Raw genomic sequence first — 43416 nt, 5'->3', positions numbered from 1 at the left:
GTCGTCTTCGCGATGTTCGCCGGCTTCCACTTCTGGTGGCCGAAGTTCACCGGCAAGATGCTGGACGAGCGCCTCGGCAAGATCACCTTCTGGACGCTGTTCATCGGCTTCCACGGCACGTTCCTCGTCCAGCACTGGCTGGGTGCCGAGGGCATGCCCCGCCGTTACGCGGACTACCTCGCCGCCGACGGCTTCACCGCGCTGAACACCATCTCGACCATCAGCTCGTTCGTGCTGGGCCTGTCGATCCTGCCGTTCTTCTACAACGTCTGGAAGACCGCCAAGTACGGCGAGAAGGTCACCGTCGACGACCCGTGGGGTTACGGCCGTTCGCTGGAGTGGGCCACGTCCTGCCCGCCGCCGCGGCACAACTTCCTCACCCTGCCGCGCATTCGCTCCGAATCCCCGGCGTTCGACCTGCACCACCCGGAGATCGCGGCACTCGACGCGCTGCACAACGGCCACGGTGCCGAGGCTGACAAGTCCCTCGCCGGCGGCAAGGAGGCGGGCAAGTGAAGATCCAGGGCAAGATGTTCATCTGGCTCTCCGTCTTCGTCCTGGCCATGGCGGTTGTCTATGGCCTCTGGTCGAAGGAGCCTGCGGGGACCACCGCGCTCTTCCTCGCCTTCGGTCTGTGCATCATGATCGGCTACTACCTGGCCTTCACGGCCCGGCGGGTCGACGCGGGCGCACAGGACAACGAGGACGCCGAGGTCTCGGACGACGCCGGTGAGCTGGGCTTCTTCAGCCCGCACAGCTGGCAGCCGCTGTCCCTGGCCGTCGGTGGTGCGCTCGCCTTCATGGGCGTCGTGTTCGGCTGGTGGCTGCTCTACTTCTCGCTGCCGGTGATCCTGGTCGGTCTCTTCGGCTGGGTCTTCGAGTACTACCGCGGTGAGAACCGCACGCAGTAAGCACACGGCAGGCGGGAACAGCACCGCCGACACGCCGTAGGGCGGGCCCGGACACCCCAAAAGGTGTCCGGGCCCGCTCCGTTTGGACCCAGGGACAGACCCGTTTGCAGTCCTCCAGCGCGCTAGGAAAGGTGATTCTTCGTACTTTTGGGGCATGAGTTACAGACCTCGAACCCGGACGGTGCTGAGCTGCGGCCTCCTGCTCGTGCCCCTCGCGGTGAGCACCGCCGCGTGCGGGGGCTCGGCGTCGGAATCGCTCTCCGCCAATCCCTACGACGCGGGCGACCAGATCACTGCCAACACCCCGGACGGACGGCAGAAAGCGGACCCTGACAAGCCGCTTGAGGTCTCCATCAAGGGCGACGCGGCACGCATCACGGACGTGACCGCCACCGATTCCACCGGCCGCTTCGTACGCGGCGAACTCAGCGCCGACGGCAGGCACTGGCGCACCACGGTGCCGCTGGCCGCCGGTACCCGCTACACGGTGCGGGTCAGCACCGAGGAGGAGGACGGCTCACCCGGCCGCAAGACGCTCGTGGTGCACACCACGGACGCGGACGGCCAGTTGACCGCCGCCTTCGGCCCGGAGAGCGGGGAGTACGGCGTCGGCCAGCCGATCACCGCGGAGCTGAGCAGGCCCATCAAGGACCCCAAGGCACGCGCCGTCGTCGAGAGCGCCCTGAAGGTCGACTCGATGCCGCGCGTCGAGGGCGCCTGGCACTGGGTGGACGACAAGAAGCTGCACTTCCGCCCCAAGGAGTACTGGCCCGCCCACGCCACCATCGCGGTGCACAGCAACCTCTCCGGCCTGAAGATCGCCAAGGATCTCTACGGGGGCGCCTCCGAGCCCGTCCGGCTCACCACCGGCGACCGCGTGGAGGCCCTCACCGACGCGGCGGCCCACCAGATGACGGTGAGGCGCAACGGCCGCGTGATCAACTCCATCCCGGTCACCACCGGCAAGCCCGGCTTCTCCACCCGCAACGGCGTCAAGGTCGTCCTCGGCAAGGAGAGCTTCGTCCGGATGCGCAGCACGACCGTCGGCATCGCCGCCGGGAGTTCGGAGGCCTACGACCTGCCGGTCTACTGGGCCACCCGGGTGACCTGGAGCGGCGAGTACGTCCACGCCGCGCCCTGGTCCGTCGGGTCGCAGGGCGCGGCGAACGTCAGCCACGGTTGCACCGGCATGTCCACCAGCAACGCCCAGTGGTTCTTCAACACCGTCCGGGTCGGCGACATCGTCAAGGTGGTCAACAGCAGCGGCGACACCATGACGCCGTTCGACAACGGCTTCGGCGACTGGAACATGCCCTGGAAGGAATGGCGCGCCGGCAGCGCCTTGCAGGGCCAGGCGTCCAGCACCACAGGGGCGGCCGAGCCCGTCCAGGAAACCGCCGACGGCGCCCGGCTGCGCCCGACGATCTGAGCGCCTCCCAGGGGCCGCGGAGGGCCGTCCTCAGCGCCCGTTCAGACCTGCACCAGGTGCTTGCGGCGCAGCAGGCCGGCCAGCGCATCGGCGAAGGCCACCGGGTCGATCGGATGGGTCACCGCGGCGTCCGCCCGGCTCCAGGTCGCCAGCCAGGCGTCCTGCGGGCGGCCGATCAGCAGCAGCACCGGCGGGCACTGGAAGATCTCGTCCTTGATCTGCCGGCAGACGCCCATCCCGCCCGCCGGCGCGGTCTCCCCGTCCAGCACACAGACGTCGATGCCGCCCTGCTCCAGGGCCTCCAGGACCGCCGGCGCGGTGGCGCACTCCAGGATCTCGATCTCCGGGGCATCGGCGGCGGGCCGCCGGCCGGCCGCCAGCCGGACCTGCTCGCGGGTGTTGGCGTTGTCGCTGTAGACCAGCACCGTGGCAGTCGCCTGCATCGTTCCTCCACGCTCTCGTAGCGGCACAGCATCGGGTGGTACGGATGCGCCGGATGCTACTCCCGCAACGGCCGCCCGCAGCAGGGGTCGAACCGGTCCAAGATCTGCCCGACGGCTCGTCAGGACCGGCCTCCGCGGCCCCGGCCGACGGCCCCGCCGGCCGCGCTTCCCTCCTTCGGGCGACGGTGAAAATGGGCCGTGCGAGCAGGGCATACGTCCTTGACACACCGAACGGCACCCCCCGGAGTGAGGGCGGGATAAGCGACCGACATAATGTCGGTCGTGGCGACAGCAACGACAGTAGAAACCGGGCACGCGCACCCGTCGGTCAATCGGCCGAACCTCACCAGCGTCGGAACCATCATCTGGCTGAGTTCCGAGCTGATGTTCTTCGCGGCCCTCTTCGCGATGTACTTCACCCTTCGATCGGTGACCGGCGAGGCGTATTGGAAGGAATCTGCCAGTGCGCTGAATCTTCCGTTCTCCGCGACCAACACCACGATCCTGGTGCTCAGCTCGCTGACCTGCCAGCTCGGCGTTTTCGCCGCCGAGCGGGGCGACGTCAAGAAGCTCCGCGCATGGTTCGTGGTCACCTTCATCATGGGTGCGATCTTCATCGGCGGTCAGGTCTTCGAGTACACCGAACTGGTCAAGCACGAGGGCCTCTCGCTCTCGTCCGGCCCGTACGGCTCGGTGTTCTACCTGACCACCGGCTTCCACGGACTGCATGTGACGGGCGGTCTGATCGCCTTCCTGCTGGTCCTGGGCAGGACGTACGCGGCCAAGAGGTTCACCCACACGCAGGCCACCGCGGCCATCGTCGTGTCCTACTACTGGCACTTCGTCGATGTCGTCTGGATCGGCCTCTTCGCCACGATCTACCTGATCCGGTAACCGGTACCGGGCCTGGTTGCCGGGCCCGCATTCCAGACAGACATAGCCAAAGCATCGACGCAGAAGATCCTGACACCGGGGTAATCCGTGAAAAAGCTCTCCGCACGACGGCGCCATCCGCTGGCGGCGCTCGTCGTCCTACTCTTCGCGCTGGCGGTCACCGGGGGGCTGTACGCCGCGTTCGCGCCGGCGGACAAGGCTCAGGCCGATGACACCGCCCAGTCCCTTGCCATCAAGGAGGGCAAGAAGCTCTACGCCGTGGGCTGTGCCAGCTGCCACGGCACCGGCGGTCAGGGCACCACCGACGGCCCGAGCCTGGTCGGCGTCGGCGCCGCCGCCGTCGACTTCCAGGTCGGCACCGGCCGCATGCCCGCCCAGCAGCCCGGCGCCCAGGTGCCGCGGAAGAAGCCGATCTACAACAACGCCCAGCGCGAGCAGCTGGCGGCCTACGTCGCGTCGCTGGGTGCCGGCCCGACCATCCCGGAGAAGTCCCAGTACAGCTCCGACGGTGCCGACATCGCCAAGGGCGGCGAGCTCTTCCGCACCAACTGCGCGCAGTGCCACAACTTCACCGGTAAGGGCGGTGCCCTCACCAACGGCAAGTACGCACCGACGCTTGAGGGCGTGGACCCGAAGCACATCTACGAGGCCATGGAGACCGGCCCGCAGAACATGCCCTCCTTCGGGGACGGCTCGCTGAGCAAGCAGAACAAGAAGGACATCATCGCGTACCTGGGCGCCGTCAACGGCGATGAATCCGAGAGCCCCGGCGGCCTCGACCTCGGCGGTCTCGGTCCGGTCAGTGAGGGTCTCTTCGGCTACATCTTCGGCCTGGGCGCGCTGATCGCGGTCGCCATCTGGGTCGCAGCCCGGACTACGAAGGCCAAGAAGTCATGAGCGAGACTGGACGACACGCAGACGTGCCAGAAGAAAACCTTCCCAGTGAGCGGGAGATGGCTCACGAAGGTGTGGTGACCAAGGCGGAACCGTTCGCCGACCCGGGGCTGCCCGCCCACGAGCACCGCGCCCAGGACATCGACGAGCGGGCCGCCCGGCACTCCGAGCGCACGGTCGCACTGCTCTTCATCGTGTCCATGATCGCGACGGTCGCCTTCATCGCCGCGTACGTGGCGATCCCGATCGACAAGATCGTCTACATCTGGCCGATCGGCCACATCAGCGCGCTGAACTTCGCGCTCGGCCTGACGCTCGGTGCGGCGCTGTTCTGCATCGGCGCCGGCGCGGTCCACTGGGCCCGCACGCTGATGTCGGACGTGGAGGTCGCCGACGACCGCCACCCGATCGAGGCCGCGCCCGAGGTCAAGGCCAAGGTCCTGGCGGACTTCAAGCTGGGTGCCGAGGAGTCGCAGTTCGGCCGCCGCAAGCTGATCCGCAACACGATGTTCGGTGCGCTGGCCCTGGTGCCGCTCTCCGGCGTCGTCCTGCTGCGCGACCTCGGTCCGCTGCCGGGGACGAAGCTGCGCACCACGGACTGGAAGAAGGGCGTCCGGCTCGTCAACCAGTCCACCAACCTCCCGCTGCGTCCCGAGGACATCGCGGTCGGCTCGCTGACCTTCGCCAAGCCCGAGGGCCTGGAGGACGACAGCGAGGAGTTCGCGGAGAAGATCGCCAAGGACGCCCTGATGCTCGTGCGGCTCAAGCCGCAGGACATCAAGGACAAGAAGGAGCTCGCCTGGTCCCACGAGGGCATCGTGGCGTACTCCAAGATCTGCACCCACGTGGGTTGCCCGATCAGCCTGTACGAGCAGCAGACGCACCACGTGCTCTGCCCCTGTCACCAGTCGACGTTCGACCTCTCTGACGGCGGACGGGTGATCTTCGGTCCTGCCGGACACGCCCTGCCGCAGCTGCACATCACGGTGAAGGACGGCTTCCTGGAGGCCGCCAGCGGTTTCGAGGAGCCCGTCGGCCCGAGCTTCTGGGAGCGCGGATGAGTAACGAGACAAGCGCGACCAACGCGCGCCGTGGCCAGGCGCCACGGGGCGAGCGGATCGCCGACTGGGCCGACGGCCGGCTGGGTATCTACAGCCTCGCCAAGGCCAACATGCGCAAGATCTTCCCGGACCACTGGTCCTTCATGCTGGGTGAGGTCGCGCTCTACAGCTTCATCATCATCATCCTGACCGGTGTCTACCTGACGCTGTTCTTCCACCCGAGCATGGCCGAGGTCACCTACCACGGTTCCTACGTGCCCATGCAGGGAATCCGGATGACCCAGGCCTTCGAGTCGACGCTGAACATCAGCTTCGACGTGCGCGGTGGTCTGCTCATCCGTCAGATCCACCACTGGGCCGCGCTGGTCTTCCTGGCCGCGATGATGGTCCACATGATGCGGGTGTTCTTCACCGGCGCCTTCCGCAAGCCGCGCGAGGTCAACTGGCTGTTCGGCTTCCTGCTGTTCGTGCTGGGCATGTTCACCGGCTTCACCGGCTACTCGCTCCCCGACGACCTGCTCTCCGGCACCGGCGTGCGGTTCATCGAGGGCGTCATCCTGGCGATGCCGCTGGTCGGCTCGTACCTCCAGATGTTCATCTTCGGCGGCGAGTTCCCCGGGCACGACATCATCCCGAGGTTCTTCACGGTGCACGTGCTGCTGCTGCCGGGCATCATGCTCGGCCTGCTGGTGGCGCACCTGATCCTGGTCTTCTACCACAAGCACACGCAGTTCCCGGGTGCCGGCAAGACCAACAACAACGTCGTGGGCATGCCGCTGCTGCCGGTCTACATGGCCAAGGCCGGAGGCTTCTTCTTCCTGGTCTTCGGTGTGATCGCGGTGATCGCCGCGGTCGCCAGCATCAACCCCGTGTGGGCCATAGGGCCGTACCGGCCGGACCAGGTCTCCACTGGTGCGCAGCCGGACTGGTACATGGGCTTCGCCGAGGGTCTGGTCCGCGTCATGCCGGGCTGGGAGTGGAACTTCTGGGGCCACACCCTCAACCTCGGTGTGCTGATCCCGATCCTGATCTTCCCGCTGGTCCTCGCCGTCATCGCGGTCTACCCGTTCGTCGAGTCCTGGGTCCGCGGCGACAAGCGCGAGCACCACATCCTGGACCGCCCGCGCAACGTCCCGACCCGCACCGGCTTCGGTGTGGCCTGGCTGGTCGCGTACTTCGTGATGCTGATCGGTGGCGGCAACGACCTGTGGGCGACCCACTTCCACCTGTCGATCAACTCGATCACCTGGTTCGTCCGGATCGCGTTCTTCGTCGGGCCGGTGCTGGCCTTCATCGCCACCAAGCGGATCTGCCTGGGTCTCCAGCGGCGCGACAAGGACAAGGTGCTGCACGGTCGCGAGTCCGGCATCATCAAGCGCCTGCCGCACGGTGAGTTCATCGAGGTCCACGAGCCGCTCGACCAGGAGCAGCTGCACTTCCTCACGCAGCACGAGCAGCCCAAGCCGCTTGAGCTGGGCCCGGAGGTCGACGAGAACGGCGTCAAGCGCAAGATCAAGCGCTCGCAGAAGCTGCGCGCCAAGCTCTCGAAGTCCTACTACGGCGAGGACAACGTCATCGCCAAGCCCACGGTCGAGGAGTACCAGGAGATCACCAGCGGCCACGGCCACCACTGATCCCCTCCGCGCCTCGTAGCGCACCGTAGGTAGTACGCCACCCAGAGGGCCCCATCCGATCACCGGACGGGGCCCTCCGGCATGCCGGGGGCTCGATAGGGTGACGACATAGGCAGGACACTCACCAGGAGCGTGGACCATGAACGTTGTGACCCCGGCAGGCGGCGACAGCGTGGCGGCCCACACCTGGCCGGGCATCCTGAACGCCCTCCTCGAAGGCCGTGACCTCGCCGCGGACGACACCGCCTGGGCGATGGACCGGATCATGCGGGGCGAGGCCAGCGACGCCCAGATCGCCGGGTTCGCGGTGGCGCTGCGGGCCAAGGGCGAGACCGTCGCCGAGATCTCCGGGCTCGTCCGGACCATGTACCAGCACGCCCGGCTGATCGAGGTGCCCGGCCCGAGCGTGGACATCGTCGGCACCGGCGGCGACGGCGCCAGGACCGTCAACATCTCCACGATGTCCTCGATCGTGGTGGCCGGCACCGGCGCCAAGGTCGTCAAGCACGGCAACCGCGCCGCGTCCTCGGCCAGCGGCGCCTCCGACGTCCTGGAGAAGCTCGGCGTCAACCTCGACCTCAGCCCGGAGCGGGTCGTCGAGGTGGCGCAGGAGGCGGGCATCACCTTCTGCTTCGCGGTGAAGTTCCACCCCTCGCTGCGGCACGTCGCCAACGCCCGGGGCCAGCTCGGCATCCGCACCACGTTCAACGTGCTGGGCCCGCTGACCAACCCCGCCCGGGTCCGCGCCCAGGCGACCGGTGTCGCGGACGCCCGGATGGCGCCGATCCTGGCCGGGGTGCTCGCCGAGCGCGGCTCGTCGGCGCTGGTCTTCCGCGGCGACGACGGGCTCGACGAGTTGACCACGACCGCCACCTCACGGGTGTGGGTCGTCCGGAACGGCACGGTGCGCGAGGAGGCCTTCGACCCGCGGGACGTCGGCATACCGCTGGTGCCCGTGGAGGCGCTGCGCGGCGCCGACGCCTCGTACAACGCCGATGTGGCCCGCCGGCTGCTGGACGGCGAGACCGGCCCGGTGCGCGACGCGGTGCTGCTGAACGCCGCGGCCGCGCTGGTCGCGCTGGAGATCGGCGACGCCCCGCTGCCCGAGCAGATCCGGGCCGGCATCGAGCGGGCCGCGGAGTCGATCGACTCCGGGGCGGCCAAGCGGGCGCTGGAGCGTTGGGTGGCCGCCAGCAACACCTGAGCGGCCGGTGACGCAGGGTGTGACACAGGGCTCAGTCCGTCATATGGACTGGGCCCTTGCGCGTAAATGGTCTTGTGGCATCATTCTGCGCAGGTCACGAGTGACAGCGACACAGGCCCCGGCCCGCTGTCCGGCAACCCTCCTTCCGTGGCGGGGTGCCCCGGGTGATGACCGGGCCGTAGGCAGCGAGGTCTACGGCAAGCGCGGATCCCTCGCCAGGGATCCTGGTCCCCGAGGGAGAACTTCCGTGAAACAGCGAATGCGTTAGGGCCCGACGGCCCCTATTTCCGCACCCCTTTCTCTCCACTTTCCTCTCCACGCTGTTTTCCCTTCACGCTGCGGCCGTGTCCGCGCCGGCCCCTCCGCTCCACGCCGTGCGCCCCCGCAGCGAATTCGCCTACCTCTCACGGGAGTTCGCCATGTCTGTGTCCGCCGTTGCCGCCGACAGCTCCGTTTGTGCCCCGCTGCCCGTTCTCGGCCGAGACGTCCTGGTACCGCTGGTGACCGGCGGCGAGGTCGACTACGCCGCGCTGGACTACGCCGCCAGCGCACCGGCGCTCCAGCGGGTCTGGGACGACGTGGCCGCCTACGCCCCGTACTACGGCAGCGTGCACCGCGGCGCCGGATACCTCTCGCAGCTCTCCACCGACCTCTTCGAGAACAGCCGCCGGACGATCGCCGAGTTCCTCGGCTGCCGCGCCGGGGACCAGGTCGTCTTCACGCGCTCCACCACCGACTCGCTCAACCTCCTCGCCGCCGTACTCCCGCAGGACACCCAGGTGTTCGTCTTCGAGACCGAGCACCACGCCTCGCTGCTGCCGTGGCGCAACGCGCGGGTCACCTACCTCGACGCGCCGCGCTCGCCGCGCGAGGCGGTCGCGACCCTGGAGCGGGCGCTGGCCGCGCGCGAGCCGCACGGCGAGGCGCTGGTGTGCGTGACCGGCGCCTCGAACGTCACCGGTGAGCTGTGGCCGGTACGGGAACTGGCCGAGGCGGCCCACGCCCACGGCGCCCGCATCGTCCTGGACGCGGCGCAGCTCGTCCCGCACCACCCCGTCGACCTCGCCGACCTGGACGTCGACTGGGTGGCCTTCTCCGGCCACAAGCTGTACGCGCCGTTCGGCGCGGGCGTGCTGGCCGGCCGCGCCGACTGGCTCCAGGGCGCGGAGCCGTACCTGGCGGGCGGCGGCGCCAGCCGTAAGGTCTCCCGGCGTACCGATGGCGGGGTGGACGTCGAGTGGCACACCACCGCCGCCCGGCACGAGGCCGGTTCGCCGAACGTCATCGGCGCCTACGCCATCGCCTCTGCCTGCCGGGCGCTGACCGAGGCAGGCTTCGACACCCTGGTCGCCCGTGAACAAGAGCTGATCACCACGCTCCGGGCGGGCCTGGCCGAGGTCCCCGAGGTACGGGTCCTCTCCCTCTTCGGTGACGACGCCCCGCGGGTCGGCGTCCTGTCCTTCGTCGTCGAGGGCTGGAACAGCTCGCACTTCGCGGCCGCGCTGTCGGCCGAGTACGGCATCGGCGTCCGCGACGGCCTGTTCTGTGCGCACCCGTTGGTCCGGACCCTCCTGGGCAGCGAGCCGCAGGACCCGGGGGAGTGCGGCGCCCCCGAGGCGGCACCGGGCGAACGCTCCCTGAACGCCATCCGGGTCAGCTTCGGCGCCGGCACCCCCGACGAGCACGTCGAGCGGTTCGTCCGGGCGGTCAAGGAACTGGTGACGGACGGCGCACGCTGGAACTACCGTACGGAGGACGGCCGTTGCGTGCCGGCGCGGAGCGCCGGGTAGTTCCCCACGTTTTTGGCTTTCCCGCCGTGTGTCGTCTCGCCGTTGCGCCTGCGGCGGGCGTTGCCGCTGCGCAGGCCCGTCCCCTCCCGTGAGTGGGAAGGGAGAAGGCCGGTGGGGGCGGACGCGAGTGGTCCCCTGCCGGTAGTGGACAGACGGCGCACGCCCCCACAAGTCCTTCCCCCCACTCACGGGAGGGGTCGCGCCGCAGGACGAAGTCCGGAGGAGCGGCACCGCACCCGACACACAACGCCCGCCGCAGGCGCAACGGCGAGAAACCACCACGACGCCGCAGACAAACACGTGGGGAGAACGCCGGCCGCCAGGCCACGGCGAGAAAGCCAACAACGTGGGGCGAGCGCCGGCCGCCAGGCCACGGTGGGGAAAAACAGACGCTACGCGTCCAGGCCGATCGCGAACGCTGCCTCGAGGTCGTGCTGTGAGTACGTGCGGAACGCGATGTGCGTCTCGGTCGAGGCGACGCCGGGGATCTTGCTGATCCGGCCGGGGATGACGTCCGCCAGTTCGTCGTGCTTGGCGACCCGCACCATCGCGATCAGGTCGTGCGCGCCGGTGACCGAGTAGACCTCGCTGACGCCTTCCAGCGCGGCGATCTTCTCGGCGATCTCGGGGATCTGGTCCACGTTGGTCTTGATGAGCACGATCGACGTGATCACGGCTGGCTCTCTCCCTCGGTCGCCCGGCTGTCCGCCCTGGTGGACCCCACACTATCCCCCCGGTATCGGGCCCATGCGTAGAGGAAGCCGAGGGTGAAGCCGACGACATGGGCGAGGTAGGCGACGCCGGGCCCGCTGGGGTCGTCCTGTGCTTCCCGCCACTGGAGGAAGAACCAGAACAGCAGCACGATCCAGGCGGGGAAGCGCAGCGGCAGGAAGAACAGGAACGGGAAGACGCTGGTGACCCGGGCCCGTGGGAAGAGGTAGAGGAAGGCCCCCAGGACCCCGGCGATCGATCCCGAGGCGCCGACCAGCGTCTGGCCCGAATCGAGGTGCGCGGCCGCGTAGCCGAGCAGCGCCAGGTAGCCGATGATGAGGTAAAAGGCGGCGAACGGCAGCCGGCCCATCCGTGCCTCGGTCATACCGCCGAAGACGTACAAGAACAGCATGTTGCCGAGCAGATGCAGCCAGCTGCCGTGCACGAACAGTGCGGTGAGCGGCGTGATCAGCGCCCGTGGTGAACCGCTCCACAGATGCAGCGGGATCACGCCCCACCGCTCGAAGTAGGCGGCCTGGGCCTCCAGCAGGGCGTCGCCGGTGCCGTACGACCGGTTCAGGCCAGAGGCGGGGCCGATCGCGAAGACCGCACAGCACAGGCCGATCAGCACAGGCGTCAGCCGCGAGAACACCGAGGTCAGGGGCCGGGTGGGGCGTGGCGGACGGGGCAGGAGGCCGGATGGACGGAGCGTACGGGAACGCGGAGTGCGGAAGCGGGGCGTGCGGGCGGAACGCGGTGAACGGGGTGGGGGAGCCGGCGCCGTCATGAAGTGATCATGGCGTAATGCGGGCAATCGGGACAGAGTGCCTCGCCGCATCCCGGCTCCTGGGCAGGGCCCGCACCCGCCCCCCATCAGGCCGTAGGGTTGCAGGCAGTACTTTGCGTACTTCCGCAGTCCGACGGCGCACCGCGTGAACGGCGCAGCAGCACGAGATCGACGAGACCGAAAGAGGACGACACGATGTCTGTTCCCCTGCCGACGGCCGAAGCCCGGTGGCGCTGCACGCTGTGCGGCAACCTCACCCGGTTCGACGTGACCCGCCAGGCCAAGGTCGTGGAGTACGTGCACCTGGACCTGGCCGGTGAGCCGAAGGTGGAGGAGCGCGAGGTCCTCAGCGAGAGCGTCGAGTCCGTGCGCTGCCGCTGGTGCAATGCGGTCGACCAGATCGAACTGGTGGACCGTCCGGGCGCGAGCGCCTGAGATCGGAGCGATACAGCCGTGGTGGACCGTCCAGAAGGGGAGCCGGGGGCCCAGCGTGACGACGCACCTGTGGGTGCGGCGGACGAGGTGCTCGACCGTCCGCTGCCCGAGGGCGTACGGCGCCGGGTCGTGGCGCTCACCGCGGAGGCGTTCGGTGCCCTGACGATCGCCGAACTCCCGGCCCCGCTGCGGCAGTACGCCCGGTTCACCCCGACTCGTCGGGCCAAGTTCGCCGGCAATGCGATGGCCGCCGCGCTGGAGGGTGACGCGGTCTTCCGGCAGCGGATCGCCGGCAAGTTGCGCGATGCCCAGCCGGAGCTCGCCGAGGCGTTGGAGCACGGCACCCCGCCGGCCGCCGCCGATCCGCTCGACGTCGCGGCGGCGGCCTATGTGCTGCGCCCGGACGGCTGGGTCAAGCTCGTTGCGGCGGCCGGTGAGGAGGCGCAGCGGGCGCGCGCCGAGCGGGCCGGCGAGGAGGCCGAGCGGGAGCTGGCCAGGCTCCGCGAGGAGCTGGCGCAGGCGCGCGACGAGGCGCGTGCGGAGGCCGAGCGGGTACGCGGGGATCTGGAAGCCGCCCGCAAGGAGAACGAGGCGCTGCGGCGCAAGCTGCGCAGTGCGCTGAGCGACGTCAAGCGCGGTGAGGCCGCGGTGCGCAAGGCCGAGGCGGCGCTGGTGGAGGTGCGGGACCGGGCGGCCACGGACCGGACCGCCGGGGACAGCGAGGTGCGCCGGCTCAAGACCCGGGTCGCCGAGGTCGAGACGGCGTTGGAGACCAGCCGGCGAGCCGCCCGTGAGGGCCGCAGCGTCGAGGACATGCGGCTGCGGCTGCTGCTGGACACCGTGCTGGACGCGGCCCAGGGGCTGCGGCGTGAGCTGGCGCTGCCGCCCGCCAACGTCCACCCGGCCGACACCGTCGAGGCGGTCGCGCCGGGCCGGATGACGCCCAAGGACATCGCCACGCGGGCCCTGTCCGACATGGACCCGGCGCTGCTCGACCAACTACTGGCCCTGCCCCAGGCGCATTTGGTGGTGGACGGCTACAACGTGACCAAAACCGGCTATCCGACCATGCCGCTCGACAAGCAGCGGCTGCGGCTGCTGGGCGGGCTGGCGGTGCTGGCCGCGCAGACCGGCGCGGAGATGACCTGTGTCTTCGACGGGGCGGAGCTGGCCGCGCCGGTGCTGCTCGCGCCACCGCGCGGAGTTCGGGTCCTTTTCAGCAAACCGGGCGTAACGGCCGATGAGTTGATTCGTCAGCTGGTAAGGGCCGAACCGCCCGGCCGGCCGGTCGTGGTGGTCTCCACGGACCGCGAGGTGGCCGACGGTGTGGCGAAGGCCGGGGCGCGGCCGGTCGCATCGGCCCTGCTGCTCAAGCGACTTGCCCGTACCTGATACCCCCCGCGCCGATTTCGGCCGATTCACCGGACCGTTCGCCGGTCCGCGGAAAAGCACTTGCCATCCGGGCCCCATCCGTATCTGAGTGTCGATCGGCGCTCACTACCTGTGTGATGTTGGTAAAGGATGGGACTGGTGGCGCAGTTTTTTCCCGTGAGGATTTGAAGCGATCACAGCTCGGTTACTAAGGTCGGGCCCGAACCTTCATACAAGCGATCATCCAACCGGGATGACGGTGAAGGTCCCGCCGAGTCCGCAGCGTTGACGCGGAGCCGGGGTCTCGACCCCCCACTTCCCGGTAGGCGGCTGGAGGAAGAAGGAGCTCGCCCCCGTGGCGTCCCACCGTCGACCCAAGCAGCCGAGCCGTACTCGCGTGACCGTGCTCACCGCCACCGCCGCGGCGGCCGTCGCCCTCTCGTCCCAGGTCGCCCAGGCCGACCCGCACCAGTCGACGAAGGACGTCAAGTCCGAGGTCGACAAGCTCTACGAGCAGGCGGAGCAGGCGACCGAGAAGTACGACGGCGTCAAGGAGCAGCAGGACAAGCTCCAGAAGGAGGTCGACGACCTCCAGGACAAGGTCGCCCGCGGTCAGGGTGAGCTCAACCAGCTCCGCAAGGGCCTCGGCGCGGTCGCCTCCGGCCAGTACCGCAGTGGTTCCATCGACCCCTCGGTCCAGCTGTTCCTCTCCGGCGACCCGGACACCTACCTCGAAAAGGCCGCCACGCTCGACCAGTTGAGCGGCAAGCAGGCCGAGCAGCTCAAGACCATCGCGGACAAGCAGCGCCGGCTCGCCCAGGAGCGCGCGGAGGCCGCGAGCAAGATCCAGGACCTCTCCGACACCCGCAAGGCGCTCGGCGAGAAGAAGGACGAGATCAAGGCCAAGCTGGCCAAGGCGCAGCAGCTGCTCAACACCATGACGGCCAAGGAGCGGGCCGCCATGCAGGCCAAGGAGGACCGCGCCAACCGCAGCAACGAGCGGGCCAACCTCGGCGACGACGTGCCCGCTTCGCAGCGCGGTGCGGCCGCCCTGGCCGCCGCCCAGTCCAAGATAGGTTCGCCCTACGTCTGGGGCGCGACCGGCCCGTCGTCCTTCGACTGCTCGGGTCTGACCTCCTGGGCCTACGCGCAGGCCGGCCAGTCGCTGCCGCGCACCTCGCAGCAGCAGGCCAACGCCGGTACCCGGATCAGCATGGACCAGCTCAAGCCCGGCGATCTGGTGCTGTTCTACGACGATCTGCACCACATCGGTCTCTACGCGGGCAACGGCACGGTGCTGCACGCCCCGAAGCCGGGCGCCGTGGTGCGCTACGAGTCCATCAACAACATGCCGTTCGCGTTCGGCGTGCGGGTCTGAGGTCCACCGCGCGCGGCCCACGACGGGCCGACGTGCCGGGGCGAACGGGCCGGAGCGCGGTCTGAAAAGCCTCACAAACCTCTCAACCTGCCGCCCGAACGGGCGATTTGCGGCCCCCGCCGCTGACCTGCCGCCCCGCCGGTGACCTGCACAGTCACCGGCGGGGCGGCTCTTTGCGTACGGAATGGGGTCTTTGGTCGGTGTGGACCCGCGCCGTTACTGTCGGCGCTCGCAGCATCCGGTTCACCGCGCGCCCTCCCGGGCGGCAGGGGCTGCCCCCACGCACTCGGCTGCGCTTGAGCAGGGGGACCCCATCGGAAGGAGTGGGCTCTCGTGGCGTCCCACCGCCGTACCTCGCAGCACGGCCAGGCCACCCTCGCCGGGATCACCGTCCTGTCGGTGTCGGCCGCCCTGGCAACCGCGGCCGCCGCACTGACGGCACCGCCCGCCTCGGCCGCTCCCGAGGACCACCCGGCCACCGGTCGGGAGGCGGCCGCCGCCCGGCTCGACACGCTCTACGAGCAGGCGGAGCGGGCCACCGAGAAGTACAACGGCGCCGATGCCCGCGCCAAGGAGCTGCGCGACGAGGTGGCGGTCCTCCAGGACTGCACCGCCCGCGCCCAGGAGCGGGTCAACCGGCTGCGCGGCCGGCTCGGCGCGCTGGCCGCCGCCCAGTACCGGTCCGGCGGCATCGACCCCGCCCTCCGGCTGGTGCTCTCCGAGAGTCCCGACAGCTACCTGGAGAAGGCCTCTGTCCTCGACCGGCTCAGCAGCACCCAGGCCGGCCGGCTGCGCGAACTGCGGGCGGCGCAGCGCTCCCTGGAACAGCAGCGCCGGGAGACCACGGCGAGGCTCGCCGAGCTGGAGACCAGCCGCCGGCAGGTCGCCCGTCACAAGAACGAAGTCCAGCGCAAGCTGGCCACCGCCCGCCGGCTGCTGAACGCGCTCCCCAGGGACGCCAGGGCGGCCTACGACCGGGCCTCCCGCGGCGACGGACGGGACGAGGTGATGCCCGACCTCGCCGGCGCCGTGGCGGCCACCGGCCGGGCCGCCGCGGCCGTCGCCGCGGTGCGCTCCGCGGTGGGCTCCCCGTACGCCTGGGGAAGCAGCGGCCCCGGCGCGTTCGACTGCTCCGGACTCACCCAATGGGCCTACGGCCTGGCCGGCGTCTCCCTGCCGCGGACCTCGCAGGCCCAGAGCGGCGCCGGCCGGCAGGTTCCGCTCAGCCAGGTGCAACCCGGTGACCTGGTCGTCTACCGCTCGGACGCCAGCCATGTCGGGATGTACGTGGGGAACGGCCAGGTCGTGCACGCGCCGTATCCCGGTGCGCGGGTGCGCTACGACCCGGTCGGGATGATGCCGATCACGAGGGTCACCCGGCCCTGAGACGGCCGCCCAGCGTTTTTGCCCGGGCCGGGCCCGTCTTACGATCGGCCGCATGTCAGACCAGCGGGCGAGACCGCGGCCGTATCGGGCCGGGGCGGCGGGCTGCGCCGCCCTGAGCGCGTTCGCGCTGCTCGTCCCGCTGGTCGGTTGTGCGCCCCGCACCTCCCCGTCGGCCCGCTTCCCCGACGTCCAGCGGATGCTCGACGCCCGGGCCCGGGCCGTCCGGGCCCGGGACGAGGCGGGCTTCCTCGCCGCCGTCGACCCCCGGGCGAGCGGCTACCTGGCCCGGCAGCGTTCGACGTTCGCCAACCTGGCCGACGTCCCGCTGGCCGACTGGCGCTACGACCTCGACTCGACCGGCGCCTTCCCGCTCCCGGACAGCGGCACCGGCGAACGGCTGGCCGCCAAGGTCCGGCTGCGCTACCGCCTCAAGGGCTACGACACCGCACCGGTCAAGGCCGTCCAGTACCTCACGCTGGTCGAGCGGGACGGCCGCTGGCTGATCTCCTCGGACAGCGACGGCGCCCCGGCCGGCCGGTCGGGCACCCGCCAGCTGTGGGACCAGGGCCCGGTGCGGCTGGTCCAGGGCCGGCACAGCCTGGTCCTCGGCAGCCCCGCGCACCTGGCCCGGCTCAAGGACCTGGCGCGCCGGGCCGACCAGGCGGTGCCGGCGGTCTCCGCGGTCTGGAAGGACGCCTGGGCGCGCAAGGTCGTGGTGGAGGCGCCGGACAGCGTCGAGCGGATGGCGCAGCTGATGGGCACCGACGATCCGTCCGCCTACACGGGCATTGCGGCGGTCACCACCGGCGAGGCGGGCGCCACCACCACCGCGCCCGCGGACCGCGTGATCATCAACCCGGACGCCTACGAGGAACTCAACGACCTCGGCCGCAAGGTGGTCCTCACGCACGAGACCACCCACGTCGCCACCCGTACGGCCACCACCCTGGCCACCCCCCTCTGGCTCTCCGAGGGCTTCGCCGACTGGGTCGCCTACCGCGGCACCCACCGCAAGGCCGCCACCGCCGCGCCCGAACTGACCCGCGCCGTGCACTCCGGCAAGATGCCCACCCGGCTGCCCACGGACGCGGACTTCGGCTTCCGGGCCGGCGCCGACCGGCTGGCGACCGCGTACGAGGGCGCCTGGCTGGCCTGCCGCATGATCGCCGAGCGGTGGGGCGAGGCAAAGCTGATCGCGTTCTACCGGGCGGCGGGCCGGAGCCCGCAGCGCGCGTCGGCGACGGGCGGGGCGAGCGCCCCGATGGAGGCGGTCACGACGCTGCCCACGCGCGCCCGCCCGGCGTCGCCGGCCGCCCGCTCCCGGCACCTCCCCCCGGCCCGCGCCGACCGGACGGACCGTGCGATGCGGTCCCAACTGGGCATCGGCCTCGCGGAGTTCACACGGAAGTGGCGGGCGTATGTGCGGCAGCTTCTGGGCCGGCGCCGCTGAGCGGCGGCCGGGACCGCACCACGTCCGCCCGCTCCGTCGGACCGCCGCGCGTCGAGACCCACAGCCGGCGGCAGGCGACCAGTGACGCGGCGACCAGCAGCCCGTTGCGCAGCGCCAACGGGACGACGCCCCGCAGGTCACCGGCCACGACATGGGCGAACCCGACCGGGAACTCCAGCAGGGTGAGCCCGGTGGCGAGCAGGACCAGCAGCGCCGGCAGGCCCTGCCGGCTGCCGCGCGTGGTCATGCACACCGCGGCCAGCCCCACCAGCCACAGCATGTACTGCGGGCTGATCACCCGGCTCGTGGTCGTCAGCAGCAGGGTGGCGGTGAAGGCCGCATCGCACAGCGTGCTGCGGGTGAGCTCCCGCACCCGCGTCCGCCACAGCACCAGCCAGCCCAGCGCGGCCCCGCTCAGCACCAGGGCCAGGGTGCTGACCAGCGGCACCCCGGGGCCGAGGAACTCCACCGAGCCGTAGTTCAGCAGCACCTCGCCGTCCCACCCGTAGTGGCGGGCGAGCTGGAAGACCAGACCGCCCAGCGACTCGATCTCCGTACCGCGGTCGCGCTGGAAGGTGAGGAAGGCCAGCGCGCCCGGTGCGGCGGCCACACAGCACAGGGTCAGCCCGGCCGCGGTGCCGGCCGCGCTGCGCCACAGGGCGCGCGCCCGGCGGCCGTGCAGCGCCGCCCCGGTCAGCAGCAGGGCCGGCCAGACCTTCAGCAGCGCCCCGAACGCGATCAGCGCGCCCGCCACCCGCGGCCGGCGGGTCGCCGCGTACAGCGCCGCGACGGCCACCGCGACCACCATCAGGTCGTAGCGGGCGTACGCGGTCGGTCCCAGCAGCGCCACACCCACGACCCACACCCAGGCTCCGGCCTGCCGGTGGCCGGTCCGGTGCCCCGCCCGCACGGAGCCCGGGGCACCCCCACCCGCCCGCAGGAGGAGCGCGAGCACCAGCGCGTCCGCGACGGCCACCAGCACGTAGAACGCCGGGGCGTAGCCGAGGAACGGCAACAGGGCGGGGGAGAGCACGGCCAGCGCGGCGGCCGGCGGGTACTGCCAGGTGACGTCGTCCAGTGGGTAGGTGCCGCTCCTCAGGACCTCGAACCAGCCCTGGTAAATCACCGAGACATCGGTGGTGACATCCGGCCCCGGCAGCACCACCACCCTCAGTACGCACAGCAGAACCACGGCGCGGGTGACGACCCACCCCGCGACCACGGGCCACTGCCCGCGCGCTCCGCCGACGCCGTTGCTCGCCATCACGTCGCTGTCCCTTCCCGCTGCCCGGTACTGTCGGGCCCGTACCGCCGAGACCGACCGCTCGGACCGACCGTCGAGAGACCATCGTGCACAAGACCCTGATCGTCACGAACGACTTCCCGCCCCGGCCCGGCGGAATCCAGGCCTTCCTGCACAGCATGGCGCTGCGCTTGGACCCCTCCCAGGTCGTCGTCTACGCCTCCACCTGGAAGCGCAGCGCGGAGGGCCTCGCGGCCACCGCCGCGTTCGACGCCGATCAGCCGTTCCCGGTGATCAGGGACCGTACGACGATGCTGCTGCCCACCCCGAGGGTGACCCGGCGGGCCGTCGCGCTGCTGCGCGAACACGGCTGCTCCTCGGTGTGGTTCGGCGCCGCCGCACCGCTCGGGCTGATGGCACCGGCGCTCCGCTCGGCCGGCGCCCGCCGCATCGTGGCGACCACGCACGGCCACGAGGCGGGCTGGGCGCAGCTGCCGGCCGCCCGCCAGCTGCTGCGCCGGATCGGCGAGGGCACCGACACCCTCACCTATCTCGGCGAGTACACCCGCTCCCGGATCGCCTCCGCGCTGACCCCGGCCGCCGCCGCACGGATGGTCCAACTCCCGCCCGGCGTCGACGAGAAGACCTTCCACCCCGACTCGGGCGGCGACGCGGTACGGGCCCGGCTCGGCCTCGCCGACCGTCCGGTCGTGGTGTGCGTCTCGCGCCTCGTCCCGCGCAAGGGCCAGGACACCCTCATCGAGGCCATGCCGGCGATCCGCGCCGCGGTACCGGACGCCGTGCTGCTCGTCGTCGGCGGCGGCCCGTACGAGAAGGACCTGCACGCGCTGGCCCTGGAGAAGGGCGTCGCGGACGCCGTCCGGTTCACCGGGGCCGTCCCGTGGGAGGAGCTGCCGGCCCACTTCGGCGCCGGCGACGTCTTCGCGATGCCCTGCCGCACCCGCCGCGGCGGACTCGACGTCGAGGGCCTCGGCATCGTCTACCTGGAGGCCTCCGCCACCGGCCTCCCGGTCGTGGCCGGCGACTCCGGCGGCGCCCCCGACGCCGTCCTGCACGGCGAGACCGGCTGGGTCGTCCCCGGCGGAGCCCCCACCCCCGCCGCCGACCGGATCATCGCCCTCCTCAAGGACCCCGACCTCCGGCGCACCATGGGCGAACGCGGCCGCGTCTGGGTGGAGGAGAAGTGGCGCTGGGACCTGCTGGCCGAGCATCTGAAGGACCTGCTGTAGCCACCGGCGCACAACGAACCCGCCGCCGTGGTCGAGCGACCACGACGGCGGGTTCCGGTGTCTTCGGGGCGTGCGCGGGCTCCGTCCGGGCCCGGCGGTGTCAGCTGCGGTAGAGCGCCTCGATCTCCTCCGCGAAGTCCTTCGCCACGACGTTCCGCTTCAGCTTCAGCGACGGCGTGACATGGCCCGACTCCTCGGTGAACTGGGCCGGCAGGATACGGAACTTGCGCACCGATTCGGCCTTGGAGACCGCCGCGTTGCCGTCGTCGACGGCGCGCTGGACGGCGGCCAGCAGCTCCGGGTCGGTGGCGAGCTCGGCGGGCGTGCTGCCGGCCGGGTGGCCGTGCTCCTCGGCCCAGCGGGGGAGGAACTCCTCGTCGAGGGTGACCAGCGCGCCGATGAACGGACGGCCGTCGCCGACGACCATGCACTCGGCGATCAGCGCGTGCGCCCGGATGCGGTCCTCGATCACGGCCGGCGCCACGTTCTTGCCGCCGGCGGTGACCAGGATCTCCTTCTTGCGGCCGGTGATGGCCAGGTAGCCGTCCTCGTCGAGGGTGCCGATGTCACCGGTGTGGAACCAGCCGTCGGAGAGCGCCTCCTGGGTGGCCGTGGGGTTGTTCCAGTACTCGGTGAAGAGGTGTTCGCCGTGCAGCAGCACCTCGCCGTCGTCGGCGATGCGCACGACCGAGCCGGGCAGCGGCTGGCCGACGGTGCCGATCTTCTGGCGGTCCCAGGGGTTGAACGCGGTGGCCGCACAGGTCTCCGTCAGGCCGTAGCCCTCCAGGGCGGTGAAGCCGATGCCGCGGTAGAAGTGGCCGAGCCGTTCGCCGAGCGGGGCGCCGCCGGAGATGGCGTGCGTGGCCCGGCCGCCGAGGACCGCGCGCAGCTTGCCGTAGACGAGGCGGTCGAAGACCTTGTACTTCAACTTCAGGCCCAGCGGCGGGCCGTCGGGGGCGTCGAGCGCGCGGCTGTACGCGATCGCCGTCTCCGCCGCCTTGTCGAAGATCTTGCCCTTGCCGTCCGCCTGCGCCTTCGCCCGCGCCGCGTTGTAGACCTTCTCGAAGACCCGCGGTACGCCCAGGATCAGCGTCGGCCGGAACGACGCCAGGTCGTCGGTGAGGTTCTTGATGTCGGGGGCGTGGCCCAGCTTGATGGGGGCCATCACGGAGGCGACCTGCACCAACCGGCCGAAGACGTGGGCGATGGGCAGGAAGAGCAGCACCGAGGAGTGGCCGGTCTGGAACAGCGGGCGGAGCCGCTCGACGACGTTGCCGCACTCGGCGAAGAAGCTGCGGTGGCTGAGCACACAGCCCTTGGGACGGCCGGTGGTGCCGGAGGTGTAGACGATGGTGGCGGGGGAGTCGGCGTCGGCGAGCGCGCTGCGCGCGTCCACGTCGTCGTCGCTGAGGCCGGCGCCCGCGGCCCGCAGCCGGGCGATGGCGTCCCGCTCGATCTGCCAGATGTTCGCCAGGTCGGGCAGCCGGTCGCGGACCGATTCGACGGTCGCCTCGTGCGTGGGCGTCTCCACCAGGCAGGCCACCGCGCCGGAGTCGCCGAGTATCCACTGGATCTGCTCGGCGGAGCTGGTCTCGTACACGGGCACGGTGATCGCGCCGGCGCTCCAGATGGCGAAGTCCAGCAGGGTCCACTCGTAGCGGGTGCGCGACATCAGGCCGACCCGGTCGCCGGGCTGGACGCCGGAGGCGATCAGACCCTTGGCAGCGGCCCGGACCTCGGCGAGGAAGGCGGCGGCGGTGACGTCCTGCCACTCGCCGTTCACCTTGCGCCCCATGACGGCAACATCCGGGTGCTGCGCGGCATTTCGGCGGATGAGATCCGTCAGATTGCCGTCCGCGGGGACCTCGTACAGGGCCGGAAGGCTGAACTCGCGCAAGACTGCTGCTCCTCAAAAGCGCCGGTGCCACGACGCTGTGTGCTGCGCCGGCTGCGGTCCATGATCATGCGGGGGTTTGGACTGCCCGGACGTTACCCATGGGTATTGCTTTTGGGATAGGGGGGAACGGCCAGATGTTCGATGCGTCACATGCCGAGGGACACGCCATGGGGGACTCTTCCGCGCAGACTAGACCAGCGGGTCGGTGACCCGAAAGTAACCTCGGGCCATGGGAAGGGCCGTCGAACCCTCCCCGAGCCCGCCCCGGCGATCTAGGGTGACGCCATGCGTGTGCATGTGGTCAGTGACGTCCACGGCAACAGCCGGGACCTGGCGGCGGCCGGTGCCGGCGCCGATGCCCTGGTCTGCCTCGGTGACCTGGTCCTCTTCCTCGACTACGCCGACCACTCGCGCGGCATCTTCCCCGACCTCTTCGGCGTCGCGAACGCCCACGCCCTCGTCGAGCTGCGCACCGCCCGCCGCTTCGACGAGGCCCGCGAGCTCGGCCGCCGGCTGTGGGGCGAGCTGGACGGCACCGGCGCGAGCCGCGAGGCCGTCATCGAGGGCGCGGTCCGCCGGCAGTACGCCGAACTCTTCGCCGCCTTCCCCACCCCCACGTACGCCACCTACGGCAACGTCGACATACCGCGCCTGTGGCCCGAGTACGCCGGGCCCGGCACCACCGTCCTGGACGGACAGCGGGTGGAGATCGGCGGCTGGGTCTTCGGCTTCGTCGGCGGCGGGCTGTCCACCCCGATGCGCACCCCGTACGAGATCAGCGACGAGGAGTACGCCGCCAAGATCGAGGCGGTCGGCGAGGTGGACGTGCTGTGCACCCACATCCCCCCGGACGTCCCCGAACTCTGCTACGACACCGTCGCCCGCCGCTTCGAGCGCGGCAGCTCGGCGCTGCTGAACGCCATCCGCACCACCCGGCCGCGCTACTCCCTCTTCGGCCATGTCCACCAGCCGCTCGCCCGACGGGTCCGCATCGGGGGCACGGAATGCGTCAATGTCGGCCACTTCAATGCGACCGGGACGCCCTACGTCCTCACGTGGTGAGCCCGGCCACGTCCACCGCTCACCCCCCGCGCGGTAGCCTTCAGCAGCAGAGACACCACGTTGCGGACACCGCGCAACGGGGTCTCCCCTGCTCATGGGGGTCCCTCCGCTCGAACGAAGGTCGAGAGCGGGGGAGGAGCTGAGGGCTTGGGGAAGCGTCGGCGGACCGGCACGAATCGGCATGGAGGAGTCACGGCGATGGCCGAACACACCAGCTCTAGCATCACGATCGAGGCGGCACCCGCCGAAGTGATGGGAGTGATCGCCGACTTTGACCGCTACCCGGAGTGGACCGGAGAGGTCAAGGAGGCCGAGGTGCTCGACGAGGACGACCAGGGCCGCGCGGCACAGGTGCGGCTGCTGCTGGACGCCGGCGCGATCAAGGACGACCACACCCTCGCCTACACCTGGACCGGCAGCAACGAGGTCAGCTGGTCGCTGGTCAAGTCCCAGATGCTGCGCGCCCTCGACGGCTCCTACCGCCTCGCGTCGCTGGACGACGGCGCCCGCACCGAGGTGACCTACCAGCTCACCGTCGACGTCAAGATCCCGATGCTCGGCATGATCAAGCGCAAGGCCGAGAAGGTCATCATCGACCGCGCGCTGGCCGGGCTGAAGAAGCGCGTCGAGAGCGGCCCCGCCGGCCCCGCCGACGCGGCCGGGCCCAGCGACGAGGCCAAGAAGCTCTGAGCGTGCGCATCGTCCTCGTCACCGGCCCCGGCGGCGCCGGCCGCACCACGCTCGCCGCCGCGACCGCCCTGGCCGCCGCCCGCAAGGGCGCCCGGGCGCTGCTGCTCACCACCGAGAGCAGTGCGCCGGAAACGGTGCTGGGCACCCCTCTCGGCGCCGACGCCGCCACCCCGGTGGCGCCCGGCCTGTACGCCCGGCGCATCGACCCCGGTGACCGCTTCCGGCAGGAGTTCCTCGCCTTCCAGGAGCGCGCCGGCGCAGCCCTCGACCTGCTCGGCGCCGCCCCCCTCGACGAGGACGAACTGACCGAGCTCCCCGGGGCCGAGGACTTCGCGCTGCTCCAGGCGCTGCGCGCCGAACACGCCTCGGGCGACTGGGACCTCGTCCTCGTCGACATGCCCGCGGCCGCCGAAACGATCCGGCTGCTCGCCCTGCCGAACCAGGTCCGCCGCTACCTGCGCCGCCTGCTGCCGCCCGAGCGCCAGGCGGCCCGCGCGCTGCGCCCGGTGCTCGCCCAGCTCGCCGGCGTGCCCATGCCGGCCCAGAAGCTGTACGAGGCCGCCGAGCGCTGGGAGACCGAACTCGCCGCCGTCCAGCGGGCGATCGACGACCCGGGCACCTCCGTCCGCCTGGTCACCGAGGCCGGCCCGGTCGCCCTCGCCAACCTGCGCAGCATCCGCGCCGGACTCGCCCTGCACGGCCGTCGCACCGACGGCGTGGTCGTCAACCGACTGCTGCCCACCGGCTCCGCCGACCCCTTCCTCGCCGCGCTGTCCGGCAGCCAGCAGACCGCCCTCAAGGCGCTGCGCGAGGAGTTCCCCGACGTCCCCGTCCACGAGGTGCCCCACCTGGGGCGCGATCCGCAGGGCGTCGAGGAGCTCGACGAGTTGATCGACGGGCCGACCGGCGACATCGGTGCCATCGCGCCCGGGCAGGGGCGCCGGCCCGACCCGTGGACGATCGAGGACCGGCTGGCCACCGACGGGATCCTGGTCTGGCGGGTGCCGCTGCCGGGCGCCGAGCGCCGCGGCCTCGGACTGGTCCGCCGCGGCGACGAGGTCGTGGTGACCGTCGGCCGCTTCCGCCGTATCCGTACGCTCCCCTCCGCGCTGCGCCGCTGCACGGTCTCCGGCGCCGGACTGCGCGACGGCGTACTGGAGATCCGCTTCACCCCGGACCCGGACCTGTGGCCCAAGAGCGACGCCGGGGACGCAAGGAACTGAACGGCGTACCACCGTTCGGGTACCGTCGGGGGTGGGCCGGGAGGCCCGCCCCCGACGGGTCCGGCCCGCCCGTCCCGCACCCCTTCGCCGTACCGCCTCGCCGCAGGAGTCCACGGAGTTCATCATGAGCGATGCCACCGAGCGCCCCGCCGACCAGAAGGTCGAGCCCGATTCCGACGCGTGGGAGACCGCCTGCGCCGAGGACCTGGCCGCCGAGAAGGCCCGGCGCCGGGCCGAGTACGGTCCGCAGCCGGGCAGCGCCGCCGAGGAACTGCGCAAGCTCGCCGACGCGGTCACCGACAAGCTCGCCGGTATCCAGCTGCCTGGTGCGCTCGGCGGGGTGGCCGCGCAGAGCGCCGTCAACCAGCTGTTCAAGCAGGCCAAGGCGGTCGTCGAGCCGGTCATCGAGCGCAACCCCGACATCTTCGACCACCTCGCCGCGGCCGGCTCCGAACTGCTCGCCGCCTACCGCTCCGCCGTCGAGGGCAGCGAGCGCCGCTGGACCCGCGACGACCTCGACGACCGACCCGGTGGCCAGCGCGGCGACGATCCGCGGGACGACGACGGTCCCACCGGTACCGAGCGAATCGATCTCGACTGACCCCGCCTCCGGTACGGTGGGTCCCGGCGGGGTACGAGCGAAAAACTGAGGGACACATGGGACTCACCATCGGCGTCGACATCGGCGGCACGAAGATCGCGGCCGGCGTGGTCGACGAAGAGGGTTCGATCCTTGAGACGTGCAAGGTACCGACCCCGCAGGCCACCGATGCGCTGACCGAGGCCATCGCGGGGGCGATCCGTACCGTCGGTGCCGGCCACCACATCGAGGCCGTCGGCATCGGTGCCGCCGGATACGTCGACGAGAAGCGGGCCACGGTCCTGTTCGCACCGAACATCGACTGGCGCCACGAGCCGCTCAAGGACAAGGTCGAACAGCGCGTCGGCCTCCCCGTCGTGGTCGAGAACGACGCCAACGCGGCGGCCTGGGGCGAGTACCGCTTCGGCGCCGGCCAGGGCCACAGCGACGTCATCTGCATCACCCTCGGCACCGGCCTGGGCGGCGGCATCATCATCGGCAACAAGCTGCGCCGCGGCCGCTTCGGCGTCGCCGCCGAGTTCGGCCACATCCGGGTGGTGCCCGACGGTCTGCTGTGCGGCTGTGGGAGCCAGGGCTGCTGGGAGCAGTACGCCTCCGGTCGGGCCCTGCTGCGGTACGCCCGCCAGCGCGCCTTCGCCACCCCCGAGAACGCCCAGATCCTGCTGTCGCTCGGCGACGGCACCTCCGAGGGCATCGAGGGCCCGCACATCAGCCAGGCCGCCCGCCAGGGCGACCCGGTCGCCATCGACTCCTTCCGCGAGCTGGCCCGCTGGGCCGGCGCCGGCCTGGCCGACCTCGCCTCGCTCTTCGACCCGTCGGCCTTCATCGTCGGCGGCGGGGTCTCGGACGAGGGCGAGCTGGTCCTCGAACCGATCCGCAAGTCCTTCCGCCGCTGGCTGGTCGGCAACCAGTACCGGCCCCACGCCCAGGTGCTCGCCGCCCAGCTCGGCGGCAAGGCCGGACTGGTCGGCGCCGCCGACCTGGCGCGTCAGGGCTGACCGGGATGGTGGCTGGGCACACCGGACTCCCCGCGTCCGGCACCGAGGAGGGCTCCGCGGTCGTCCGTGTGCTCAGCTACAACATCCGCTCGATGCGCGACGACCGGGCGGCGCTGGCCAGGGTAATCCGGGCCTGCGCCCCCGATCTCGTACTGATCCAGGAGGCGCCGCGGTTCTTCCGCTGGCGCAAGGCCGCCGAGCGGCTGGCCCGCGCCGCGGGACTGGTGCACGTCACCGGCGGGGCGACGACCGCCGGCCCGATGATCCTCTCCACGCTCCGCGCCCATGTGGAGCGCACCGAGGACGTCCTGCTGCCCCGCACCCCCGGGCTGCACCGGCGCGGCTTCGCCACCGCCGTGGTCCGTCTCGGCCGCGCCCGGCTCGGCGTCCTCAGCTGCCACCTCAGCCTCGCCGACCGGGAGCGCTATGAGCAGGCCGGGCTGTTGCTGGAGCGGGTGGCCGCACTGGGGGCGCGGTACGCGGTGGCCGGGGGAGACCTCAACGACCGGCCGGAGGGGCGGAGTTTTAGTCGGGTGGCGGGCACCCTGACCGACGGCTGGGCCGCCAAGCCCTGGGGCGGGGAGTTCACCTCCACCCCCCACGATCCGGTGCAGCGGATCGACGCCGTCTTCACCACGGAGGGCGTCGAGGTGCTGGGGTGCGGGGTGCCGCACGGACTGCCCGGTGTGCGGGAGGCGGATCTGCTCGCCGCCTCGGACCACCTGCCGGTGCTGGCGGCCCTGCGGGTGCCGACCGACGACACCCCCTAGCCCGCCTGGCCCGCCCGCAGCTGTCCGTTCAGACCACCGCCCCGCCGCCCGGCAGATGGTCGTCGTCCTCGTCGTCGTTCTTCATCCGGGCCACCAGGGTGGCGAAGCCGCCCAGGAAGCCGCCGATGCCCAGGACGGTGATCCACCAGGTCACCGGCTGCTGGAAGAGCACCATGGCCACCAGGAGCAGCGGGCCGCCCAGCACCGCGATCCAGGCGAACTTGGTGGTGACGTCGGCCTGGGGCAGCGGGGGCGGTTCCGGCGGGGTGAAGTGGCCGTCGTCGGTCTCGTCGAAGTCGTCGTCGGACGGTTCGGCCGCGCTCCAGTCGCGCGGGCCGACGCCCGGCGCGTAGACCACGAAACTGCCGGGTGCCGGGGCGTCGCCCGGGCCGGTGCCCTTGCCCGTTCCCTCGTCCGTGGCGTTCTTCCCGGACGCCGTGCCGGTGCCGCCGTCGCCGTCATCGCTGCCGGCGTCCTCCCCCGGGAACGAGGGCTGCTCGCCGTAGCCCGCGACGATCTCGGCCCAGGCGGCCTCCTCGTCCAGCGGGTCCCGGGGGTCGCGGGGGCTACGCTCCGCCACTGGCCGTTCCCTCCGTGGCGGCTTCCGTGGCGTCCGCCCGGACCTCCGGGGCGAGCCGGGTCAGGAAGGCGAAGGTCTCCTGGAAGATCTGCTCCGCGTCGTGGTCCAGCGTCGCGACGTGGTAGCTGCGCTCCAGGAGGATGTGCCGGACGTCCGTCGAGGAGACCCGGCTCAGGATCCGCTCGGAGTCGCCCGGCGGTACCACGTGGTCCTGCCGGCTGGTCATCACCAGCAACGGCTGGGTGACGCCGGGCAGTTCGGAGTCGACCTGCTGGAAGAAGCGGCGCAGCGAGTGCGCCGCGTGCAGCGGCACCCGGTCGTAGCCGACCTCCTCGGCGCCGGGCTTGGCGATGTCGCTCGCGATGCCCTTGGTCGTCCGCACCAGATGGCGGGCCACCGGCAGCGCCTTGGCCGCCAGGCCGTGCACCTTGTTGCCCGGGTTGACGAGCGCCACGCCGCTGATGGCGGCACCGTGCTTGGCGGCCAGCCGCAGCGCCAGCGCGCCGCCCATCGACAGGCCGCAGACGAAGACCTTGCTGCAACGCTCGGTCAGCGCGCGCAGCTCGCGGTCGACCTCGGCGTACCAGTCCTGCCAGGTCGTGATCTGAAGGTCCTGCCAGCGGGTGGCGTGGCCGGGCAGCAGCGGCAGGGAGACCGTGAGCCCGCGATCGGCCAGGTAAGCGGCCCAGGGGTGGACCGACTGCGGGGAGCCGGTGAAGCCGTGGCACACGAGGACGCCGACCTCTCCGCCGTCACGGCGGAACGGCTCGGCTCCGGGAAGGAGCGGCACCGGGGGACTCCGTTCGATAAGGGGACCTGGCGAGTTACCTCAGGGTACGCAAAGTGACGGCGAGCGGGTAGGTCCGGCGCCCGCGGGCCGGGTGAGGGTCTCCCGCGCGGGCGTGCACCGGCCGCCGGGCTCCCGTTGTGCCCCTGTGGGGGCGAGGGTGTCACCGGGGCAGGTTAAGGTCTTTGCGTCAGACACAGGAGGCAGTCGGTTGATCTACGGCGCAATGAAGTTTTCCATCGGTGGGCCGCTGAAGCTTGCCTTCCGGCCCTGGGTGGAAGGCCTCGAAAACATCCCCGCCGAGGGTCCGGCGATCCTCGCGAGCAACCACCTGTCCTTCTCGGACTCCTTCTTCCTCCCCGCGGTGCTGGACCGCAAGGTCACCTTCATCGCCAAGGCCGAGTACTTCACCTCCCCGGGCGTGAAGGGCAAGCTGACCGCCGCGTTCTTCAAGGGCGTGGGCCAGCTCCCGGTCGACCGTTCGGGCGCGCGGGGCGCGGGCGAGGCGGCGATCAGGAGCGGCATCGAGGTGCTGGAGCGCGGTGAGCTGTTCGGCATCTACCCGGAGGGCACCCGCTCCCCGGACGGCCGGCTCTACCGCGGAAAGCCGGGCGGCCTGGCCCGGGTGGCGCTGGCCACCGGTGCGCCGGTCATCCCCGTCGCGATGATCGACACCGAGAAGGTGCAGCCTCCCGGCAAGATCGTGCCGAAGATGATCCGGCCGGGCATCCGGATCGGCAAGCCGCTCGACTTCACCCGCTACCAAGGCATGGAGGGCGACCGCTTCATCCTGCGGTCGGTCACCGACGAGGTGATGTACGAGATCATGAAGCTGTCCGGCCAGGAGTACGTCGACATCTACGCGACCGCAGCCAAGCGGCAGATCGCGGAGGCGGCGAAGGCCGCGGAGGCGGCGAAGAAGGCCGAGGCGGAGCAGGTCAAGAAGGCCGCCGGTAAGTAGGCGGCGGACGGGGCAGTGCCGAGGTCGGGCGTGGGCGCGTCCGGCGAGGGGTGGGGGCCGGCGATGACGGACACGCACATAGGGACGGCGAGCAGCGGCACCATGGCCGCCAGGCGCCACGGCAAGCGCCCCCCGAAGGTGTTGCGGATGTCCGTCGAGCTCCCGCTGTGGCGGGCGCTGACCGGCTACCGGATCCTCACCCTCGTCTACACGCTGTGCGTGGTCGCGCTCTCGTACCGCCAGTACGAGCACCCGTTGGTCGCGGTCGGGTTCATGGGCGCGCTCACCGTCTGGATGGCGCTGACCTGGCGCCGCACCACCTCCCCGGAGCGCTGCACCCGGCACTTCCTGATCGTCGACCTCAGCTTCGCGGTGGGCGGCATCCTGCTGACCCTGGTGGCCGACAGCCACGCCCGCATCATGGCCGGCTCGCCGACGCTGCCCTCCATCTGGACGGCCGGCGCCGTCCTGGGCTTCGCGATCAAGGGCGGCTGGCGCTGGGCGGCGGTGGCCTCCGCGGCGGTGGCGCTGGCCAACATCGTCGAGCGCCAGCAGCTGGCCCGCGACACCATCCGCAACGTGCTGCTGGTGTGGGTGGCCAGCGTCGCCATCGGCTACGTCGTCGAGGTGGCGCGGGCCAGTGAGCGCACGCTCGCCCGCGCGCTACAGATCGAGGCCGCCACCCGCGAGCGCGAGCGGCTGGCCCGCGACATCCACGACAGCGTGCTCCAGGTCCTGGCGATGGTGCAGCGGCGCGGTGCCGCGATCGGCGGGGAGGCGGCCGAACTGGGCCGGATGGCGGGCGAGCAGGAGGTCGCGCTGCGGACCCTGGTCGCCGGTGGGCTGGTGCGCTCGGCGGGTGCCGGTGCGGCGCCGTATGTGCCGTCGGCTGCCGGGGACGGTGAGGGCGGCGGGGGCGCGAGCGGCCGGCCGCGGCCCGCCGCGCCGCCGTCCGGCGCCGGGCCCTGTGACGTCCGGGCGCTGCTCGCTCCGTTCGCCTGCGCCGGAGTCACCTTCTCCGAGCCGGGCGCCCCGGTCGAGCTGCCGGCCGCCGCCGCGGCGGAGCTCGCGGCCGCTGTCAGTGCCGCGTTGGACAATGTACGGGTGCATGCGGGGGCCCGGGCCCACGCATGGATCCTGGTGGAGGACGAACCGCACGCGGTGATCGTGACGGTCCGCGACGACGGCCCCGGCATTCCCGAGGGCCGGCTCGCGGACGCCGAGCGGGAGGGCCGGCTGGGGGTGGCCCTGTCGATCCGCGGGCGACTGCGGGACCTGGGCGGCAGCGCGGAGTGGGTCTCGATCCCGGGCCAGGGCACGGAAGTGGAGTTGACGGTTCCCAAGGGCGCACGGCCCGCGGGCGGAAGACGGGGGAAGGCTGAGGCGTGAGTGAGCAGACGGGCCTGAAGGTCATGGTGGTCGACGACCACCCGATGTGGCGCGATGCGGTCGCCCGGGATCTGTCGGAGGCCGGGTTCGACGTGGTGGCGACGGCCGGCGACGGTCTCCAGGCGGTGCGCAGGGCGCAGGCCGCTTCGCCCGACGTGCTGGTCCTGGACCTCAATCTGCCGGGGCTGCCCGGCGTCCGGGTGTGCAAGGAGCTGGTCGGCGCCAATCCGGCGCTGCGGGTGCTGGTGCTGTCCGCGAGCGGTGAGCACGCCGACGTCCTGGAAGCGGTCAAGTCCGGTGCCACCGGCTACCTGTTGAAGTCGGCGAGCACGGAGGAACTGCTGGACGCGGTGCGGCGCACGGCCGCCGGGGACGCGGTGTTCACCCCGGGCCTGGCCGGTCTGGTGCTCGGCGAGTACCGCCGGTTGGCGACCGAGCCGGCGCCGGCGGCGGCGGACGAGCCGGGCGCCCCCCAGTTGACGGAGCGGGAGACCGAGGTGCTGCGGCTGGTGGCCAAGGGCCTCTCGTACAAGCAGATCGCCGAGCGCCTGGTCATCTCGCACCGCACGGTGCAGAACCACGTCCAGAACACCCTCGGCAAGCTCCAGTTGCACAACCGCGTGGAGCTGGTGCGCTATGCGATCGAGCGGGGCCTGGACGAGGTGTGAGCGGCCCGGTCACCGGCCGGGGTCAGGCACGGCCCGGCACGGTCCGCTCGTACGGGTGAACGCCCGGCTCCAACTCCCCGGCAAATCACCGGAATCCCCGCTCGCCCCATCCCGGAGTGACCCAGATCACCATTAGCGTGACCGGCGTCGGATCGACCACGGCCGTGCGCGGCCACTGACGGGATGTAGGTGATTGCAGCGATGCGGGTCGGAGTACTGACCGGTGGCGGCGACTGCCCGGGTCTGAACGCGGTGATCAGGGGCATCGTCCGCAAGGGCACCCAGGAGTACGGCTACGACTTCACCGGCTTCCGGGACGGCTGGCGCGGGCCGTTGGAGGGTGACACGGTGCCGCTGGACATCCCGGCGGTGCGCGGCATTCTGCCCCGGGGTGGCACGATCCTGGGCTCCTCGCGGACCAACCCCTTCAAGGAGAACGACGGCGTCCGCCGGATCAAGGAGACGCTCGCCAAGCAGGAGATCGGGGCGCTGATCGCGATCGGCGGCGAGGACACCCTCGGCGTCGCGGCGCGGCTCTCGGACGAGCACGCGATCCCGTGCGTCGGCGTCCCCAAGACCATCGACAACGACCTGTCCGCGACGGACTACACCTTCGGCTTCGACACCGCCGTCGGCGTCGCCACCGAGGCCATCGACCGGCTGCACACCACCGCCGAGTCCCATATGCGGGTCCTGGTCGTCGAGGTGATGGGCCGGCACGCCGGCTGGATCGCGCTGCACTCCGGCCTCGCCGGCGGCGCGAACGTCATCCTCATCCCCGAGCAGCGCTTCGACGTCGACCAGGTCTGCCGGTGGATCGAGTCCCGTTTCAAGGTGCGCTACGCCCCGATCGTGGTGGTCGCCGAGGGCGCCATGCCCAAGGACGGTCAGATGGTCCTCAAGGACGACTCCAAGGACTCCTTCGGGCACGTCCGGCTGTCCGGCGTGGGGGAGTGGCTGGCCAAGGAGATCGAGTCGCGCACCGGCAAGGAGGCGCGGACGACCGTGCTCGGGCACACCCAGCGCGGCGGCACGCCCAGCGCCTTCGACCGCTGGCTGGCCACCCGCTTCGGCCTGCACGCGATCGACGCGGTGCACGACGGCGACTTCGGGAAGATGGTCGCGCTGCGCGGCACGGGCATCGTCCGGGTGCCGATCTCGGAGGCCACCGCGCAGCTGAAGACCGTCGACCCGGCGCTCTACGCCGAGGTCGGGGTGTTCTTCGGCTGATCCGCGCCGGCACTCCCTCCAGCGGCGCTGCCCGACGATGGGCCGTATATTCGCCATACGCGACATATCCGGCCCATTGCTCATGTGCGGGACGACGTACCGGCGGGAGGGAACGTGGAGATCGTCGCTTTCGGGGTGCAGGCGGACGAGCGGCCGCTCCTGGAGAGCGCCTTCGCCGGCCACCACCAGGTCCGCAGCCTGGACGTCCTCCTCAACCGCGACACCGCCCCCATCGCGCGCGGCTACGAGATCGTCAGCACCAACGTCGACGCCGATCTGAGCGCCGACGTCCTCCAGACCCTCGCGGCCGGCGGGACGAAGATGGTCGCCCAGCGCTCCACGGGCTTCAACAACGTCGACCTGGAGGCCGCGGCCGACCTCGGTATGAGCATCGGCCGGGTCTCCCACTACTCCCCGTACGCGGTCGCCGAATTCGCCTGGGCCCTCGCGCTGGCTGTCGACCGGCGGATCGTCCGGGCGGCCGGCCGCACCCGTAACTTCGACTTCCGGCTGGACGGCCTGATGGGCCGGGACCTGCACGGCCGGACGGCGGGCGTGCTCGGCACCGGCAGGATCGGCGAGGCGTTCACCCGGATCGCCCACGGCTTCGGCATGAACCTGCTCGGCTGGGACATCGCCGAGAACCCGCGCTGCATCGAGCTGGGCATGCGGTACGTCGCCCAGGAGCGTCTGTTCGCCGAGGCCGATCTGATCACCCTGCACGTCCCCCTGGTGGCGGGCACCCGGCACCTCGTCGACGCCGCCGCGCTGGCCGCGATGAAGGACGACGCCATCCTGATCAACTCCAGCCGCGGCGGACTGATCGACACCGCGGCGCTCGTCGACACGCTCAAGTCCGGCCGGCTCACCGGCGTCGGCCTGGACGTCTACGAGGAGGAGGCCGGGCTCTTCCATGTCGACCGGTCCCTGGACGTCGTCGACGACGACACCCTGGCCCGCCTGATGACCTTCGGGAACGTCCTCGTCACCTCCCACCAGGCGTACTTCACCGAGGATGCGGTCGGCCAGATCATCGACGCCACCGTGGCCAACGTCGAGGACTACCTGACCGGCCGCATCAACGAGAACATGCTGGTCACACGAGGACAGCTGCCAGTAGCCGCGCGGTGACCGCGGCACCGTCCAGGGTCAGCACCGACTCGGGGTGGAACTGCACCCCCGCGAAACCCGGCCCGCGCAGCGCATGCACCTCGCCGGTCTCCGCGTCCCGGCTCAACTCGACGTGGTGCATGGCCAGTTCGGCCTCCGTGCGGTCGTCGCAGCGGGCCGTGAAGGTGTTGTAGAATCCCACCGTCTCCGGGTGGCCGAAGAAGTCGATGCGCTCCTGGGCGCCCTGGAAGGGCACCTCCTTGCGGACGATCTCCAACCCCAGCTCGGCGGCGAGGAGTTCATGCCCGAGGCAGACCCCGAGCAGGCCATGCCGGTGGTCGGCGACCAGCTCGGCGGTCAGCGCCCGCAGGAAGCGCATCTTCGGGTCGGCGGCGTCGGACGGATCGCCCGGCCCGGGGCCCAGCACGACCGGGCCCCGGTGCCCGAGGGCGGCCGCCCGCAGCCCCGGCTCGTCGAAGCGCCGCACCGTGACCTCCAGCCCCGAGGTGCGCAGCAGATGCGCCAGCATCGCGGTGAAGGTGTCCTCGGCATCGACGACCAGCGCGTGCCCGGTCAGCTCGGCGGTCGGCGTGCCGGACCGCATCCGCAGCCAGAAGGGCGCCAGATCGGCGCGGCGGGCGTCGAGCGCGGCCCGCACCCGCGGATCGTCGGCCAGTCGCGGCGACCGACCCCCGTCCACCGCGCGTGCCGGCGCCGGGCGCACCCCCAGCGCGGTGAGCACGCCCGCCGCCTTCGCATGCGTCTCGGCGACCTCCCCGTACGGGTCCGAGGCGCGCACCAGCGTGGCACCGACCGGCACCCGCAGCCGCCCTCCCCCGCTCTCGGCTCCGCTCGAGCGGGAGGTGCCCCCATGCGCGATGTCGGCGGTACGGATCAGGATCGGCGAGTCCAGCGTCTGCCCGCCCCGGGCGTCCCGGCCGATCAGCGCCAGCGCGCCCGCGTAGTAGCCGCGCCCCCGCCCGTCCGGGCCCACCGGCTCGTGCCGCTCGATCACCCGGCAGGCGTTCTGCACCGGCGACCCGGTGACCGTCGCCGCGAACATCGTCTCCTTGAGCACCTCGCGGACATCGAGGGTGGAGCGGCCGCGCAGCTCGTACTCGGTGTGCGCGAGGTGCGCCATCTCCTTGAGCCGGGGCCCGATCACCACCCCGCCCTGGTCGCCGACGGTGCACATCATCTTCAGCTCCTCGTCCACCACCATGGACAGCTCCTCCACCTCCTTGCGGTCGTGGAGGAACGCCAGCAGGCCCTCGGCGGTGGGGCCGCCGGCCGGGTAGCGGTACGTCCCGCTGATCGGGTTCATCACGACCGTTCCGCCGGCCATCCGGACGTGCACCTCGGGGCTGGCGCCCACCAGCGTGCGCACCCCGGGCCGGTGCACCACATACGTCCAGTACGCGCCGCGCTCACCGGCCAGCAGCCGCCGGAAGAGGGCCAGCGCATCGGCCGCCGAGAAGTCCTCGACGGTGCCCTCGAAGGTCCGGCGGATGACGAAGTTCGCGCCCTCGCCGGTACCGATCTCGTCCCGCACCACCCGGGCGACGACCTCCGCGTACGCCTCGTCGGCCACGTCGAACGCCCCGTCCGCCACCCGGACGTCATGGGCGGGCAGCGCCGCCAGCACCGCGTCCAGGGGCAGCTCGTGGGTTTCGCGGGGGCGCAGCACCGCCAGCGGGGTGCCGTCGTCGTGGGCTCGGAAGCCGCGCTCGCGGATCTGCCGGAACGGGATCAGCGCGAGCGCGTCGGTCACCGGGCCGTCCGGCACCGTCCGGCCCAGCGGGATGTCCGCCAGCCGCTCGACCTCGGTCACCGGGCCGATCAGCACCTCCACGGTGTCGGCCGCCTCCCGGCCCGGGGTGCGACGGCGCAGCAGGGCGAACGGCGGGCAGGCGGGGTCGAGCAGCCGCCGGACCAGCGCGGCGACCGCTCGATCGGTCCGGGCGTCATGGGGCTCGCGATGCATGGCGGGTTCCCTCCAGGAGAGCCAGTAGGAGCCGCGAAGCGCCGTACGAGGGGGAAGGACCGCCGAAAAGACCGAAGGCCGCCCCTCGGGCGGCCTTCGCGAAATCTGGGATGTGCGCGCGAATCAGTGGGCCGCCGGTTGAGCGGTCCACCACCAGTTCATGTTCATGGCCGGTCGCGTGCACATGCCACGCACCCTACCCGACGGGACGGGACGGGTCGGTCGCGGCCGGGCCGCCGCCCGGGGGCCCACCACGGCGTTCGCGTGGGCCTCGTCTCATACTGCGGTCGGAGTACTGGACGCCCGGCACGACCCCGTAATGTTGGCTTTGTGACCGTGAACGCTGAATCCCACGCCGGTGGCAACACCTGGCGAGACCTGCCCGCGGCGCAGCAGCCTGACTGGCCGGACCAAGAGGCTCTGCGCGATGTGATCGCGGAGCTTGAGTCCTATCCGCCGCTCGTCTTCGCGGGCGAGTGCGACCAGCTGCGCGAGCGCCTGGGAGCCGTCGCCCGTGGTGAGGCGTTCCTGCTCCAGGGCGGCGACTGCGCAGAGGCCTTCGACGCCGTATCCGCCGAACACATCCGCAACAAGCTCAAGACGCTCCTCCAGATGGGTGCCGTCCTGACCTACGCCGGGTCCGTCCCGGTGGTCAAGGTCGGTCGGATCGCGGGCCAGTACAGCAAGCCGCGCTCGAAGCCCACCGAGACCCGTGACGGGGTGACCCTGCCGACCTACCGCGGCGACTCCGTCAACGGTTTCGAGTTCACCGAGGCGGCCCGGATCCCGGACCCGCAGCGGCTGAAGCGGATGTACAACGCCTCCTCGGCGACCCTCAACCTCGTGCGCGCCTTCACCACCGGCGGCTACGCCGACCTGCGCCAGGTGCACGCCTGGAACCAGGACTTCGTGAAGTCCTCGCCGGCGGGGCAGCGCTACGAGGACCTCGCCCGCGAGATCGACCGCGCGATGAACTTCATGAACGCCTGCGGGGTGGACCCGGAGGAGTTCAAGACGGTGGAGTTCTTCTCCTCGCACGAGGCGCTGATCCTGGACTACGAGTCGGCGCTGACCCGCGTGGACTCGCGCACCGGCAACCTCTACGACGTCTCCGGCCACATGGTCTGGATCGGCGAGCGCACCCGTCAGCTGGACGGTGCGCACATCGAGTTCGCCTCGCGCATCCGCAACCCGATCGGTGTGAAGCTCGGCCCGACCACCACGGCCGAGGACGCGCTCACCCTGATCGACCGTCTCGACCCGGAGCGCGAGCCGGGCCGGCTGACCTTCATCACCCGCATGGGGGCGGACAAGGTCCGCGCCAAGCTCCCCGAGCTGGTCGAGAAGGTCACCGCCTCCGGCGCGCAGGTCGCCTGGATCTGCGACCCGATGCACGGCAACACCTTCGAGGCCGCCTCCGGTCACAAGACCCGGCGCTTCGACGACGTGCTGGACGAGGTCAAGGGCTTCTTCGAGGTCCACAAGGGCCTCGGCACCCACCCGGGCGGCATCCACGTCGAGCTGACCGGTGACGATGTCACCGAGTGCGTGGGCGGCGGCGACGAGATCTTCGTCGACGACCTGCACCAGCGCTACGAGACCGCCTGCGACCCGCGGCTCAACCGCAGCCAGTCGCTGGACCTGGCGTTCCTGGTGGCGGAGATGTACCGCGATCAGTGACCGACAGTCGCACGCACGTGGGGCGCGGATCTGTGATCCGCGCCCCACTGCGCTGTTCGGACCCCGCCGGGCGTTGTGGAGCACGCTCCGGGCCAGGTAAGGTAAGGGTTACCTCACTCAAGATCAGATTCTGGTCGACGAGCCCTCACCGAGCCGCCCCGAAGAGGTGACACCGCGTGTACGTCTGCTCTTGCTTCGGGATCACCGAGCAGCAGGTCCGCCAGCACGCGGACGCGGGCGCCTGTACGCCCCGCCAGATCGCCTCCGCCTGCAAGGCCGGCACCGACTGCGGCAACTGCGTGCGCCGCATCCAGGCGCTGCTCGGTCGGGGCAACTGCCCCCGCCGGGAGCTCATCGACGGTGGGGCGTCCGATCCGCTCGCGCCGGAGGACACGACGCCGCCCGGACCGCTGGGCGCGGGGGTGGGCGCAGCGGTGCCCGCGGCGCTCTCGGGGGCCGCGTAGTCCCCAGGGGTGCCCGGTGGGCTCCCGGCATCGCGCCGTCCGCTCAGCTGGGCTGCTCGATGACCTGCGCGATGTAGAGCGCCTCGCCGAGCTTCTCGACCAGCTCCAGCTGGGTGTCGAGGTAGTCGATGTGGTGCTCCTCGTCCGCGAGGATCTCCTCGAAGATGTTCGCCGAGGTGATGTCGCCTTTGTTGCGCATCAGCTCGATACCGCGCTTGAGCCGGTCGATCGCCTCGACCTCGATCTGCCGGTCGGCCTGGAACATCTCGGTGACCGTCTGGCCGATCCGCACGTGGAACAGCCGCTGGTAGTTCGGCAGGCCTTCGAGGAAGAGGATCCGGTCGGTGAGCACCTCCGCGTGCTTCATCTCGTCGAAGGACTCGGCGCGGGTGTACTTCGCGAGCTTCGTCCAGCCGAAGTTCTCCTGCATCTTGGCGTGCAGGAAGTACTGGTTGATCGCGGTCAGCTCGGCGGTCAGCTGCTCGTTGAGGAATTCGATGACCTCGGGGTCGCCCTGCATGGCTGCGGGCTCCTTCCATGCGAGTACTGGGCAGGTGCCGCGCATCCTTGCACCGCCCGGAGCGGGGGTCCAGTAAGTACACGCTTAGTACGAGATGCCCGAATCCCTCCCTCCCTGGTCATCGGCACCCCTTCCGGTCTGACAACATGGAGGGCATGGGTCAGCCGGAACGCCGCGAAGAGGAGCTTCCTCAGCTGCCTCCGGGGCAGCGGCTCCAGCGGGGCTGGCCGGTGACGCACTACGGACCGGTTCCGAAGTTCCGCGCCGAGCGCTGGGAGTTCCGGGTCTTCGGCGCCACCGCGGACGGCGAGAAGCACTGCTGGTCGCACGAGGAATTCACGGCGCTGCCGTACGCCACGGTCGTCGCCGACATGCACTGCGTGACGAAGTTCAGCATGCTCGGGGCCGAATGGGGCGGGGTGCTCACCAAGACCCTCCTCGACCTCGCGCCGCCCGCGCCGGACGTCACCCACGTGATGGTGTGGGCCGAGTACGGCTTCAGTTCGAACCTGCGGCTGGCGGACTTCGCCGCGGAGGAGTGCATCTTCGCCACCCACCGCTCCGGTGAACTGCTCACCGCCGAGCACGGCTTCCCGGTCCGCCTGATCGTTCCGCACCTGTACGCCTGGAAGGGGCCCAAGTGGGTCCGCGGCGTCGAGTACATGCGGGCCGACCGCCGCGGCTTCTGGGAGGAGCGCGGCTACCACAACCTCGGCGACCCGTGGCGCGAGCAGCGCTACTCGTACCAGGAGGAGCCGGGGGAGGGGCCCGAGCTCTAGGGGGACACCGCATGGAGGGAGGCACCCTGAAGGCGTCTCCCTCCAGGCGGTGTCCGGCGCTCAGTGGTGGTAGTGGTGCACCACCGCATGGCCCTTGCCGCGGCCGATCATCCATCTGTTGACCGGTGTGGTCGCCACGAACGCCAGCGCCAGCGACGCGGCCAGCGCGCCCCAGAAGAGGGCGTCCGACAGCTGGGCGTCCATGGCCGCCGGCCACAGCGCGATCACGCCGTTGTCGATCAGCTCCATCACGGCGATGGAGAGCGTGTCCGCAGCGAGTGCGACCCGGAACGCCGTACCGAAGTCGACGCCCGCTGCTAGGACGCCGCGCAGGGTGAGCGCATAGCCGAAGGCGAAGGCCAGCGCGATCGCCAGGACCATCGTCGGGACGTTGTGCCAGCCCAGCGCCGTGCCGATCACCATGCCGAGGACCTCGCCGATGGCGCAGCCGGTCAGGCAGTGCAGGGTGGCCCGGGCGGCCGTCGCCCAGCCGACCGGACCGTGCGGTTGCCGGTGGGCGTGCTCCGGGTGTGCGGCCGCCGGGTGCCGGTGGTGCGTGTCGTGCGCAGCGTGCTCCATGGGATGCCCCCAACGCGAGGTGACGGTTCCTGCTCGATCACAGGAACCGTATACCCCCCGGGGGTATTCCTCAATGGGGAATCCGACGGACTCAGCGTGCGCGCAGCTCCTTGAGACGGGCCACGTCCGCCGCATGGCCTTCCTTGCCGCCCGGCGTCTCCACGACCAGCGGCACCCCGGCCGTCGCCGGGTGGGCGAACAGCTCCGCGAACGCCTCGGCACCGATGTGACCGGCACCGATGTTCTCGTGCCGGTCCTTGTGGGCGCCGACCACGTCCTTGGAGTCATTGGCGTGGATCAGCCTCAGCCGGCCCTCGCCGGTGACCTCCACCAGCTCGTCCAACAGCGCCTTCGTCCCGCCTGGGGCCGCCATGTCGTGCCCGGCCGCGAACGCGTGACAGGTGTCGAGGCAGACGCCCAGCTTCGGGTGCCGGTCCAGGGCGTCGAAGTACGGCCCGAGGTCCTCGACCAGCGAGCACAGCGAGGCGCCCTGCCCCGCCGTCGGCTCCAGCAGCAGCCAGGGGTCGTCGGGGTGCTTCAGCTCGTCGAGCAATGGCCGCATCCGCTCCCTGACCTGCGCCATCGCCACCGACCGCGGCCGCCCGCCGGTGGCCGAACCGGTGTGCACGACCACCCCGAGCGCGCCGATCTCCCGGCCGCGTCGCAGCGAATGGCGCAGCGAGGCCACCGACCGCTCGACCGTCTCCGCGGTGTGCGAGCCGAAGTTGATCAGGTACGGCGCATGGACGTACACCGGCATCCCCTGCGCCGCACAGGCCGCGCGGAACGCCTCGTCCTGCTCGGGATTGCCCGGCAACGTCGCCCAGCCGCGCGGATTGGCCACGAAGACCTGCACGACCTCGTCACCCATCTCGCGGGCGTACGGAATGCCGGTCTTCGCCAGACCGCCGGCCACCGGCACATGGCCACCGACCGGATTACGGGCACGGGCGCGCTGCTCGGCGCCCTGGGGGGAGGGGGATCTGCTCACCCTCCCAGGGTGCCAGGTGCCCCACGGCGGTAGTCAGGGCACCTGGCGACACCCGCTACAGCGCTCCCTTGAGCTTGATGGTGATCGTGCCGCCCTTCGGCGCCTTGTCACCCGGCTCGACGGACTGCGAGTCGACCTCGTCCTGCGGGAAGAGCCACGGCTTGTCCACCTCGACCTTGAAGCCGAGCGCGGTCAGCTCCTTCTTGGCGTCCTCGACGTTCTTGCCGGTGACGTCCGGAACCGTGATCATCTCCGGGCCCTTGGAGAGCATGAGGGTGATCGTGTCGCCCTTGCCGCTCTTCTTGCCCGCCTCAGGGTCCTGCCGGGCGACCGTTCCCTTGTCCTGCGGCGAGAAGACCGGCTGGTCGGCGAACCGCACCTGGAAACCGGCCGCGCGCAGCGTGGACTCGGCGTCCGCCCGCTCGCTGCCGATCACGCTCGGCACGTCGACCGGGGCGCCCCGGCTGACGACCAGCGCCACCGCCGTGTCGGGCCGCCGCTTGCTGCCCGCCTTCGGATCCGTACTGATCACCGAGCCCTTGGCGACCTCGGGGGCGAAGTCACGGCTCACCGTGCCCGGAACCAGACCGAGGTCGCGCAGCTTGCGCTTGGCGTCCGCCAGCGGGGTGCCCGACAGATCCGGGATGGTGACGATCTCCGGGCCGCGGGAGACGGTGATGGTGACCGTGTTGGTACCGCGGATCCGCTGGCCGGTCCCCGGGTCGGTCCTCATCACGTGGCCGCGCGCCACGTTGGAGCTGAAGCCGCGGACGACCTTGACCCCCAGCCCCGCCTCCTTCAGTGTCTTCTCGGCCTTGGCCTGCGACATGTCCAGCACCGCCGGGACGGTGGTGAACTGCCCGGAGCTGATGTACCAGACGCCGGTGCCCACCCCGAGGACCAGCAGCACGGCCGCGATGACGGTGAGCAGCCGGTTCCGCTGGAGCAGCCCCCCGCGGGCGGCCGGGGCCGGCGCCGGTACCGGCCGCAGTCGGGTCGTCCGCTCCGCCGGCGGCACCTCCAGACGGCTGGTGCGGTTCAACTCCGCCTCGTCCGCCGCGGGCAGTTGCAGCTGGACGCCGGCGGGCCGGGGGAGTACGTCCGTACGCTCCTCCGAGCCCCCGGCACCACCCGCCGGCACCTCCTTGGCCTGCGGCGGAACCACGTCCAGCTGCTCGTCCGTCAGCTCGGCACGGGCCTCCCGGGCCCGGGACAGCAGCACCACGGCGTCCTGCGGGCGCTGCTGCGGATCGCGGGCGGTGGCCAGCGCGACCAGCGCGTCCAGCTGCGGCGCGATCCCCGGCGCCAGTTCGGACGGCGGCCGGACGTCCTCGTGCAGATGCTGGTAGAGCACCTGCGCCACCGAGCCGCCGGTATGCGGCTTGCCGCCGGTCAGCATCTCGTAGAGCACCACGCCACAGGCGTAGACGTCGACCCGGGCGTCCGCGGTGCCGTGCTCCAGTTGCTCGGGAGCCAGGTACGAGACGGTCCCCAGGACGGACCCCGTCGAGGCGGTGGTGTTGGTGTCCACCGCGCGCACCAGGCCGAAGTCGGCGACCTTGACCCGGCCGTCGTCGCCGATCAGGACGTTCTCCGGCTTCATGTCCCGGTGCACCAGCCCCGCGCGGTGCGCGGCGCCCAGGGCGGCCAGCATCGGCTCCAGGATGTCCAGCGCGGCCCTCGGCTGTAGGGCGCCCCGCTCGCGCAGTACGTCGCGCAGCGTGCAGCCGGCGACGTACTCCATCGCCAGATAGACGTACGTACCGTCCGTGCCCTGGTCGAAGACGCCCACCACGTTCGGGTGCGACAGCCGCGCGACCGACTTCGCCTCACGGATGAAGCGCTCCACGAACGCCCCGTCCGTGGCGAGGCTCGGGTGCATCACCTTCAGCGCGAGCACGCGGTCGAGACGGGTGTCCACGGCCCGGTAGACCGTGGCCATACCGCCCGCGGCGATGCGCGCCTGCACGCGGTACCGGCCGTCGAGCAGCTGACCTACTAGGGGGTCCTGGAGCGTCGTATCCACGGGAGCGAAGTCTATTCCCCCCACGTTGTTGGCTTTCTCGCCGTGGCGCCTGCGGCGGGCGGTGCCGCTGCGCGGGGCTGTTCGGCTGCGGGTGCGGGCCTGCGGGGCTGGGTGTCCGGACTGCTTCGCTTTACGTCCGGACACCCAGCCCCTCCG

The 43416-nt window shown here is 71.4% G+C and carries 41 protein-coding genes and 1 riboswitch; of the genes, 29 read left to right on the top strand and 12 right to left on the bottom strand.

The window, feature by feature from the left end; genetic code table 11:
- From AB0C96_RS38270 to AB0C96_RS38260, 3 genes are all read left to right on the top strand, one after another.
- The coding region (locus AB0C96_RS38270) for a cbb3-type cytochrome c oxidase subunit I (protein ID WP_362924303.1) at positions 1-516 on the top strand (516 nt) is incomplete at its 5' end.
- Entirely contained in the window at positions 513-911 is a 399-nt protein-coding gene (locus AB0C96_RS38265) for a cytochrome c oxidase subunit 4 (RefSeq protein WP_362924301.1), read from the top strand. The genes AB0C96_RS38270 and AB0C96_RS38265, both read left to right, overlap by 4 nt.
- A 154-nt stretch (positions 912-1065) precedes the next feature.
- On the top strand, positions 1066-2340 hold the full coding sequence (locus tag AB0C96_RS38260; protein WP_362924300.1) for an Ig-like domain-containing protein: 1275 nt from the start codon (positions 1066-1068) through the stop codon (positions 2338-2340).
- A 41-nt stretch (positions 2341-2381) separates the two neighbouring features.
- Here the strand turns inward: AB0C96_RS38260 and AB0C96_RS38255 are convergent, their stop codons facing one another.
- A complete protein-coding gene (locus tag AB0C96_RS38255) occupies positions 2382-2783 on the bottom strand; it encodes a hypothetical protein (RefSeq protein WP_362924298.1) in 402 nt (133 codons plus the stop codon).
- Positions 2784-3056: 273 nt separating this feature from the next.
- Here AB0C96_RS38255 and AB0C96_RS38250 point away from each other — a divergent pair, with 273 nt between their 5' ends.
- From AB0C96_RS38250 to AB0C96_RS38225, 6 genes are all read left to right on the top strand, one after another.
- Positions 3057-3677, top strand: coding sequence for a heme-copper oxidase subunit III (locus AB0C96_RS38250; protein WP_006606088.1), 621 nt, complete (start codon positions 3057-3059; stop codon positions 3675-3677).
- 87 nt (positions 3678-3764) lie between these two features.
- Positions 3765-4574 (top strand): c-type cytochrome, encoded by an 810-nt coding sequence (locus AB0C96_RS38245; RefSeq protein ID WP_362924296.1) that lies wholly within the window; start codon positions 3765-3767, stop codon positions 4572-4574.
- A gap of 56 nt (positions 4575-4630) precedes the next feature.
- A complete protein-coding gene (locus AB0C96_RS38240; protein WP_362924294.1) occupies positions 4631-5632 on the top strand; it encodes a Rieske 2Fe-2S domain-containing protein in 1002 nt (333 codons plus the stop codon).
- Positions 5629-7266, top strand: a complete 1638-nt coding sequence (locus AB0C96_RS38235) for a ubiquinol-cytochrome c reductase cytochrome b subunit (RefSeq protein ID WP_362924292.1) — start codon at positions 5629-5631, stop codon at positions 7264-7266. The genes AB0C96_RS38240 and AB0C96_RS38235 overlap by 4 nt, the downstream gene beginning before the upstream one ends.
- 139 nt (positions 7267-7405) lie before the next feature.
- Positions 7406-8470 carry an anthranilate phosphoribosyltransferase gene (gene trpD / locus AB0C96_RS38230; protein WP_362924290.1) on the top strand — a complete coding sequence of 355 codons (1065 nt, stop codon included), beginning with the start codon at positions 7406-7408 and terminating at the stop codon, positions 8468-8470.
- Positions 8471-8562: 92 nt separating this feature from the next.
- Positions 8563-8680, top strand: a riboswitch (SAM riboswitch).
- A 209-nt stretch (positions 8681-8889) separates the two neighbouring features.
- Complete coding sequence (locus AB0C96_RS38225; protein WP_362924289.1) at positions 8890-10260, top strand: aminotransferase class V-fold PLP-dependent enzyme; 1371 nt, start codon at positions 8890-8892, stop codon at positions 10258-10260.
- Positions 10261-10652: 392 nt separating this feature from the next.
- On the opposite strand, the gene AB0C96_RS38220 is transcribed toward AB0C96_RS38225, so the two are convergent.
- Together AB0C96_RS38220 and AB0C96_RS38215 are read right to left on the bottom strand one after the other, a co-directional pair.
- The gene (locus AB0C96_RS38220; protein ID WP_362924287.1) at positions 10653-10934 is read right to left on the bottom strand and encodes an Lrp/AsnC ligand binding domain-containing protein; all 282 of its coding nucleotides are present in this window, start codon (positions 10932-10934) and stop codon (positions 10653-10655) included.
- A complete protein-coding gene (locus AB0C96_RS38215; protein WP_362924285.1) occupies positions 10931-11623 on the bottom strand; it encodes a rhomboid family intramembrane serine protease in 693 nt (230 codons plus the stop codon). The genes AB0C96_RS38220 and AB0C96_RS38215 overlap by 4 nt, the downstream gene beginning before the upstream one ends.
- A 330-nt stretch (positions 11624-11953) precedes the next feature.
- Between AB0C96_RS38215 and AB0C96_RS38210 the strand changes: the two genes are divergently transcribed.
- The 5 genes from AB0C96_RS38210 to AB0C96_RS38190 all read left to right on the top strand — a co-directional run bounded on the left by AB0C96_RS38210 (position 11954) and on the right by AB0C96_RS38190 (position 17778).
- Positions 11954-12193, top strand: a complete 240-nt coding sequence (locus AB0C96_RS38210; RefSeq protein ID WP_362924283.1) for a hypothetical protein — start codon at positions 11954-11956, stop codon at positions 12191-12193.
- A gap of 18 nt (positions 12194-12211) precedes the next feature.
- A complete protein-coding gene (locus AB0C96_RS38205) occupies positions 12212-13585 on the top strand; it encodes an NYN domain-containing protein (RefSeq protein WP_362924281.1) in 1374 nt (457 codons plus the stop codon).
- A 334-nt stretch (positions 13586-13919) separates the two neighbouring features.
- A complete protein-coding gene (locus AB0C96_RS38200) occupies positions 13920-14942 on the top strand; it encodes an NlpC/P60 family protein (protein WP_362924279.1) in 1023 nt (340 codons plus the stop codon).
- A gap of 333 nt (positions 14943-15275) precedes the next feature.
- Entirely contained in the window at positions 15276-16328 is a 1053-nt protein-coding gene (locus AB0C96_RS38195; protein WP_362924277.1) for an NlpC/P60 family protein, read from the top strand.
- Between the two features lie 52 nt (positions 16329-16380).
- Complete coding sequence (locus tag AB0C96_RS38190) at positions 16381-17778, top strand: hypothetical protein (RefSeq protein WP_362924275.1); 1398 nt, start codon at positions 16381-16383, stop codon at positions 17776-17778.
- Here the strand turns inward: AB0C96_RS38190 and AB0C96_RS38185 are convergent.
- Positions 17726-19042, bottom strand: coding sequence for a glycosyltransferase family 87 protein (locus AB0C96_RS38185; protein ID WP_362924273.1), 1317 nt, complete (start codon positions 19040-19042; stop codon positions 17726-17728). The two genes, AB0C96_RS38190 and AB0C96_RS38185, sit on opposite strands and share 53 nt — an antisense overlap.
- An 86-nt stretch (positions 19043-19128) precedes the next feature.
- Here AB0C96_RS38185 and AB0C96_RS38180 point away from each other — a divergent pair, with 86 nt between their 5' ends.
- On the top strand, positions 19129-20271 hold the full coding sequence (locus AB0C96_RS38180) for a glycosyltransferase family 4 protein (protein ID WP_362924271.1): 1143 nt from the start codon (positions 19129-19131) through the stop codon (positions 20269-20271).
- A 100-nt stretch (positions 20272-20371) separates the two neighbouring features.
- Here the strand turns inward: AB0C96_RS38180 and AB0C96_RS38175 are convergent, their stop codons facing one another.
- Positions 20372-22168, bottom strand: a complete 1797-nt coding sequence (locus AB0C96_RS38175) for an AMP-dependent synthetase/ligase (RefSeq protein WP_362924270.1) — start codon at positions 22166-22168, stop codon at positions 20372-20374.
- Positions 22169-22453: 285 nt separating this feature from the next.
- Between AB0C96_RS38175 and AB0C96_RS38170 the strand changes: the two genes are divergently transcribed.
- The 6 genes from AB0C96_RS38170 (at position 22454) to AB0C96_RS38145 (ending at position 27512) form a co-directional block, all read left to right on the top strand.
- On the top strand, positions 22454-23230 hold the full coding sequence (locus tag AB0C96_RS38170) for a metallophosphoesterase (RefSeq protein ID WP_362924268.1): 777 nt from the start codon (positions 22454-22456) through the stop codon (positions 23228-23230).
- A 198-nt stretch (positions 23231-23428) separates the two neighbouring features.
- On the top strand, positions 23429-23920 hold the full coding sequence (locus AB0C96_RS38165; protein WP_362924266.1) for an SRPBCC family protein: 492 nt from the start codon (positions 23429-23431) through the stop codon (positions 23918-23920).
- Between the two features lie 2 nt (positions 23921-23922).
- On the top strand, positions 23923-25143 hold the full coding sequence (locus AB0C96_RS38160; protein WP_362924264.1) for an ArsA-related P-loop ATPase: 1221 nt from the start codon (positions 23923-23925) through the stop codon (positions 25141-25143).
- A gap of 124 nt (positions 25144-25267) precedes the next feature.
- A complete protein-coding gene (locus AB0C96_RS38155) occupies positions 25268-25744 on the top strand; it encodes a DUF5304 domain-containing protein (RefSeq protein ID WP_362924262.1) in 477 nt (158 codons plus the stop codon).
- Positions 25745-25800: 56 nt separating this feature from the next.
- Positions 25801-26742: an ROK family glucokinase gene (locus AB0C96_RS38150; RefSeq protein ID WP_362924260.1), complete on the top strand. Its 942-nt coding sequence runs from the start codon at positions 25801-25803 to the stop codon at positions 26740-26742.
- 5 nt (positions 26743-26747) lie between these two features.
- Entirely contained in the window at positions 26748-27512 is a 765-nt protein-coding gene (locus AB0C96_RS38145; RefSeq protein WP_362924258.1) for an endonuclease/exonuclease/phosphatase family protein, read from the top strand.
- A gap of 28 nt (positions 27513-27540) precedes the next feature.
- Here the strand turns inward: AB0C96_RS38145 and AB0C96_RS38140 are convergent, their stop codons facing one another.
- On the bottom strand, positions 27541-28092 hold the full coding sequence (locus AB0C96_RS38140) for a hypothetical protein (RefSeq protein WP_362924257.1): 552 nt from the start codon (positions 28090-28092) through the stop codon (positions 27541-27543).
- Entirely contained in the window at positions 28079-28882 is an 804-nt protein-coding gene (locus tag AB0C96_RS38135; RefSeq protein ID WP_362924255.1) for an alpha/beta fold hydrolase, read from the bottom strand. Before AB0C96_RS38135 ends, AB0C96_RS38140 begins: the two co-directional genes overlap by 14 nt.
- 223 nt (positions 28883-29105) lie before the next feature.
- Here AB0C96_RS38135 and AB0C96_RS38130 point away from each other — a divergent pair, with 223 nt between their 5' ends.
- The 5 genes from AB0C96_RS38130 (at position 29106) to AB0C96_RS38110 (ending at position 34258) form a co-directional block, all read left to right on the top strand.
- Positions 29106-29840 carry a lysophospholipid acyltransferase family protein gene (locus tag AB0C96_RS38130; RefSeq protein WP_362924253.1) on the top strand — a complete coding sequence of 245 codons (735 nt, stop codon included), beginning with the start codon at positions 29106-29108 and terminating at the stop codon, positions 29838-29840.
- Between the two features lie 147 nt (positions 29841-29987).
- A complete protein-coding gene (locus AB0C96_RS38125; RefSeq protein ID WP_362924306.1) occupies positions 29988-31229 on the top strand; it encodes a DUF5931 domain-containing protein in 1242 nt (413 codons plus the stop codon).
- Positions 31226-31897 (top strand): response regulator transcription factor, encoded by a 672-nt coding sequence (locus tag AB0C96_RS38120; RefSeq protein ID WP_362924252.1) that lies wholly within the window; start codon positions 31226-31228, stop codon positions 31895-31897. Before AB0C96_RS38125 ends, AB0C96_RS38120 begins: the two co-directional genes overlap by 4 nt.
- Before the next feature lie 201 nt (positions 31898-32098).
- A complete protein-coding gene (locus AB0C96_RS38115; protein WP_362924250.1) occupies positions 32099-33127 on the top strand; it encodes a 6-phosphofructokinase in 1029 nt (342 codons plus the stop codon).
- A gap of 114 nt (positions 33128-33241) precedes the next feature.
- On the top strand, positions 33242-34258 hold the full coding sequence (locus AB0C96_RS38110; RefSeq protein ID WP_362924249.1) for a 2-hydroxyacid dehydrogenase: 1017 nt from the start codon (positions 33242-33244) through the stop codon (positions 34256-34258).
- Here the strand turns inward: AB0C96_RS38110 and AB0C96_RS38105 are convergent.
- Complete coding sequence (locus tag AB0C96_RS38105) at positions 34224-36221, bottom strand: anthranilate synthase family protein (protein ID WP_362924247.1); 1998 nt, start codon at positions 36219-36221, stop codon at positions 34224-34226. The two genes, AB0C96_RS38110 and AB0C96_RS38105, sit on opposite strands and share 35 nt — an antisense overlap.
- A gap of 336 nt (positions 36222-36557) precedes the next feature.
- Between AB0C96_RS38105 and AB0C96_RS38100 the strand changes: the two genes are divergently transcribed.
- Both AB0C96_RS38100 and AB0C96_RS38095 read left to right on the top strand, forming a co-directional pair.
- Complete coding sequence (locus AB0C96_RS38100) at positions 36558-37901, top strand: class II 3-deoxy-7-phosphoheptulonate synthase (protein ID WP_362924304.1); 1344 nt, start codon at positions 36558-36560, stop codon at positions 37899-37901.
- 176 nt (positions 37902-38077) lie between these two features.
- On the top strand, positions 38078-38365 hold the full coding sequence (locus AB0C96_RS38095; protein ID WP_362924245.1) for a (2Fe-2S)-binding protein: 288 nt from the start codon (positions 38078-38080) through the stop codon (positions 38363-38365).
- Positions 38366-38408: 43 nt separating this feature from the next.
- Here the strand turns inward: AB0C96_RS38095 and bfr are convergent, their stop codons facing one another.
- The gene (bfr, locus tag AB0C96_RS38090) at positions 38409-38885 is read right to left on the bottom strand and encodes a bacterioferritin (protein WP_362924243.1); all 477 of its coding nucleotides are present in this window, start codon (positions 38883-38885) and stop codon (positions 38409-38411) included.
- A gap of 155 nt (positions 38886-39040) precedes the next feature.
- Here bfr and AB0C96_RS38085 point away from each other — a divergent pair, with 155 nt between their 5' ends.
- Positions 39041-39664, top strand: coding sequence for a sulfite oxidase-like oxidoreductase (locus AB0C96_RS38085; protein WP_362924242.1), 624 nt, complete (start codon positions 39041-39043; stop codon positions 39662-39664).
- Between the two features lie 60 nt (positions 39665-39724).
- Here the strand turns inward: AB0C96_RS38085 and AB0C96_RS38080 are convergent, their stop codons facing one another.
- The 3 genes from AB0C96_RS38080 to pknB all read right to left on the bottom strand — a co-directional run bounded on the left by AB0C96_RS38080 (position 39725) and on the right by pknB (position 43260).
- Positions 39725-40243 carry a DUF4396 domain-containing protein gene (locus AB0C96_RS38080; RefSeq protein WP_362924240.1) on the bottom strand — a complete coding sequence of 173 codons (519 nt, stop codon included), beginning with the start codon at positions 40241-40243 and terminating at the stop codon, positions 39725-39727.
- Between the two features lie 91 nt (positions 40244-40334).
- Positions 40335-41234, bottom strand: coding sequence for a deoxyribonuclease IV (locus AB0C96_RS38075; RefSeq protein ID WP_362924238.1), 900 nt, complete (start codon positions 41232-41234; stop codon positions 40335-40337).
- A gap of 55 nt (positions 41235-41289) precedes the next feature.
- Positions 41290-43260 carry a Stk1 family PASTA domain-containing Ser/Thr kinase gene (gene pknB / locus AB0C96_RS38070; protein ID WP_362924236.1) on the bottom strand — a complete coding sequence of 657 codons (1971 nt, stop codon included), beginning with the start codon at positions 43258-43260 and terminating at the stop codon, positions 41290-41292.
- Between the last annotated feature and the right edge of the window lie 156 nt (positions 43261-43416).

Source organism: Streptomyces sp. NPDC048506 (assembly GCF_040651315.1).
GTDB lineage: Bacteria > Actinomycetota > Actinomycetes > Streptomycetales > Streptomycetaceae > Streptomyces.
The sequence above is the reverse complement of the archived record's forward strand: the minus strand, read 5'-3'. Positions and strand labels throughout refer to the sequence as shown.

What these genes read in the sequence shown, in the direction of transcription:
- AB0C96_RS38190 (WP_362924275.1), top strand. Translation starts at nt 16,381, where the DNA reads ATGTCAGACCAGCGGGCGAGACCGCGGCCGTATCGGGCCGGGGCGGCG.
- AB0C96_RS38085 (WP_362924242.1), top strand. Translation starts at nt 39,041, where the DNA reads ATGGGTCAGCCGGAACGCCGCGAAGAGGAGCTTCCTCAGCTGCCTCCG.
- AB0C96_RS38170 (WP_362924268.1), top strand. Translation starts at nt 22,454, where the DNA reads ATGCGTGTGCATGTGGTCAGTGACGTCCACGGCAACAGCCGGGACCTG.
- bfr (WP_362924243.1), bottom strand. Translation starts at nt 38,885, where the DNA reads ATGCAGGGCGACCCCGAGGTCATCGAATTCCTCAACGAGCAGCTGACC.
- AB0C96_RS38185 (WP_362924273.1), bottom strand. Translation starts at nt 19,042, where the DNA reads ATGGCGAGCAACGGCGTCGGCGGAGCGCGCGGGCAGTGGCCCGTGGTC.
- AB0C96_RS38115 (WP_362924250.1), top strand. Translation starts at nt 32,099, where the DNA reads ATGCGGGTCGGAGTACTGACCGGTGGCGGCGACTGCCCGGGTCTGAAC.
- AB0C96_RS38125 (WP_362924306.1), top strand. Translation starts at nt 29,988, where the DNA reads ATGTCCGTCGAGCTCCCGCTGTGGCGGGCGCTGACCGGCTACCGGATC.
- AB0C96_RS38235 (WP_362924292.1), top strand. Translation starts at nt 5,629, where the DNA reads ATGAGTAACGAGACAAGCGCGACCAACGCGCGCCGTGGCCAGGCGCCA.
- AB0C96_RS38250 (WP_006606088.1), top strand. Translation starts at nt 3,057, where the DNA reads ATGTCGGTCGTGGCGACAGCAACGACAGTAGAAACCGGGCACGCGCAC.
- AB0C96_RS38080 (WP_362924240.1), bottom strand. Translation starts at nt 40,243, where the DNA reads ATGGAGCACGCTGCGCACGACACGCACCACCGGCACCCGGCGGCCGCA.
- AB0C96_RS38260 (WP_362924300.1), top strand. Translation starts at nt 1,066, where the DNA reads ATGAGTTACAGACCTCGAACCCGGACGGTGCTGAGCTGCGGCCTCCTG.
- AB0C96_RS38130 (WP_362924253.1), top strand. Translation starts at nt 29,106, where the DNA reads ATGAAGTTTTCCATCGGTGGGCCGCTGAAGCTTGCCTTCCGGCCCTGG.
- AB0C96_RS38155 (WP_362924262.1), top strand. Translation starts at nt 25,268, where the DNA reads ATGAGCGATGCCACCGAGCGCCCCGCCGACCAGAAGGTCGAGCCCGAT.
- AB0C96_RS38255 (WP_362924298.1), bottom strand. Translation starts at nt 2,783, where the DNA reads ATGCAGGCGACTGCCACGGTGCTGGTCTACAGCGACAACGCCAACACC.
- AB0C96_RS38240 (WP_362924294.1), top strand. Translation starts at nt 4,631, where the DNA reads ATGGCTCACGAAGGTGTGGTGACCAAGGCGGAACCGTTCGCCGACCCG.
- AB0C96_RS38225 (WP_362924289.1), top strand. Translation starts at nt 8,890, where the DNA reads ATGTCTGTGTCCGCCGTTGCCGCCGACAGCTCCGTTTGTGCCCCGCTG.
- AB0C96_RS38150 (WP_362924260.1), top strand. Translation starts at nt 25,801, where the DNA reads ATGGGACTCACCATCGGCGTCGACATCGGCGGCACGAAGATCGCGGCC.
- AB0C96_RS38210 (WP_362924283.1), top strand. Translation starts at nt 11,954, where the DNA reads ATGTCTGTTCCCCTGCCGACGGCCGAAGCCCGGTGGCGCTGCACGCTG.
- AB0C96_RS38145 (WP_362924258.1), top strand. Translation starts at nt 26,748, where the DNA reads ATGGTGGCTGGGCACACCGGACTCCCCGCGTCCGGCACCGAGGAGGGC.
- trpD (WP_362924290.1), top strand. Translation starts at nt 7,406, where the DNA reads ATGAACGTTGTGACCCCGGCAGGCGGCGACAGCGTGGCGGCCCACACC.
- AB0C96_RS38105 (WP_362924247.1), bottom strand. Translation starts at nt 36,221, where the DNA reads ATGCATCGCGAGCCCCATGACGCCCGGACCGATCGAGCGGTCGCCGCG.
- AB0C96_RS38165 (WP_362924266.1), top strand. Translation starts at nt 23,429, where the DNA reads ATGGCCGAACACACCAGCTCTAGCATCACGATCGAGGCGGCACCCGCC.